This is a genomic window from Pseudoalteromonas sp. SIMBA_162 (assembly GCF_046535955.1).
GTDB classification, from domain to species: Bacteria; Pseudomonadota; Gammaproteobacteria; order Enterobacterales; family Alteromonadaceae; genus Pseudoalteromonas; species Pseudoalteromonas marina.
The window spans coordinates 57672-115342 of sequence record NZ_JAWJBQ010000011.1; the positions used below are offsets into that span (position 1 = coordinate 57672).

A 57671-nucleotide genomic window follows, 5' to 3' on the forward strand; every position below is an offset into this window, starting at 1 on the left:
GCTCTACAGCAAATATAGCCTGCTCTTTTAGCTCTTCTGGGTTTACTAGTTTGCCCGCTTCTTCTTCGGTTAGTAACTTAAAGGCTTCCTTAATTTTGAGCTTGCGCTTAGTGCGCTTATCGCCACCCATGTTTTGAAACATGCCCTGTAGCTGGTTGGTCATTTCTTCCATACCAGGAGGCGCCATAATTTCTACGTTTGGTTGTACTTGTGCTAAATCGATTTCAATTTCTTTATCGTCTAGTTGACCTTCGCGAAGCTTTTTACGGAATGTTTGGCGTGTTGATGAGTTTTCATCACGCTGAGTTTCACCGTATTGATCTTTAACAGGTGGTAAAAGTGCATCTAAAATACGATCTTCGGCCGCTTCTTCTGCGCGGTGTTTAAACTTTTTAGTTTGTTGTTCACGTGTCATTTTAATAGACACTTCAACTAAGTCGCGAATGATGGTTTCAACTTCCTTACCAACATAACCCACTTCGGTGAACTTGGTTGCTTCTACTTTAATAAAAGGGGCATTAGCAAGTTTGGCTAAGCGGCGCGCAATTTCCGTTTTACCAACACCTGTAGGACCAATCATTAAAATATTTTTTGGCGTTACTTCTGCACGTAAATCATCGTTTAATTGCATACGGCGCCAGCGGTTACGAAGTGCAATAGCAACGGCTTTTTTTGCGTTAGCTTGGCCAATAATATGTTGATCTAACTCGTGAACAATTTCTCTTGGGGTCATAGCAGACATAGCGGTTCCTATTATAATTCTTCAATAGTTTGGAAGTTGTTAGTAAATACGCAGATATCACCTGCAATAGTTAGGCTTTTTTCTACTATTTCACGAGCGCTTAAATCGGTGTTTTCTAATAACGCGGTTGCAGCCGATTGGGCAAAGTTACCACCACTACCAATGGCAATTAAGTCATTTTCTGGCTGAACGACGTCGCCGTTACCGGTGATAATTAAAGAGGCAGTTTCATCAGCTACAGCTAAAAGGGCTTCTAACTTTCTGAGTGCACGGTCACTACGCCAATCTTTCGCCATTTCAACAGCAGCTTTGGTGAGGTTACCTTGATGCATTTCTAGTTTGCTTTCAAAACGTTCGAACAGGGTGAAGGCATCAGCAGTACCGCCGGCAAAACCTGCGATTACTTTGCCATTATAAAGGCGTCGAACTTTACGGGCATTGCCCTTCATTACGGTATTACCCAATGAAACTTGGCCGTCGCCACCAATTACAACTTTGTCGTCGCGGCGTACACTTACAATAGTGGTCATGTTATTCCTCATCATCGAGTTGCAGGGGCAACTCGTTAAAAACGATTATGATGAGGTTATATGGGTGAATGGTTTATTTTCAAGTCCAGCCCCAAATTCCGCAGCCGACGACTTTGACACGCTTGAGTTTATTTTTATCACTTTCTGCTTGGCGCTTCGTTTTGTAAGGCCCTAAACGTACTTTATACCAAATACCTGTTTCGCCTTTGGTTTCTCTTATTTCAGATATAAGACCAGCAAAGGCTATTTTAGCTTTTAACGATTCAGCCTGTTCATGAGTCCTGAACGAGCCGCATTGCATAACATAAGGACCTTTTTGTTCAATTTCTTTTACTTCTACTTGCACTTCATGGTTTCTGATTTCTTTTATAAATTCAGGCGCACGAGGAACGACCACTTCTATTTTTTCTTTTTCGGCTGGGTTAGTTTGTTTTTCAACAAGCTCGGGGTCGGCATTATTTTTAATAAACCATAATCCATAGGCAAAACCGCCCACAAGCAAAGCTGCAACAATTACCAAAAGATAAGGGAATGGCTTTTTAGCAGGTTCTTTTTTGGTGTTTTTTCTATTTTTTGGTTTTTTATTAATGTAATCGTGCTGTGCCATAGCGTTATTTTGGCCTTAACCTAAATCATATCTATAGGGTCTACATCTAAACTCCAGCGAACTTTTTGTGCAAGTTTACTGGTGCTTAAATAATCAACCATTTGCGCAAGATACTGATGTAATATGCGGCGATCTTGCGCTTGAATGTGCAATTGAAACCGATACATACCCGCAATTCTTTCTAATGGGGCAGGGATCGGACCGAGCAATTGTATACCAGATACCCCGTTAACTGGAACCAAATCTGTCAAAAAGTCGACGACTAGTTTAATACTTAGCCCTTGTGCTCTAACTATGGCCATATTAGTAATAGGCGGTAAGTCGGCGTCATCACGCTCGCTTAACGCAAAGCGTGCAAAATCTTGGTAACCATTATTGACCAAATCTTGTAAAAGAGGATGTTCGGGAAAATGTGTTTGTAATAACACCTGGCCAGGCTCTCCTGAGCGACCAGCACGTCCTGCTACTTGAGTCACTAACTGCGCTAAATGTTCCGTTGCTCTGAAATCGCAGGAATATAGGCCGCTGTCTACGTCTAAAATTATGACAAGGCTTACATCAGCAAAGTGATGACCTTTTGCAAGCATTTGCGTACCTACTAATATGCGCGCTCCACCTAAATTAATTTCGTCGAGGGCTTTCTCTAAACTGCCTTTACGACGAGTTGAATCGCGATCAATACGGGTTACTGGTGTATCAGGAAACTCGTTTGTTAAAAATTCTTCTATTTGTTCAGTCCCTTTACCATTAGGGAATATTTGCGTGCTCCCGCAATCAGGGCATTGATGAGGTACTTGATGTTGGTCGCCACAATGGTGGCAAATCATTTGACCAATCGCTTTATGGAACGTGGCACTAGTACTGCAACGATTACATTCACTTAACCAACCACATTCATGGCAAATAAGTGTAGGTGAAAAACCACGACGATTTAAAAACACCATAACCTGTTTACCACGATTTAAATGTTGGCGCATAGTAGCAAGGCTTGCGTGAGCAATACCCGCCTGATCGGGCTGGCCTTTCATGTCGAGTAATTTAAATTGGTTATCGGTTGAGGTTTGAGCGCGCTCAGTCAAGCTTAATAGTTGGTACTTATTATTAATGGCTTTATGCAAGGTTTCGAGCGCTGGAGTAGCACTGCCGAGTATAAGTGGGATTTTATGCTGGAATGCACGATAAGCTGCTAAATCTCGAGCATGGTAACGAAGGGTATCTTGTTGTTTAAATGATGAGTCGTGTTCCTCGTCAACTACAATCATACCGAGCTTTAAAAAGGGTAAAAAAATACTTGATCGCGTACCTATTACAACAGCGCAACTCCCTTTTTCGCAAAAGCGCCATGTTTGAAGGCGTTCGTTATCGGTAAGTGCAGAATGCCATAACATGATGGGTGTATCTGGAAAGCGGCGACGAAAACGGTTAACCGTTTGAGGGGTAAGGCCTATTTCGGGGACAAGTACTAAGGCTTGTTCACCTCGCTTTAATACTTCTTCAAGACATTGAAGATAGACTTCGGTTTTACCACTACCAGTAACCCCTTCTAATAAAAACGTGTTAAAGCCTTTGCTTTGATTAATTGCAGTGCAAGCTACGGCTTGTTCCTTGTTCAGTGTAGGCTTACTACCCACTGTTGGTGCAGTACTTTGCCACTGATTATCATGTTCTATGGTTTGTGTAACAAGCGCTTTTGCAATAAGGCTATCGATAGTTTTTTTACTAAAGCCGAGTGCTTTGAGCTCGGTTAATGATGATTTACCTGACTGTGCAAGTTGCTTTAATAAGTTAAGTTGAGTTTTTGCTTTGAGTGACGGAAGTTTTGATCCTTTTTCTGTCAGCATAACCATATTGATACTGGTTTTATCCGGTGACTCACCTTGGCGCAGCGCACTAGGTAGCGCTATATGAATTGTTTCGCCGAGTGGGTAACAGTAATAGCGAGATGTAAAACTCAAAAGCGCAATGTGTTCAGATGATAAAATAGGCGCGTCATCAATGATTTCGATGATGGATTTTATTTTGTTTTCGGGGACGTCGGTCTTGCTTTTAATAGCTAAAACAACGGCGACTTTTTTTTGGTTACCAAAAGGCACAAACACACGCATACCCGGTTTAAGTGGTGATGCCATGCCATCGAGTTGCTTATCTACTTTATAATCAAAGGTGCGCGGTAAGGGGACTTTTATAGCGACTTCAGCAAAACACATAGCAACTCAACTCATAAAATTAATGATGTAATGTACTAAAAATAACGTTAAAAACCTACTAGCAAATATTGCTTGCTTAAGTGTCTGCCTACTTTTTTAGCAAAACAGTTAATAATAGCTTGTGTGTTTGATGGTAGTTGGATAAAATCCGCGACCAACAAATTTGTTTTAACGACGTATGGTGCCAGACTTCGGGTTTGGAGAGCGATGCGGCCTTAACTAGAGGTTTCTATGAAAGAAGGTATTCACCCTAAGTACGAAGTAATTTCTGCAACTTGTTCATGCGGCAATAAATTCGAAACAAGCTCTACTCTATGTAAAGACATTCACCTTGACGTATGTTCAGCGTGTCACCCTTTTTACACTGGTAAGCAAAAAGTTTTAGACACTGGCGGACGTGTTGATCGTTTCAACAAGCGTTTCGGTGCACTTGGTAGCAAGAAGTAATTTTTGCTGTCTCGTTAAATTAAGCACCTTAGGGTGCTTTTTTTATGCTTTTAATTTAGTTATACCAATTTAATAGTAATAACGTTTCGATTTAAAAAATTAAGTGTTACACGAACGGCGTCAATATTTTTTAATATAGGACAACTAAATAACAAATTATTTAGCTTATTGCTCGATTTTCATATTCCCCTGCTATGCATAACTATTTCCTGTTCTTATTCTGAATATGCATAAACCTTTACAGACAAACCGCAAATTATTCTCTATATTTTTAATTAGTTCATTTTTTAACTAAGTGGTTAAATGCAGCTAACGTGAAGTTATATGTTTTTAAAGTATGTGAATAAGCCTATTTTTGCTTATTTTTATAGGACTTTATTAAGATATTTTATAAAAAATAATGAAAGAACAATTGTGCCTTTAGAATCCGTTATTGGATGAATTTTTATTTATAAAGTGTCGATATAATTTACAAAAGTTATTGAAAAACCTCTTAAAATTAATCGAACTAGCATATAACAGGATAGACCTGATATTGCTTGGAATTTAAAAATAATAAGGGTATCGTAGCCTAAACTTCACCTCTCACTTTTACTTTAATTGCAGGATACAATCGCGTTATGTCAGACTTTCGTGAACAAGCACTACACTATCATTCGCACCCCGTTCCAGGAAAAATTAGCATTGAACTAACAAAGCCTGCTGAAACGGTAAAAGATCTCGCATTAGCATATAGCCCAGGAGTTGCAGAACCCGTACGTGAAATCGCTGCAGACCCTGCAAACGCTTATAAATACACAGGTAAAGGGAATATGGTTGCGGTTATCACTAATGGTACTGCAATTTTAGGCTTAGGTAATTTAGGCCCACTTGCTTCAAAACCTGTAATGGAAGGTAAGGCGTTACTGTTTAAGCGATTTGCTGGCCTTGATTCTATTGATATCGAAGTGAAACACCGCACTACTGAAGACTTTATTAATACAGTTGCTAATATTGCCGACACGTTTGGCGGAATTAACCTTGAAGATATTAAGGCGCCAGAGTGTTTTGAAATAGAAAAAGCATTGATTGAGCGCTGCAGTATCCCGATATTTCATGATGATCAGCACGGTACTGCCATTGTAACTGCTGCGGGTATGTTGAACGCGCTTGAGGTGCAAGGCAAGTCTATCGAAAATGCGACTATTGTGTGTTTGGGTGCTGGTGCTGCTGCGGTTGCTTGTATGGAGCTGTTAATTAAGTGTGGTGCTTTGCGCGAGCACATTTATATGCTTGACCGTAAAGGTGTTATTCATACTCGTCGTGATGACTTAAATGAATACAAAAAACTTTTTGCTAACAATACAGACAAGCGCACGTTGCAAGATGTTATTGAAGATGCAGATGTATTTGTTGGTGTATCGGGGCCTAATTTATTAGCTGCCGATGATTTAAAACTAATGGCAGAAAAACCAGTTGTGTTTGCTTGTTCAAACCCAGATCCAGAAATTGATCCTGCACTGGCTCATTCTGCTCGAAACGATCTAATTATGGCAACGGGTCGATCAGATTACCCTAACCAAGTTAATAATGTTCTGTGTTTTCCGTTTATATTCCGCGGTGCTCTTGATGTACGCGCCAGTGCAATAAATGATGAAATGAAAATTGCAGCTGTAGAAGCGATTAGAAGTATTGCCAAAGAGCCTGTACCTGCTGAAGTACTGACGGCTGCGGGTGTTGACAAGCTGGAGTTTGGTGATAAGTATATTATTCCAAAACCAATGGATCCTCGTTTATTACCACGCATTGCAAAAGCGGTTGCAATAGCTGCTGTAGAGTCAGGTGTTGCACAAATTGATTTACCAGAAAACTATATGGAATAACGACTAAGTTGTAATTTAGACACAAAAAAACCTCAATTAATTGAGGTTTTTTTGTGTCTAAATTACGTTTAGTCTTCGTTTAAAACAGGCACTTCTAGCCCCATTTCTTGCATTATTTTTTTCACTTCTTCAGGCACTTTTTCGGCGTTATCCTTACGTAAGTCGTCGTCGTTAGGCAAAGGTTGACCGGTAAATGCATGTAAAAATGCTTCACAAAGTAATTCACTATTTGTTGCATGACGTAAGTTATTAATTTGACGACGCGTGCGTTCGTCCGTTAATACCTTTAATACATTTAGTGGGATTGAAACGGTAATTTTTTTTACTTGTTCTGATTTTTTCCCGTGTTCTGCGTATGGGTGAATATACTCACCATTCCATTTAGCCATAAGATGTATCGTCGCCTCAGATTAATAATTGCTCATATGCACTACAATGCATATGAATATGCGTGAAATTCTATCTATTTAAAAAAGATAGTCAAATACTAGTTGTTTAGCCATCTGGAGCTTTAAATGTTTTGACATCTTTAATAAGATAAATTACTCTTTTAGACGTCTAAACATCCAAATTAAATAGGTGACGAATATGAGCGAAAAAAATAAAGCAACCATTGCAGTAAGAAGTGGTGTTGAAGCAGACAAACATCATGGCGCAGTTGTCGCACCTATTTACTTATCAACCACCTATTCGTTTGCCGACTTTGATACAAAGCGTCAATACGATTACGGGCGAAGTGGTAACCCCAATCGTGATATTTTAGCCGAAACCTTGGCTGAGCTTGAAGGTGGCGCACGCGGTATTATTACTGCTACGGGTATGTCTGCCGTTCACTTGGCTACGCAAATCCTGAATCATGACGATACGTTAGTGATCCCACATGATTGTTACGGCGGAAGCTATCGTTTATTTACTTCACTGCAAAAGCGCGGTTTGCTCAAGCTAGAAGTTTTAGATTTAACACAAGCACAAAGTTTAGATAAAATTTTAGCAATTAAACCTAAGCTAATTTGGATAGAAACACCAAGTAACCCATTACTACGCTTAACTGATATTAAAGCAATAACCGATGTTGCTAAGCAGTGCGGTGCTTTAGTCGCTGCCGATAACACATTTTTATCACCAGCATTACAAAACCCTATTAAATTTGGTGTTGATATAGTTGTACATTCCACCACCAAGTACATTAATGGTCATTCAGATGTAGTGGGCGGTGCGGTGATTGCTGCTTCACAAGAGCTGGGCGATGAACTGGCATGGTGGGCAAATAATATAGGTATTACAGGTGCGCCATTTGATAGTTATTTAACATTGCGCGGGTTGCGAACACTAAATGTGCGTTTAAAGCAGCATCAAGAAAATGCATTAGCGATTGCTAAATATTTAGAAAAATCGGAATTTGTTCGCCAAGTTTATTACCCTGGTCTTGAATCACACCCACAGCATGAATTAGCCAAAGCGCAGCAACTAGGCTTTGGTGGCATGGTGAGTTTTGATATTAAAGGTGACATAAACGATGCTGCGGCGTTTTTAACCAGCTTACGTGACTTTAGCTTGGCAGAGTCTTTGGGAGGAGTAGAGAGCCTAATATGCCATCCTGCAACCATGACCCATGCTGGCATGGAGCCTAAAGCTCGTCTTGATGCGGGAGTGGGCGATACACTTATTCGAGTTTCAGTAGGTATAGAAGATATAAACGACTTATTAGCTGATTTAGAGCGCGTGTTTCAGCTTGTAAAGCCTGGCAGTAAAGCAAATTTAAACAAAGGAGCTGGCGGTGACATTAAATTAAGTGCCGCTCATCCAGCGCTTTGGTGAACAATATGACACAAACAGTACATAAATTTGGTGGTTCAAGCCTTAGTTCGGCTCAACGGTATGAGCGGGTTGCGAGTATTATTTTAGAGCATACTCAGCCGGGCGATTGTGTTGTTGTATCTGCGGCGGGAAAAACAACCGATACTTTGGTGAAGTTATGGCAAAGCTATCAGCAACAAGATACGCATGTCGTTGCTGATATATTGCTGCAATTAAATAATCATCAAACTGATTTAATCACACAGTTACTCCATGCAGATCTTAAGCGAACTGCTTTAACGCGTTTGCATAGTGAACTAACAGCGATTAGTGAATTGATAAAAAACCAAGGCTTGGAAGAGGCTCCCTTGCTTGCTTATGGTGAGGTCTGGTCTGCACGCTTATTGGCGCTTTACCTTACGCAATTAAATATTAATGCTTGTGACCTTGATGCTCGAACACTTTTTACATTAAATAATGGGCAATTGTTACATACCCAAAATGCGCAGCAATGTGCGAAGTTTATAACCCCAGACTACATTAATGTTGTCACAGGCTTTATTGCATCAAATACGTTGGGTGACACGGTTACACTTGGTCGCAATGGGAGTGACTATAGTGCAACCTTACTTGCTAATTACTGCCATGCTAAGCAGGTGTGTATTTGGACTGATACACAAGGTGTATACAGCACAGACCCTCGCAAAGTTAGTAAAGCGGTTAAATACAATAAAGTGTGTAGAGGTCAAGCTAACCTATTAGCGCGATTAGGTAACCCTGTTTTACACGCTAAAACGCTTTCTCCTTTAAGAAACAGCGATATAAAACTATCTGTTCGTAGTAGTTTTGATGTGCAAGCAACGCCTACAGATATAGTTAAAGAAGGAAATGTAAAACAAAAGCGTTTTATTACCACGTTAAACAACATCGATTTATTAACAGTTGAAAAGCTGGCCGAAGGCGAAGTCGCAGATGTTAGCCAGCTGATTCAACACAGCATTCATCACTTTAGTCAAAATGGTGAAACTTATTTAGTTGTCCCCTCTGCTTCAGCATATAAAGTTGTTAGTTATTTTGAGGGTAGAGCAAACATTAGCGAGTCGAGCTTAAATGGCTGTGCGGTTGTAGCGCCTGTTAATGATATTTCAAAATTGAATGTATTGGCTATTGATACGTTAAATGCTCATGCCATCGAGCCGCGCTTTATTCACCAAGACAGTGGATACATTTTACTATTAACGGATCAGTTTATAGATAGCGATATACTCAGTGTTTTACACGATAAGCTTATTAATAAAGGCCAAGAAGTCGCTTTAATAATTGCGGGCCTTGGAAATGTGGGAGAGGTATTTATAGAGCAGCTGTCAGCTCAATTCGAGCGTTTCTCTGATGACTTTACAATTAAATTGGTTGGGTTAATACGCTCTGAAACGTTACTTTTTAATCCCAGTGGTATAAACATTGCTGATTGGAAAACGCATTTTCTCTCACAAAGCAAAGCTTATAATAACCAAACATTACTAAACATAATTAGTGAACTTGATTATGAGCATAAAGTGGTTGTTGATATTACCGCAAGCGAGGCATTTAGCCAGTTATACCCGGAGTTTGTTGCATTAGATTGCCACTTGATCAGTGCTAACAAATACGCTGGAACTGCAGATACAGCATGGTATAAAGCTTTGCGTACGAGTATTAGTGAGCGAAATTTGCATTGGCGCTACAACACAAGCGTAGGTGCAGGCTTACCTGTTAACTTTGCATTGGCAGATTTGCAAAACAGTGGTGACAAAATCACTCGTATTGAAGGTGTTTTTTCAGGCACGTTATCGTGGTTATGCAGTAAGTTTGACGGAACAATACCATTTTCTGATCTGGTGCTTGAAGCACAAAAAATGGGGTTCACAGAGCCCGATCCGCGTGAAGATTTATCAGGGCGTGATATGCAGCGTAAACTGCTTATACTTGCCAGAGAGCTTGGTTTAGAACTCGACCTTGATGATATAAGCTTATCAGCACTCATGCCCGAAACGCTTGCTATAGGAAGTTGGGACGACTTTTTAGCTAATGAATCCACCCTCAATGACTTTATTGACGCTCATGCTGCAAATGCCAAAGCACAAAGTTCCGTACTTCGTTACACGGGTTTACTTGAAATTACGGAAAACAAAGTAACCGCTCAAGTAGGTATTACTTATACTCCTATTGGTGATGCGTTAGCTAATTTAACACCTGGCGATAATATTTTTGTCATTAATAGTAAGTGGTATAGCGCTAACGCTCTTGTGATTCAAGGGCCTGGTGCGGGTAAGGAAGTAACCGCGGCGGGTATTCATTCTGACTTATATTGGCTGGTACAAAATATAAAATAAAGGTTACAAGGGCCTTGTATCAATCCGCAATAATACCTAATCATTTTGCGGGGCTAAACGTGTCGCTACATGCGTTAAAAAATTCTTATTTAGAACAGCTAAATTTGGTATCAACTAAAAACGGCAGCCAATGGCTGCCGTTCTTTATTTAAAACAGTTCTTCTTCTGTTTTAGTGTCTTCTTCAAATATATCTGTTGGTTGAGACATTACGTATTTTGTGGGGGCGGTGCCTTTGTCAAAATACTCAAAGCGACTGGTGTAATCATTTTTATGACTTAATAAACCGGTTTCTAAATCAATCCGAATAGACACTAAACCTTCTGGCGGCTCTATGGGGGCTTCAGGTTTACCTTCAAGCGCAACTTTCATAAACTCAACCCAAGCCGGTTGTGCTGTTTTAGCGCCAGATTCAGCCCCTGATATTTGCCCGCTATCAAGATTATTATTGTATGAAGTCCTGCCTAGCGGGTTGCCAGGGTTATCAAAACCAACCCATACCGAGGTCATAACATTTCGATTAAAGCCACTAAACCAAGTATCTACAGAGTCATTAGTTGTGCCTGTTTTTCCTGATAGATCACGACGGCCTAATGCTTGAGCGCGCCAACCTGTTCCTGACCAACCCGTTTTATGTGACCAGTTTCCACCTCCCCAAACAGCGCTATGCATTGCTTGAGCAATTAAAAATGCATTTTGTTTTGATATGACCTGAGGGGCACATTTTAATTGTGGCGTATCAGTATTTTGTTGTGGGAATAATCCAGTAGCATTGTCTGGGGTTAATGACTGATCTGAAGTGTCGTCACACACCACTGAAGGATTAGCTTTAAACAAACTATTACCGTAAGCATCTTGGATTTCTGAGATAAAGTACGGCTCAATCAAATGCCCACCATTCGCAAATGCACTCATACCGCGTGCTAGTTCAATTGGAGTAATTGAAGCACTGCCCAGTGCTAAGGATTCACTGCGGTTGATGTCTGAATTTTTAAAGCCAAATTTTAGTAAGTGATCTGCTGTTCGTTGCAAACCAACACCTCGGAGCAAACGAACTGATATTACGTTTTTAGATTGTGCTAACGCGCGACGAATTCTAATTGGGCCATTGTAAACAGCCGGACTATTCTTAGGTCGCCATGCCACACCTTGGCTTTTATCCCACTGATTAATTGGCGCATCGTTTAAAATTGAGGCGAGCGTATAGCCGTTTTCAAGCGCAGCAGAATAAATAAATGGTTTTATGTTTGACCCCACTTGGCGCTTTGCTTGAATAGCTCGGTTGTATTGGCTCTGTTCAAAGCTATAGCCGCCAACAATGGCTTTAATGCGGCCATCTTGTGGGTCAAGTGAAACAATTGCGCTTGATGCTTCAGGTAGTTGGCTTAGTTCATACTCGTTATTGCTGTTCTTACGCACCCAGATTTGCATTCCTGGCGTTAATATTTCAGTTGCCGAAGTTGGAGCAAAACCTTGGCGATAACGAGTTATGTATTTGCGTGCCCATTTTAAGTTGTCCCAATTCAGGTTTATTTGCTCTGCATTTTTAAGCAATACCGTGGCATTTTTTTCATCCACGTTAATAACAGCAGCTGCTTTCAGTGTACCTATCTCTTTGGCTTCATTGAGTTTAGCTAGTATTTTCTCTTCACTTAGCGCTGATTGTTTTTCAGGGTCCCATAAAATAGCGGTTGGGCCTCTAAAGCCATGACGCATATCGTAGCTATGAAGATTATTAACCAGCGCGGTTTGCGCCGCTTTTTGTACTTTAGACTCAACAGAGGTAAATATCTTAAAGCCTGAATTATACGCCTTGTCTATTCCGTAACGTGAAACCATTTCTGCACGCACCATTTCAGAAATGTACGGTGCGTATAAATCTATTTCAGCACCATGAAAGTAAGCGGTGATAGGTTGGCTTGTTGCATCATCATACACGTCTTGTGTTATGTAGTTTTCAGTTAATAAACGACCAAGTACAACATTACGGCGTGCTTTTGCACGGGTAGGGTTACGAATTGGGTTTAACGCCGAAGGCGCTTTTGGCAAGCCAGCAATCATCGCCATTTGAGCAAGCGTTAAGTCTTTTAACTCTTTACCGTAATAAACTTGAGCGGCAGCTCCAATACCAAAGGCGCGGTTACCTAGCTCGATTTTGTTTAGGTAAAGCTCTAAAATTTCATCTTTAGTAAGTACATTTTCTATGTGTAGAGCGATGAATATCTCTTTTATTTTACGGATATAAGCTTTTTCTCGGGTTAAGAAAAAATTACGTGCAAGTTGCATGGTAATAGTACTAGCACCTTGTTTTTTCTCGCCTGTAGAAATAAGAACAATAGCAGAGCGAACTATGCCAATAGGGTCTATACCTATATGGTCATAAAAGCGATTATCTTCAGTTGCTAAAAATGCATCAATTAAAGGTTGTGGGATTTCATCAATAGTGACCGGAATTCGACGTTTTTCACCAAATTGATTGATCAAAAGGCCATCTTTAGTGAATACTTGCATAGGAGTTTGTAATTGCACGTCTTTTAAAACTTGCACACTGGGGATATCAGGTTTAACGTAGTAATAAAGACTGATCAAAGTTATCAGACCGATTAACGTACAAATGATAAAAAATTGTAAAGTTCGTTTTAATAAAATCACTTATATTTCCCTAAATGGACTCCCAATTGCGAGTTTGGACTGATAGTATATATTGATTAAAAAATGAATAATATTTTTTCAGAAAAAAATTATAACTTGTTTATTATTAAAACAAAGGCCAAGTTGCAAACATGCTAAGTCAACTATTTCAAAAGCCGTCGCCAATGATGGTAGGAATTGATATCGGATCGCACTCGATTAAAGCGGTGCTTCTGAGAGAAATTGAAAGTGGATTTCGATTAGAAGCGCTAGCAATTGAGCCTATGCCTAAAGGTGCGATGAGTGAACGAACGATTCAAGATATTGAAGCGATTGGTAATGTAATAACAAAATTAAAAAGAAAATTACCTAAGTCACTTAAAAATGCAGCAGTGGCGGTGTCAGGGCAAACGGTTATTACAAAAGTAATTTTTATGGATGTGTCGTTGAGCGATGCAGAACTTGAATCTCAAATTGAAATTGAAGCAGATAGTTTAATACCTTACCCACTCGATGAAGTTAGCTTAGACTTTGAAAAGCTCTCTACTAACGAAGCTGACCCGAGTAAAATGAATGTATTACTTTCAGCTGCCCGAACAGAAAGTGTTGAAGCACGTGTTGGCGCATTAGAAGAGGCTAATCTCGATACTAAGATTGTTGATGTAGAAAGTTACGCCTTAAGCCGTGCGATGGACGTTTATTATCAACAGCTACCAAGCGATGCCTTCAATAAGTGTGTTGCTGTTGTAGATATTGGTGCCGTACTCATGCTTGTAAGTGTTGTGCAAGCTGGTGAAACTATTTATACACGTGACCAGGTTTTTGGTGGTGATCAATACACAAATAGTATTGTTAACTACTACAACAAAGGGTTTGACGAAGCTGAAATAGGTAAAACATCAGGCGACTTACCTCCTAATTATACTTTTGAGGTATTAGCACCATTTCAAACAGCGTTGCTTCAGCAAGTACGTAGAGCGGTGCAAATGTTTTTAACAACGAGTGGCAAAGAACAAATAGACTATATTGTGCTTACCGGTGGAACTTCTATGATCAAAGGGCTTGATCGCTTATTAATTGAAGAATTAGGTATACACAGTGTTGTTGCAGAACCGTTTGCAAATATGGAAATTTCTCCAAAAGTAGATCGTAATGTTATGCAACGTCACCGAACACAGTTTGCAATTGCAACAGGTTTGGCATTAAGGAGCTTTTCATCATGCCACATATAAATCTATTGCCTTGGCGAGAACTGCAGCGCGAAGAATCTAAAAAGAAATTTTTAACCATACTAGTTGGAATTGTTTTAGCTTGTTTTTTAAGTATGTACTTATTAAGTATGTTTTACAGTGCATTAAAAGACGGGCAAAACTTAAAAAATAATTACTTAAGTTCTGAAATAAGCATGCTTGATCGAAAGATCAGTGAGATTAGAGAATTAGACAAACGAAAAGAAAACCTACAGCAGCGAATGCGATTAATCGAAGAGCTGCAAAGTAGCCGTAACCTTGGCACACAAATTATGGATGAAGTAACAAAAATAGTACCTCAAGGTATTTACTTAACAAAGCTGGAGCGCAGAGGGAACCAGATTTATGTACTTGGCCGAAGTGAATCAAATAACCGTTTATCTACTATGATCCGCCAGGTACAAAGTTCGTATTTGTTAGAGCGTTTGACCATGCAAGATATTGTTGCAGGTGATCAGTCTTCGCGTTTACTAAGCGACTTTAGTATGGAGTTTTACGTAAAACCATTTGATGAGATTGGTGAGGTACGTAATGAACCTTGATTTTAAAGCGCTTGGCGAAATAGATTGGAATGAAATTGAGTTAGACAATATTGGTGATTGGCCTGCTGCTGTAAAAGTAATTTGCTGTGCATTTGTTGCTGGGCTCATATTATTTTTTAGCTATAGCTTGTTAGTTTCTGATGAGATTGATAGCTACCATAATGCGGTATCAAAAGAGGTCGACTTAAGAAGTACCTACAGAACAAAATACGCTGTAGCGAGTAAGCTAGATATTTATCGCCAACAAATGATAGAAATGGAAGATAAGTTTTCTCAATTACTTAAGCGGTTACCGACATCAAACGAAATACCCGGCTTACTTGACGATTTATCTTATGTTGGCACAACGAGCGGTTTAACATTTTTAAAAATTGGTTGGTTACCTGAAGTAGAGAAAGAGTTTTATACAGAGCTACCTATCAAAATAGAAGTAGTAGGTACTTATCATGAATTTGGTGAATTTGTTGGCAAAGTTGCTCAGTTACCACGAATAGTTAGTTTGCATGACTTTTCTATTACGTCTTCTGGCGAAAAACAACTAACATTTAGTGTTGTAGCAAAAACTTACCGCTATGAAGAAGGAGTTAAAAAATGAGGCTCCTTCATTTAATGCCGCTATTGGCTGTTGTTGCGTTAGTGGGGTGTAACGACGATACCTCGGAACAAAAAGAGTTTATTGACCAGGTAAAAGCAAGCACAACGCCTAAAGTTGAGTCGATTCCTGAACTTACTCAATTTGAGATTTTTGAATATAGTGCTGGAAATTTACGAAGTCCATTTGTGGCACCTCAACCTGAAATAATTCAGAACAAACTGACGCAAATAAAAAACTGTTTACACCCTGACCCAGACAGGCGCAGAGAGCCATTAGAAAAATACCCGTTAGATAATTTAGCAATGAAAGGTACAATTGGTTCAAGTGGTCAAGTTTGGGCGCTTATAACTGCTGCAGATGAAACATTACATCGTGTAACGATTGGTAATTATTTGGGCAGTTACGATGGCAAGGTAAAAGCTGTGAGTAACGATTTTATAGAATTAGTTGAATTAATCCCTGATGGGTCTGGTTGTTGGAAAGAGCGCCTGACTAAACTGGAAATGTTAGAGGCGGCAACTGATGGCGCAAATTAATAATAAAAAAGGTAAAAATAACATGCATAAGGATGTTCTTTGGTTTAATCGCATTGCGAGAGCCTTATTTGCAACAGCCGCTTTGGTTTGTGCTAACAATGCTTTGGCAGGACCATTGCTTTACGATGTACGTTATAACCCATTACTTAAAGGTGAAACCGAACTACAGCTTGTTTTCGACGAAGAGATAACTTTAGAACCACAAATTCAAGTATTTAACAGCCCAGCGCGTATTGAAATGTTTTTTGATACCGCAGAGTTAGAATTAGGATTAAATGACGTTGAAGTTAATCAAGCAGGTATTAGTAGTGTCACCAATGTGTTATCTGAGCAAGGTTTAAAGGTAACAGTTAATCTAGACAGATTAAAAATGTATGAAACAGAAGTTAATAACAACTTAGTTTCAATACGTGTATCGGATAACCCATTAACCGGTTCAGTAACTGAAGATGAAGCCGTTCTGACAGGTGATGTGAGTGGAAACTACATTAACCGCATCCAATCTATTGATTTTAGACGTGGTGAGAAAGGTGAGGCAAAGGTACTTGTATTTTTACAAGACACTCAAGCTGCTATAGAGGTTCACGAAAGTGGCGGCAAAATTTACGCAGATTTTCACCATACAGATATTCTGGACGATCTACTTTATGAGTTAGATGTTTTAGACTTTGGTACTATTGTTAGTACTATCGAAACATTTAAAGAAGAAGGGCGAAGCCGCGTTGTTATAGAACCTAATGCCGAGTTTACATTCACGTATCAGCAAATAGACAATATTCTTACCCTCACTGTTGAAAAAGATGAAACTCAAAATGCTTACCTAGATGGTGGTAAAGAGTATCAAGGTCGACCAATGACCTTAAACTTTCAAGATATTTCAGTCCGTGCAGCATTACAAATTATCGCAGGCTATAACGACTTTAACTTAGTAACAAGTGATTCTGTTACCGGTAACATTACCTTGCGCTTAGATGGCGTGCCGTGGGACCAAGCACTTGATGTCGTATTACGTATAAAAGGGTTGGACAAGCGTATGGATGGCTCTATCTTAATGGTAGCGCCAGCAGAAGAACTTGCAGCCCGTGAAGCAAAAGATCTAAAAGCAAAGCAGCAAGTTGAAGATTTAGAGCCGCTTTACAGCGAATATATGCGATTGAATTATGCCAAAGCTGAAGACTTTGCTGACTTACTTAAAACAGATATTAATAGCATCATTACCCCACGCGGAAGTGTGTCGGTTGATCAGCGTACTAACACTTTACTCGTTAAAGATACTGTTAAGAGCATAGAAAATATTAGACGTATGATTGAAACCTTGGACATACCGGTTCAACAGGTTGTTATTGAATCTCGTATGGTAACAGTGCGTGATAACGTAACTGAGGACCTAGGTGTTCGTTGGGGATTTAGCGATCAGCAAGGTAGTGATGGCATATCTGGTTCTTTAGAAGGTGCTGAAACCATTTCAAATGGGGTAATCCCTGACTTAACAGATAGATTAAATGTAAATCTACCTATTACAAACCCAGCGGCAAGTATAGGCCTCCACATAGCAAAACTTGCCAACGGGACATTAATCGATTTAGAGTTAAGTGCGCTTGAAGAAGAGAATAAAGGCGAGATTATTGCAAGCCCGCGTATTATTGCTGCCAATCAGCAAAAAGCGCGCATTGAACAAGGTACTGAAATACCCTATACAGAATCAGCTTCTAGTGGTGCAACAACGGTAAGCTTTAAAAAAGCAGTACTTAGTTTAGAGGTGACACCACATATAACGCCTGATAATAAAGTAATTTTAGACTTAATTATCACGCAAGATACACGTGGCGATACTGTACAAACAGGTACCGGTGAGGCCGTTTCGATAGATACTCAAGAAATTCAAACACAAGTATTAGTAGAAAACGGGCAGACTATCGTACTGGGTGGGATTTTCCAACAGCAGATAATCAACACTACAAATAAAGTGCCAGTGTTAGGTGATATTCCTTATGTTGGTAGGTTGTTTAAAAGCACCAGTGAATTTAATGAAAAGCGTGAATTGCTTATTTTCGTGACACCAAAAATACAAATAGATTAAAATAAGGTACTTTTTTGTTAATCAACGGGTGATTATTTAGTTTAATTGCTCGTTATGTGGCTTTTTATTCTAATTGACTTGAAATACCCCTGCAATTACTGAGATAATCCCCTCCTTAATTTTGGGGCCAGGTCGTTAGGCGGGGTTTTATTTCAAATTTTAGAGTTCGTTTGTACTAAAAGATATGGCTGAGAAACGTAATATATTTCTAATTGGCCCCATGGGGGCTGGAAAAAGCACAATTGGTCGTCACATTGCCGATCAATTACACCTTGAATTTGTTGATTCTGATCAAGAAATCGAACGCCGCACGGGTGCAGATATTGCCTGGGTATTCGATCTTGAAGGTGAAGAAGGCTTTAGACTTCGTGAAGAATCTGTTATTGGCGACCTAACTGAAATGCAAGGTATTGTACTTGCTACAGGTGGTGGTTCAGTAATGAGTAAAGAAGTTCGAAACAAGCTTTCGGCTCGTGGTATCGTTGTATACCTAGAGACACCTATTGAAAAGCAAGTTGCACGCACACAACGCGACAAGCGTCGCCCGTTACTGCAAACAGAAGAAGCACCTCGTGATGTACTAGAGCGCTTAGCAGAAGAACGCGAACCGTTATATAAAGAAGTGGCTGATTTTGTTGTACGCACTGATGAGCAAAGCGCTAAAGTTGTTGCAAATCAAATCATTGAGAAACTAGATTTTTAAAACCAATACATAATAAAGGATTAGCTGAGCATGCTTAAATTAACTGTTAATTTGGACGAGCGAAGTTATCCTATTTATATTGGGCAATCTGCACTTCAAGATAATGGCCGTCTAATTCATCATATTGGTGATTGTCGGCCTATCATCATTACTAATGACACAATTGAACCTTTATATCTACAAGGCTTACTTGATTCATTAGCTGAATTAAATCCTCTTTCCTTTATCATACCTGATGGTGAGCAATACAAGTCACTAGAGTGGTTTGAAAAAATATCCGCTTTTTTACTGCAAAATAATTGTGGTCGCGATACTTGTTTGATTGCATTAGGTGGTGGCGTAGTTGGTGATTTAACTGGTTTTGTAGCTGCATGTTATCAACGTGGCGTGCCGTTTATTCAAATACCTACAACACTTTTATCGCAAGTGGATTCATCTGTTGGTGGAAAAACAGCGGTGAACCATCCGTTAGGAAAAAACATGATTGGGGCTTTTTATCAGCCACAAGCTGTTTTTATTGATACTCAGTCTCTTCATACACTCCCAAAAAGAGAGTTTGCGGCAGGAATGGCTGAAGTTATCAAGTATGGTTTAATATACGATACCGAGCTTTTTACTTATTTAGAGCAAAATATTGGAAACTTACAGCAGCTAAATGAAACATGCCTGCAGCATATCATTTATAGGTGCTGTGAAATTAAAGCGTTAATCGTTGCTGAGGATGAAAAAGAACAAGGTCTCAGAGCATTGCTAAACCTGGGGCATACCTTCGGCCACGCAATTGAAGCCCAAATGGGTTATGGTAAGTGGCTTCATGGTGAAGCTGTTGCTACGGGTATGGTGTTAGCTTCTCAGTTAGCTCACACTCGAGGTGACTTAACGCAGCAGGATGTAGCGCGTATTGTGGATGTTATTAAACAATATAACTTACCAACTGAAGTACCTGCAGATATGACGAGTGAACAATTTTTATTGCATATGCGCAAAGATAAAAAAAATAAAAAAGGAACTATCCGTTTTATTTTACCCACTCAATTTGGTCAATGTGCACTGGTAGACAATGTATCTGACGATCAAGTCCGAGCATTAATCGAGCACTAAATGCAGTCACAAATTTTACCAAGCCGTGCGGCTTTGGTGGATAGAATCGCACTGCAATTTGAATATGGTCAAAACCTTATTATTTTACTGGGCACATCAGGCCTAGGAAAAAGCTATCTGCTTGAAACCTTTATTACCGATAAATACAACGACTTTAATAAAGCATTTGTACAGTCGAGTGCAAAATTGACAGACGCTCAGTTAATGAGCGATCTATTAGAGCAAAGCTTTAACAACCCGTTGGTTGATCATAATTTAAGTTTGTCTGAAAATTTTTATCAGTTACTTAATCAACAGCAACCGGGCTCCTGTTTATGGGTTATTGACGGTGGTAGGCACTTATCAGAAGAGTTTTTAGTTGAGCTGGAGCTGCTAGCTAAAAATAGCCCAATCACTCTTTATATTATGATTGCCTCAGCTGCAAAGTTACCGGTTGAACATGCAGTTGAAATTCATCTTGAACGCCTCCCTCTTCATGAAAGTAAGCAGTTAATGGGATGGTACTTTGAAAAGCTTCCTCACGATGAAGATCCTGTTTTCCAAGCTTTTTTAGCTGAAGCTAATGGTAATCCTAGTTTATTGCTTGCATGGCAACAAGATGAGTACATCGCAGATGTCAAAGTTAAAGATAAAGTATCATGGCGTGTACATTTACTGGTACTTATGTTGCTCATTATGTTCTTAATTATAGGCTTGTTATATAAGTCAGATATGAGTGATTGGTGGCAAAAGCATTATGAGCAAGGCACCATTGAGGTTGATAGCACTGCTATTCCAGTGAGCCAGGCTATTGCACCTATACCTGACACAGTAACAAAAGAAAAAGTAGCCGACATAAAGCCTACCGCTGAAGGTGAAAGAAAAAACGATATATCCGCGATCATGCAAAGCTTAAATGCAGGCAACGAGATCAATGAGCCTATTAGCTCTGATACACTCATAAAAGATGAACCTGTTAAAGAGCTTGTGCAATCAAAAGTTAACAATGAGGTTGATGCATCATCAGTGCAACTGCCCATAAACGAAGTTAGCTCATGGTATTCTAAGCAAAATGATTCAAATACGGTGATTCAGTTACTTGCAGTAACACAAAAGCAGGTTGTAGATGATTTTATAGAGCAGTATGCACTCCAATTAACAGCGTACACTTATCAAACTCAAAGAAATGGTAAAACATGGTGGGTGGTGACAACCGGCAGTTTTACAAGCATGAATGATGCACAGCAAGGTATGAAAAACCTACCTGCAAGTATCTTAAAAAATAAGCCGTTTTATAAAAAAATTAGTAAAATAAAACAAGAAATTGCACTAGTTGATCAGTAATATAAATCGCTTTAGTGTAAAATCGCGCAACATCAGATTGAAGTAAAGAACCAATGCAGCAAAAGAGTAGAGCCTTCCTTAAATGGGCTGGCGGAAAATACAGTCTCGTTGATGATATTAACGCGCGATTAAACCAAGCAAGTTCGCATGCTGATACCTTGGTTGAACCTTTTGTTGGTGCCGGTTCCGTTTTTCTAAATAGCGATTTTAAGCATTATATTCTTAACGATATTAATGCTGATTTAATCAACTTATATAAAGAATTAAGAAATTCACCCGATGAGTTTATTAGTGATGCAAAAAAGCTATTCGTTGATTTAAATAACCACCCCGATGCGTACTACGAATACCGAGTTCAGTTTAATCAAAGCCGTGATGTATATGAGCGGTCAATGCTATTTTTATACATGAATCGTTTTGGTTACAACGGCTTATGCCGTTATAACTTAAAAGGCATTTTTAATGTACCATTTGGTAAATATAAAAAGCCTTATTTTCCTGAAAAGGAAATGTACTTTTTTGCTGAAAAAGCACAGCAAGCGACCTTTACATGCTTAGGCTACGATGACGTATTTAAACTAGTTCCTAATAACGCGGTTATTTATTGCGATCCACCCTATGTCCCTTTGAGTAAAACGGCTTCGTTTACTTCTTATGCTAAGGGCGGGTTTAATTTAGATGATCAGGCTAATTTAGCTAATTTGGCAGAAAAAGCGGCGTTTGAAAATAACACCCCAGTGCTTATTTCAAATCACGATACAGTATGGACACGGAAAATATACAGCCAAGCATCACTTGATCAAATTCAAGTAAAAAGGACGATAAGCCCTAAGGGCGGAACTCGTAATAAAGTAGGCGAGTTAATGGCTATGTACTTACCACTAAAACAACCACAGCGTAAATTGAAAGCGCAAAAGCGATAAATAGTATTATCGCAATAGCAATGATTGAGGAAATAGAGTGTTCTTGAAAATCTGCGCGGCGCTTTTGTTCTGATTGAACACCAAAAAATGCGGCTAGCACACTTTGCAACGCGCTAATAAAGTGCCGCATTTTCTAGAATAAAGGCTTTAAAGAAGGTGTTTTCTTGCTGTCGTCTGAGCTTGTTAATAACTCAAGTAAATCCAAGTAGTGAAACTGAGCGCTGCGGCTATCACCAGTGATCCAAGAAAACCAAGAAGAGTCTTCTTCAAGTACGTGTATACAAGGTTTAATTGTGTTTATTTCGTGTGTTGATTGCGGAGCACAATTATTAACCGAGCTTAACTCTTGCCCTGAACTTGGCGTAAAATTTACTACCCCAATAACTAATAATGCAGATGCAATTAATATCCCAATTTTAAAAGCGCGCATGATTTGAACCTAATATTTTGTTACTTTTTTAAGCATAACAAAAACTGCTCAAATAACAAACTTGTTTCTAATAAAGACTATTAATTAAATGTCAAAAATAGCCACTTAAGCACTTCAAACGCAACAGTATTACGCTTTAGTTGCTTGGGTAACGTCATCAATTGAGTTACATTAACGTAATATTTTACTCATTGGTGAATCTGCTATGTTTAGCCCAGAACAAAAATACTTAATTGCCCCATCAATTCTTTCAGCTGATTTTGCAAAGCTTGGTGAAGATGTTGATAGCGTTTTAGCCGCAGGTGCAGATGTAGTGCATTTTGATGTAATGGATAATCACTATGTACCTAACTTAACGATTGGACCTATGGTGTGTAAAGCACTAAGGGATTATGGTATCACCGCGCCAATTGATGTGCATTTAATGGTTAAGCCTGTCGATAGCATCATTCCACAGTTTGCAGAGGCAGGGGCTTCAATAATTACTTTTCACCCAGAGGCGAGTGAGCATATTGATCGCACGATTCAATTAATAAAAGATCATGGCTGTAAAGCTGGCTTAGTATTTAACCCAGCGACCAGTTTAAGCTATTTAGATCATGTAATTGATAAGCTAGATACTATCTTACTCATGTCTGTTAACCCCGGATTTGGTGGGCAAAGCTTTATTCCTCATACACTTAAAAAGTTAGCGCAGGCAAAGCAACGAATTGTTGAGTCAGGTCGAGATATTCGACTAGAAGTGGACGGTGGGATTAAGGTGGATAATATCGCTGCAGCAGCTCAGGCCGGTGCAGATATGTTTGTAGCAGGCTCTGCTATTTTTAATCAGCCAGACTACAAAGTAGTTATTGATCAAATGCGTAAGCAACTTGAGAGTGTAAAATAATGCAGTACGATGCGGCATTTTTTGATTTGGATGGCACACTAGTCGATAGTGTATATGACCTATATATCTCAATTAACTTAACATTAAGCGACTTGGCATTTCCTATTGTAAGCCAACGTCTGGTCGAAAGCTGGGTAGGAAATGGTATAGATATGTTGGTAAAGCGGGCACTGAGTGGTGATATGCAGGTTAGTGAGCATTTAGATGAATCACTAACTAATAAAGCCATTGCACAGTTTCATAAGCATTATGAACAACAGGTAGGCCAATACAGCGTGTTATACCAACATGTTGAAACAGGGCTTGCAGCTTTACGTGGTATGCAAAAAGCATTGATAACTAATAAGTCTCGAATTTTTACTGAAAAACTTCTTGATAAGTTAGCACTTACCAATCATTTTGAGCTTATTATTTGTGGCGATGATATGGCAAAAAAACCGTCACCTGAACCATTATTGTTTGCGTGTAAAAAGCTAAATATTGAGGCCTCTAAAGCAATAATGATTGGCGATTCTAAAAGCGATATACTTGCTGCTAAAGCGGCGTGTATTGATGTAATTGCAGTAGGCTATGGCTATAATCAAGGTGAAAACCTTGCTGATTATAATCCACAGTACCTATGCGATAACTTCTTAGATATAATACCTGTCCTAACACAGCGTTAAATATTAATAATTAAGTAAATAAAGGAAAATCATGAGTAAACCAGTAGTTTTAAGCGGCATTCAGCCAACCGGTGGTATGACAATAGGCAACTATGTTGGCGCTATTAACCAGTGGCTAAAGTTACAGGAAGATCACGAAAGTTTCTTTATGTTGGTTGACTTGCATGCTATCACCGTTCGCCAAGAACCTGAGTTATTACGCTCTCGTGTACTAGATGGTGTTGCGTTGTATGCTGCGTGCGGTATCGACCCTGAAAAGTCAGCGTTATTTGTTCAGTCTCAAGTGCCAGAACATGCACAGTTAGCGTGGGTGCTTAATTGTTATGCGCAAATGGGTGAACTTAACCGCATGACCCAGTTTAAAGATAAGTCGTCAAAGCATGCTAACAATGTAAACGTGGGCTTATTTTCGTACCCAGTATTACAAGCAGCTGATATCTTACTTTATCAAGCCGATCAGGTACCGGTAGGCGAAGATCAAAAACAACACTTAGAGCTAACGCGTGACATAGCGACGCGCTTTAATAATTTATACGGTGACGTTTTTAAGCTGCCTGAGCCTTACATTCCTGAGTTTGGGGCGCGTGTAATGAGCCTACAGGATCCACTCAAAAAAATGTCTAAGTCTGATGAAAATCCAAACGGCTACATTATGTTATTAGATGAGCCTAAAAAGATTGAGAAAAAGCTTAAAAAAGCAGTGACCGATTCAGACGAGCAAGCGCGTATTTACTTTGACCGAACTGAAAAGCCAGGTGTATCTAACTTACTTACTTTATTAAGCGTAGCGACTAAGCGCTCAATAGAAGACTTAGTACCAGAGTTTGAAGGTAAAATGTATGGTCATCTTAAAAAAGATACAGCCGATGCAGTAGTAAGCATGATTGAACCAATTCAAGCTCGCTTTAAAGAAATTAGAGAAGATCAAAATTTACTTGATAACATAATGAAATCTGGAGCTGAAAAAGCCAGTGTACGTGCCGAGAAAACGCTTAAATCGGTATATGATGCATTAGGGTTTATTCCACGCGGATAGGTTTATTGAAATAAAAATGCCGCTTATTAGCGGCATTTTTCATATGGCACATATCAACATGATAGACCCAAATAAAAACAGTAGCGATACTGCTAATTTGTCTGTTTTATCCATTATTCGGCTCCTTTTACAGTTATGTCTTGTGCGTTATTAATGCTCACTAAAGAAACGCTGTAGCCTTTATTTTCAAGTAATGTAAGCAAGCTATCTTGGCCTACAAGGTGTCCAGCCCCAACTAGTACAAACTCACTACTGTCGTTATTAAACATTGCCTCTACTTTTGTTAACCAATTATTATTTCTATCTTTAAGTAGCTGCTTGTAGGTTTCTGGGTCATTTTTCTGAATATTTTCAACCGCTACCTTGTTTAGTGTGTCGGTATCACCTTCTCGCCATGCAGTTAATAATCCTTTAAATATATCATTATAGTTATTTAGCTCTGCTAGGTTACGTTTAATAAAGTCATTTTCGTTACCTTGACCCATTGTTTTAAATAACTCTAACTGAAACTCCACTGTTTCTAAGTAGTTTTTTGTTTTGTTGTCTTTAGTCGCTTTTTTCGTATAGTAAGCATCAACACCTTCACCTATTAAGTTTTGTTTTTGCAGTTCCATCGACATTAAGACGATACTCACCATGGCTGGGCGAAAACCATCTAACTTTTCGAGGTTAGCGCCAAACTCACTCAGTTTATTTTCGAGTGAAGCTTTAACCTCAGGCTCTAACTTTTCACTTAACGTTTCATTATTAGTATATGAAAGCGCGCCAAGCATTTGCATTTGAGCATTAGTATCAGCTGGGTCTGCTATTGGCGCTTCAAAAACAATTGTATCGGCTTGTTCATAGGCATGATTAAACTCAGCAGGTAATGGCATTTCAGCTTTAGGTAAAATATGTACAGTACCGCCAATAAATAACGAGTCATCTCCTTTGCTTACTTGCCATACAGAGCTTTGAGCTTGTGCTGTATTTGCTACCAAGCTGCAACCAAGTAAAACGCTGACAGACACTAATTTTTTTGTAAAATTTTTCATAATAACTTCCTAATACTTTAAAATTTGTTGTTTTTAGTTAGATAAAATATTGCTGAAATAAGCAGTAATTGACGATGTTACTTTTGAAAGGTTTTCGTCAATTTCTGTGTTTATTTTGCTCATTAAAGAATCAAGTTCAGCTGATATTTTTTCATCTATTGAAGAAAGCAGTGTTTGCGTATCGACATGAGTTTTTAAAGACTCAGTTGCATTTACTGTGTTAGTTTTTTGCTGCTTTTTGTTAGTTGGTTTGTTTGTTTCTGTATGTTCACCAATTACACACTGCTCAACGCTCTTTTTAAATATGTGTTGTTTCGTATCAACTGCGAAGGCTGATGTAGTATTAAAAGCAGTTACTAGTAGTAAAGTAGATAGACCTTTTTTCATTGTGCTGTTCATAATTAAACCTTTTATATTTTTAATTGCAGCTAATTTAGAATCGCAAATGATTTTTAGTAAGCTGCTTGTTGATGACGGTTTAAAGAATATCGCTGAATTTACTGAGAGTCGCTTATCTAGTTATGAGCAATTAATAGATAAGGTTTTAATCGTATTTAATTGTTTTAATTTAATGGGTTAGCGTAAAAACTTATATTGTTAATATAAGGTTTTAAATGCTTTTTATACACAATAATGAGTTGATGTGGTACGGTTTATAAAAATAAAAATACCTAAAGACTATGAATTATCAAATCGGACCTTGGCAATTTATAAGTAATCGCTGTGTGATTACTTCAAATAACTTAGAAAGGGAATTAGATCCACTTTTAGTAAAGTTATTACTGCACTTTGTAAATAAGCCTCAACAAATAGTTTCCCGCCAAGCGCTAATCGAAAGTGTATGGCAACAAAGCTATGTAGACGATAACGCGATTAACCGAGCTATCTCAGAGCTAAGAAAACAGCTTGCTCATCCAACTGAAAAAGCACCGCTTTTAAAAACGCATTACCGTAAAGGGTATAGCCTTACGGTAATACCTGAACAGTTAACACGAGAAAGCGTTACTGAAAAGCCTGTAAACTCAATATCTGACTCGGCTACTGACACTACAAATAGTGATGATTTTACTGCTGCGACTATTTCAAAACCTGTTCCAGAAAAGAACATCAAAACGCTTTTGGCTTATACGTTATTAGTCATCACCTGTATTTGCTCTATTGTGTGGTTGGTACTGTTTTATACAAGTGAAGGCGCTGGTGATGTAGTTAAACAAGTTACGGTAAATAAGGTTGCGAGTACGTGGAATATAGGTAGTGAGGTTCACCCTGAGCTATCTTCAGATAAACACTATTTAGCTTATACCAATGTTGAACCTGAACAGGATTTTAATCGTGCATTTGTTAAGCGACTTTCTGATCAGCGAGAAGTAGAAATTACATACCCTGGTTTTCAGGTATCTATTTTATCGTGGCAGCTAAACCAACATGCAGTGCTATTACAAGCGACAAACTTAAAACAGCAGCAATGCGAAATGGTATTAGTTGATTTAAGCCAGTTTCCTATTATTGGAGACGCTAAACTTATAAAAAAATGTGACCTCAGATACACAGGTTATGCGCAATTAGATCAAAATGGGGAGTATATTTATTATACCGAATACAAAAATGAGCAAGATGGCTCAGGGTTATACAAATTTGATTTAGAATTACAAAAGGAGTCGATTGTTATTCCTCCGCCAGGTGTAATGTATGGCGTAATAATGCCGCGTTTATCTCATTCGGGTAATAAAATAGCGTACATACTAAGCCAAAAAGGCCAGCCATTTTCTGTATTTAGTTACGACTTTAACACACGTGAGACTAAGCGATTATTTAAGGCAAAGAGAAGAACCATCAGTTTCGCGTTCGATTGGCTTTCAAATGATAAAGGCGTCATTGTGTTTGAAGACTCTGACCTTTCAAGTATTACGTTTAATGAAAATAATATAATTAAACATACTCTAAATGTTACCCCCGCAATTTCACCTTATTATATTGCAGTTCAGTCTGCTAATAGTCTGTTTTATTCAGCAAATAAAACACAAGCATTTTCATTAATTAAAGCAACAGATACCTTTGGCGACAATCCAGCTTATGAACCTTTGTATAAAAGTGATAATGACGACTACAGTATTGTTGAAGTAATAAATAAAGCAGGGCCAGCGCATGTTTTTGTATCAGAGCGCTCTGGTAGCAGCCAATTATGGATTGCTCAAAATGGGCTAACTAAGCAACTTAGTTTTTTTAATTACGACGATGACTCCTCTACCTATAAATTAAGAGGGTTAAAAGTATCTCCTAATAAGAGGCGTATATTATTAATAAAAAATAAGCGCTTTTCACTTTATGACCTAAGTACGCAAAAATTCTACCCGTTAGAGATGTTAAGTGGGCGTAAAATAGAGAGTTACATTTGGTCAAAAAATAACGAAAGTATTATTTATATTGAGCAGCTTGATTCAAAAAATAGAGTCGTTGAGTTGAACTTGCTAACCCGTGATACTCACGTAATTGAAGACATTAAAGCCAATAAGCTTATTTCAGATAGTGAAGGGAACGCTTACGCAATAACATTTGATCAGTTAATTCGTCTCTCAGATAAGCAAAGCTGGCCATTACCTAAAAATGCCAGAAAGGCGAATGTATATGGAGTAAGCAAAGACTATTTTTATTACTCAGATTCTATTTCAAGAATTGCTAGGCTCAATTTAAAAGAGGGTACCGTGCAAGATACACACGTGGACTTTCGGCCTATCACTTTTGAGGTGAGTTCAGATAACGAAATTTTATTTACGGGTGCTAAATACAAAGATATGCAAATTATACAAATTAGTTGGGATGAATAAAAATTTATCAAGGACTAGCAGTTGGGAGCTAAATATAAAAAACACCAAGTAGTTAAATTACTTGGTGTTTTTTTATTGGTATTAAAGCAATGGCTTTAGGTAATGACCTGTGTGCGAGCGTTCACATTCGGCTACTTCTTCAGGCGTACCTGCAATAAGTATTTCACCGCCGCCAGCGCCCCCTTCAGGGCCTAAATCAACCACCCAGTCTGCAGTTTTAACCACATCTAAGTTATGCTCAATAACCACGATGGTATTACCATGATCGCGGAGGCGATGTAGTACAACAAGTAGCTGTTCAATATCGGCAAAGTGAAGGCCGGTTGTTGGCTCATCAAGTATGTACAGTGTTTTACCTGTATCGCGTTTAGAAAGCTCACGGGCTAGTTTTACACGCTGAGCTTCACCACCTGAGAGTGTGGTAGCGGCTTGTCCTAAACGCACATACGATAAACCAACATCCATTAGCGTTTTAAGTTTACGTGCTATTGCAGGTATTTTATCAAAGTAGTCGTGCGCGTCTTCAACGGTCATTTCGAGTACTTGGTGAATGTTTTTACCCTTGTATTGCACTTCTAGAGTTTCGCGGTTGTAGCGTGCCCCTTTACATACATCACAGGGTACATATACATCAGGTAAAAAGTGCATTTCTACCTTGATTACGCCATCACCTTGGCAGGCTTCACAGCGTCCACCTTTAACGTTAAAACTAAAGCGACCCACTTTATATCCACGAGAGCGTGACTCTTGTGTACCCGCAAATAACTCACGAATACCCGTAAAAATACCGGTATAGGTAGCAGGGTTTGAGCGTGGTGTACGGCCAATAGGGCTTTGGTCAATATCAATTACTTTATCAAAATGATCAAGACCACTAATTGATTTATACGGTGCAGCTTCTGCTGTGGTTGCACCGTTTAATTCAGTATGCGCTAGTTTGAATAGCGTATCGTTTATAAGTGTTGATTTACCAGAGCCCGACACCCCTGTTATACAGGTCATTAACCCAAACGGAATTTTTAAATCGACATTTTTAAGGTTGTTACCTGTTGCGCCAAATAGCTCAAGCCATTTATCGCCGGTTGGGTTACGCTTTTTTGGTACTTCTATTTTTCGTACGCCTGATAAAAACTGGCCAGTTACTGAGTCTTTGGTTGCTAAAATATCGTCGCGTGTACCTTGTGCGATAATATGTCCGCCGTGAACACCCGCACCAGGGCCAATATCAATAATATGATCGGCGGCGCGAATGGCATCTTCATCATGCTCAACAACAATAACGGTGTTACCAAGGTCGCGTAAATGCACCAATGTTTGTAATAAACGGTCATTATCTCGCTGGTGTAAACCAATTGATGGCTCATCCAGTACGTACATCACACCTACAAGGCCCGCACCAATTTGGCTGGCTAAACGAATACGCTGCGCTTCACCACCAGAGAGGGTATCGGCACTGCGCTCAAGCGATAAGTAATTAAGGCCAACATTGATTAAAAATGATAAACGGTCGCGAATTTCTTTAAGAATTTTTTCTGCTATTTGTGCTCTTTGGCCACTTAACGATAAGCTCTCGAAAAAATCCATCGCTTCGCCAATACTCATGGTAGTAATAGCAGGTAAGTTAGTTTGGCCAATAAATACGTGGCGTGCTTCTTGGCGTAAACGTGAACCCTTACAGCTAGGGCAGGCTTGGCTGGTTTGATATTTAGCGAGCTCTTCACGTACTGAGTTTGACTCAGTTTCGCGATAGCGACGGTTCATGTTGTTTAACACGCCTTCAAACTCGTGGTTGCGTGTTATTAAATCGCCTCTGTCGTTACGGTAGTTGAAGGCTATTTTTGTACTGCCTGAACCTTCTAAAATAATTTTTTGAGAATCTTTAGCCAGCTTTTCAAAAGGTACGTCTAAATCAAATTTATAATGTTCTGCTACTGCTTGTAGCATTTGGAAGTAGTAAAAGCTGCGTTTATCCCACCCTTTAATAGCACCTCCGGCTAAGCTTAACTCTGGGTTATGCACTACGCGGTTAGGATCAAAGTACTGGCGTACGCCTAAACCATCACAACTTTGACACGCACCGGCAGGGTTATTAAACGAAAATAAACGCGGTTCTAATTCGGTCATTGCATAGCCACAGGTAGGGCAGGCAAAGTTGGCTGAAAACAGCATTTCTTCAATACTGCTGTCGTCCATGTAAGCTACATTTGCTACGCCGCCCGACATTTCAAGTGCTGTTTCAAACGACTCAGCTAAACGCTGCTGTTGACCGTCTTTTACCTTAAAGCGGTCAACAACCACTTCAATAGTATGTTTTTTATGAAGTTCAAGCGTTGGCGGATCTGATAAGTCGCACACTTCGCCATCTATTCGGGCACGGATATAACCTTGGCTTGCAAGCTGCTCAAGTAATTTAACGTGCTCACCTTTACGGTCTTTAACCACTGGTGCTAAAAGCATCAGTTTAGTGCCCTCTGGCAGCGCTAAAACGGTATCAACCATTTGGCTAATTGTTTGTGCGGCTAAAGGTAAATCATGTGTAGGACAACGAGGTTCGCCCACACGAGCAAACATTAAACGTAAGTAATCGTATATTTCGGTAATTGTACCTACGGTAGAGCGCGGATTATGCGAAGTTGATTTTTGTTCTATTGAAATTGCAGGAGACAGTCCCTCAATATGATCAACATCGGGTTTTTCCATCAAGGATAAAAACTGTCTTGCATAAGCAGAAAGTGATTCAACATACCGGCGTTGCCCTTCAGCGTATAACGTATCAAATGCAAGTGATGACTTTCCCGAACCAGATAGGCCTGTGATAACAATTAATTTATCACGTGGGATGGTTAGGCTGATGTCTTTTAAATTGTGCGTACGGGCGCCTCGGACTTCAATGTTTTCCATGCTATCTCGTTAATTACCAAAATTATTTACTGAGTATCTCATAATACGCTGCAATATTAATCCTTGATCATGAAAAATCCTTAGCTTTAAGCGATTAATTATTGCCAAGCTTGTGGTAGAATCCTTGCCTAATTTTTTCACATCGTAAGATTTTGCTGATAATGACTGCATCTTCACTTAATTCACGAGAAAAGCGCGCCGCTGTATCGCTAGCGAGTGTGTTTGCATTTAGAATGCTCGGCTTATTTATGCTGATGCCGGTATTAGCGATTTATGGCCAGTCGCTTGACGGTTTTTCACCTATTTGGATTGGCTTTGCTATTGGTGCGTATGGCCTAACGCAGGCTGTGTTGCAAATACCTATGGGCCGTTTGTCAGACAAAATAGGCCGTAAAAAAGTTATTATTGGTGGCTTAGTTGTGTTTGCTATTGGCTCAGTCATAGCCGCATTAGCTGAATCGATCCAAATGGTAACTGTAGGGCGTGCATTACAAGGCATGGGCGCTATTGCTAGTGCTTTGCTTGCATTTGCCAGCGACTTAAGCCGAGACGAACAGCGACCCAAAGTAATGGCGGTTATAGGTATGAGCATAGGCATGAGCTTTGCTTTTGCTATGTTATTAGGGCCTATTGTTGCCGCGTCGTGGGGTGTTGCTGGCGTTTTTTGGCTAACAGCAATACTTGCGGTATGTGGTATTTTTATTATTACGTTTTTAGTGCCCAAAGCGGTTAATAAAGCCCCCAAAGGCGACACGCTTGCAAGCTTTAGCGATATTAAAAAACTGATTAAACACCCGCAGTTAGCACGCTTAAATGCCGGTGTATTACTGTTGCATTTAACATTAACAACCATTTTTGTTGTGTTACCCAGCCAGCTAATAAAAGAAGGCCTAGCGGCAGAACAACATTGGTATTTGTATATTCCAGTCTTGCTTTTAGCATTTCTATTAATGGTGCCCATTATGATTGTGGCCATAAAAAAAGAAAAAGAAAAGCAAGCATTTATAAGTTCTGTAGCGCTGTTAACAGTCAGCATGCTTGCCATGTCAGTATGGATTAATAGTGTGGTAGGAATTGCAATATGTATGTTGCTTTATTTTGTTGCGTTTAACTTTTTAGAAGCAACAATGCCCGCGCTTGTCTCGCGCTTTGCGCCTGCTAGCCAAAAAGGGTCAGCCATGGGCGGGTACTCGTCTAGCCAGTTTTTAGGGGCTTTTTTAGGTGGTATTTTAGGTGGTTACGTAGCACAAACAATAAGTACGCAAGCTGTGTTTGCGGCAGCGGCACTTGTTGGGTTAATATGGCTTGTTGTTGCGTGGAAAATGGAAGTACCACCCAAAAGTAAAGTTATTAGTTTAATGACCAAATTAAGTACTGAGGAGCATGCCCAAACACTGGCTTCTCAGTTAGTTGCTTTACCCGGTGTAATAGAAGCAACAGTAGTACGCGACGAAAGCCGTAGCTACTTAAAGATTAATGATAAAGAATTTGACCTAGACCAAGCGCGAAAAGTCGCTGGTTTAATCTAACGTTTATAGGAGATGGTTTCATGGCACGCGGTGTGAACAAAGTAATTTTGGTTGGTAATTTAGGGCAAGATCCTGAAGTTCGTTACATGCCTAACGGTAACGGTGTAGCAAATATTACCTTAGCAACTTCAGACAGCTATAAAGATAAAAACACTGGCCAAATGGTTGATAAAACTGAATGGCACCGTGTTGTATTTTTTGGAAAACTGGCTGAAATTGTAGGCGAATATTGTCGTAAAGGTTCACAAATATACGTAGAAGGTAAACTTCAAACACGTAAATGGACTGATCAACAAGGCCAAGAAAAATACACCACAGAAATCGTTGTTGATGGCTTTACAGGTCAAATGCAAATGCTAGGTGCTCGCGGTGGAGACCAACAAAGTGGTGGCGGTTACCAAGGCAATCAAGGTGGCCAGCAAAACAGTGGTTATCAAGGTAATCAAGGTAGCCAACAAGGCGGTTATTCACAAAATAATCAAAACCAGCAAGGTAGTTATGCACCACAGCAGCAAGCTGCACCTGCTGCACAGCCTCAATCGGCGCCTGCACCACAGCAAAATAACCAGTATCAGCCACAAGGCGGTGGTTTTGCTCCACAGCAAAATAGTGCACCACAGCAGCAAGGTGGTTTTGCACCTAAGCCTCAAAATGCACCACAAGGCGGCGCATCAAATCCAATGGAACCAACAATAGATTTTGACGACGACATTCCGTTCTAACCAAAGACAAAAACAAGAATGTTGAAAAATTCTCTAGAAAGCCGCTAATAAGCGGCTTTTTTATGTCTTTCACTCCATCAATGTTAGCCAATTTTCTCGTGTTGCTAATAATGGTAATTAGCTTAAGTACTGTTTTACATTTAAAGTTAATTGACTACCTTGTGCTTATGGCTTTTTTGAACAACACTTTAGTGACTAATATTACGTGTGGGTGAGTTATGTCTAAGGGGCAGTATTGGTTATTAAGATATTTTAAGCCGATTTGTTTGGTCATGCTTGTTGTATCGCTTATTGGCTTTAACCTCATTTTAAGCAATGCGTTACATTTAAAAGTACATAGCGCTGGCCAGCAGCTCACAAAGCAAGTTTATGAGTTACAATTAGATGCCCCTTTGAATCAAAAAACACTGACTGTTTTAGCACAAAGCAATGGCTTTATGCTTGCACCTGAGTCGTCTTCCCTCCACTTTAAAAACATTATAAAGCCGCAGCTTGAGGTGTTTTCATATAAAACATTAAACTTAGGCCTTTACCATTCACCTGTGTGGATAATGGAAAGCTACTTATTTATTTTACTTAACCTGGTGATAGTGGGTGCCGCTATTTCATTATACCGTTGGGGAAGCGCTGCTAACTTTAGACAATTAAAACACCGAAGTCGTTATCACAAGACGACAAAATTGACTAGTAGTATTTCCAATTTAAATGTGGTTAAAAATGTTGAAAGTGAGGAGTTAGCCTCACTATATGCTGCCGCTGAACAGTATCATAGTTTGTTTGTTTTGGTCAGTTGGGAGTGTAAGTTTGACAAAAATACCGACTTAGAAACTAGTTTTAAAGTTTTTATTCTAAAAGGTATTCCAGAGATAAAAAAAGTAGCTGTGAAACTTATTAATCCAGACAAGCTAACCATTATGCTTTACAACGTACCTATTGCAGAGCTTGATCGGTATACGGAGCGTTTGCATAAAATAATTTTTAATGTGTGCCAAAGCCATCAAAAAAATACGACTCGTAAGCATGTTAAATTGGGTGCGTGTAATTTTCGTCTAGGAGCAGATCAATCAAAGGTTTTGCAAATAGCGCAGTCGGCCCTAACGCTTTCAAAAAATAGTATGTTATTACACCGTCACCGGTTGGCGCTGAGCAAAAGCCAAGAAGTGTTATTTTGTAATGAGCAGGTTATAAACAATATTAAGAAAAATAAATTTATGCTGTCTTTTCAGCCTGTTTTCGATCTGATTAGTGGTGATATTATCCAGCATGAGGCGTTAATTAGAGTAAGACACGACATGCATGGATTACTAGCTGCTCAGTATTTTATTAACCAAGTTGAGAGTAAAGATGACGCGTTAATTCTAGATAAGGCGGTATTGTCGCAAATACTAACACTTGTAATGGCAGAGAAGTCGCCTTTGAGCGTAAGTATTAATATGCATCCTAAAAACTGGCTTAACGATAAGTTTTGGAGCTGGTTAACCATGCAAATGGATAAGCTTAATCTAAGCTGTCAATTACAGTTTGAAATGAGTGAGTCTTTCTTTTGCAACAACAAAAATGCGTTATCAACTACGTTAAATACAATAAAAAAACACAGATCTAATATTATTATTGATAATGTAAAAACGAGTGAAAACATTCCTTTGCTTATTCACTGTGAAGAGGTAATAGGCCTAAAGCTAAGCTATGAACTCGTTCACTTAGTTAATGAAAAATCGCATAATCAAAAATGTATTAAAGAGATTGTTGATGCAGGTAAAATGCTAAACCTTCCTGTTTATGCCGTAGGCGTTGAGACTCAAAAAGAGCTCATTATGTTAACTAAATTGGGCGTTGCTGGCGCACAAGGTTTTTATTTTTCGGAGCCTTTACAAGAGCTAACTCAGGCTGTTTTTCATTAAAATATTTAAGCTTTGTAAATTAACGCCTTATGCAATGGGGCTTAACCGAAAAGAAGTATGCCTAAATTAGTTTTCTGTATTTAAGACCCTCCAGCCCCTGCAAGCCACCGGTATGAATCGCAATTATTTTACTGCCAGAAGGAAAATAATCTTGCTCTATTAGGTTCCATATTGCGTACATCATTTTACCACTATAAATAGGCTCTAATGGTAAATTGTGTTTAATATCAATATTTTGGCAAAACGCCCATAACTCAGGGGTAAATTTACCGTAACCACCTCCATGAAAGTCGCAAAGTAATTGCCAGTTAGTTTGTGACTTTGCTTTGCAGCTTAGCTCCCGGACTTCATCTATTAAATATTGCGCTTGCTTTAAAACTGCAATTCCTATTATTTGTGTTGCTGTATTACTCCCCTCAATTAACCCTGCTAATGTCCCTCCGCTTCCTGTGGGGCAAATTAGGTAATCGTGTTCTGGTAAACTTTGTGCAAGCTCTGCACAACCAGGTACTGCGTAGGTATTTGTCCCGCCTTCGGCAAGAATATACGCATCTGGAAACTTCTCTTGAAGCTCAGCAAGGTATTGTGAATCGTTTCGTAACTTATATTCAATGCGATTAACAACATGAAGCTGCATGCCACACTGCTGTGCAAATTGAATTGTTGGGTTGCTTAGATCTAAGTTAGGCCCGCGAATAATCCCATGTGTTTTTAAACCAAAGATTTTTCCAGCTGCGGCGCATGCATGTATGTGGTTTGAAAACGCCCCACCAAAAGTAAGTAGCTCAGTTTTATTCTGCGACTGCATTTTTAATAAATTATATTTTAGTTTGCGCCACTTATTCCCATTTATTAGAGGGTGAAGCAAATCATCTCGTTTTACTAGTAACTCAATGCCTTTACTTTTTAACCACGGATCATCAATTGTTTGCGTAATAGTGGTTTCATTTATTTTGAAAGATGCAGGCATTTTTTCTCAATTAAAAGGATTAATAAAATACATGACCAATTTTATAGCTTATAAACAAAAGGGGCTATGCAAAATTACGACGGATTGTTGTGTGTAACAGTGCGTTGATTAAATTTTGAGTAGCTAGATTGGTAAACATGTTTTAAAGTTAACCAATTGTAAAGGGAGTTTAGTTATGAAGAAGCAATTTCAAGAAACAATACTTATAAAAAAACAGGTTGGCTTTTCGTTACTGCAGCTAATCATTGTTATTGTCACTTTTGGTGCGTTAGCTGTTTATTTTGCCCCGCGCTTTTTAAACCTTCAAGGTGAGGCACACGCATCCATTCTTGAAACACTGCAAGTATCAATTCAAGCTGAAATAAGCGTTGTGCATGGAAAAGCCATTATAAAAAGTGTGCATAATAAAGCTAATGCTAGTATCGAGCTTGGTTCAGGAAAAATGGTTGATATTGTTTACGGCTACCCTGCTGCAACCGAGGCCGCTTTTAAGGCATTTTTAGATACTAAGTTTGCGAGTGATAATACTGGGGAATTTAATATTACTAGCAACCCACAAGTTGCAAAAGCTATTATTTATCCCAACAGTTATTCTGCAGTGGATAATTGCCGTATTGAATATGTTGAAGCCAAAAAAAACACTAAACAAAATATAATTACTGCGCCCGCTTTAAGCGTATTTACGTCTGAGTGTTAGTACAAAAAATAAGTGTTTATAAGTTTGCTAGTTTATTTGATAACGTTATTTTTAATGGTTAACGGTTAAATAACGCAAATACGCTAGCTTTAATACAAAGTGACACTTAACGGTGATCAATAACCTAAAATAAAATAGTTTCACTGTTAAGTGTAAGCTTATGAATTTAATGAGAATCTAAGCATTGTTTCACAATTTATCGGGTTTAGAGTAAATGATCAGGTTATTTACTAGCGTGAAACGGGCGAATAGTTGTAAACTAAGATAATAATTGAACAAAGCTTGTGTTTTGCGCTGCAAGTACATAGCATAAGACTTTAATTATAAAAAAATAATAACGACCAAATAATTGCCGCTTTTTGGGACTGGAATATATGCGAATTACTCCTTTATCTCTGTTAATTACAGCTAGTTTGTTAGCAAGTAGTGCATTTGCACAAGACACAGCTACCGTAACTGGAATTGAGTCAGAGATTAGTGTTAAACAGACAGAATACGATAACTCGACAAGAATACTTGATAAACATTTAAAAGAAGAAAGTCAGTTACAAAATCAATTAGAGCTACTTCGTTCTCGTTCAACTGAGCTAGATAAAGAAAAAAACCAAGCGCTCGACGCGATGAACGAAATGTATCGCCGTTTAATTGATGATCCATCAATAAATATTACAAGTGCTCAATCTCGCTATCAACAGGCGGTAGTTGATCACAAGCAAAATAAAGATGATATCTCTATGCAGTTGGCGGCAATTGCATCTCACCGAAAAGATATTGAGCAAATACGAGTTGCTAAGCACACTTTACTAAATACCTTAGAAAGTTTAAAAGAGCAGTTAACAACAGCTCGTGTTGAGCGCTTGCGTAACGAGTTTACGCGTGAAGGTACGCTTGAGGTTAACCATACAATAAATTGTAAGCGCACCGAAACACTTGCGGCCTGTGAGCAACGTGGTCAGCAAATGGGTTTACAAAAAGCAACCAAACGCTTTGTAGATCAAATTTTTGCAAACTTAACCGAAGAGCGCATAGTTGAACCAAAACGCAATTTAGCAGGGGCGCAAGTACAAATTTTAAGTAGCCATGTGGTTAATAGTGCGTTTAGCGGCCAAGGTAATTACAACGTTAACTTAAGCGTTTCAATGCGCGGCGAAGTAAATAGCAGCCGTTTATGTAACCTATTAAGTATAGATAACCGTTATTGTTCAGAATACGGTTCACCGCTAAATACAGCTTACCAGCCAACTTATGGCACTACCTATTCAGATAGTCAGTTAACATTCAGCAATAGCGCGGATAATAACAATACAGTTTCGGTATCGCGTTTAAACAACAAGCCTGTACGCGATTATTCTGTTAAGCAGCCAGTTCAGTCTAAGTCTGATTACACGGTTGTTGAACAAAAAAAAGATCAGTCGGTAGAGTTAACACTTCGCTCTAATGTATACGATGATGAAGTATTCATTAACGGTGTAAGCTTTGGTTCTACTCGTTTAATTACGCGTTTACCAAAAGGTGTTCATGAAATTGAAATTCGTAAATTAGGTTACAAGCCTTACCAAGCACGTGTAAACCTAAATAAAGCGCAAACAATTAATGCTAACTTAGTAAAAAAGCCTAAGTCGATTGCTGCACCGACCTATACTCGCGAGCAACCAGAAACACAAACACGCAGAGTAAGCGAAAATGTTAACGTTTTAAACGCAAATGTAGAAACACCTGTTGTGGTTATTCCTGCTGGCAAATTTAAAATGGGTGATATCAATGGTAACGGATTAGCTAATGAGCGCCCCGTTATTGAAAAAGCCATTGCTAACTCTTTTGCTATGCAAAGCAAGGAAGTGACTGTAGGCGACTATGAAAAATTTGTTGCTAATACGGCGTATAAAACAGAAGCAGAAATAAATAAAGGCTGCGCATATTATTTAAATGGCGAGCCAGTATGGGAAGCGGCTTTAAACTGGCGCAATCCTGGCTTTGAACAGGGCAGTGACTTTCCGGCTGTATGTTTAACTTATAACGATGCAAAAGCATATGCTGACTGGTTATCTGGCCAGACAGGGCAGCAGTTTCGTTTACCTAGCGAAGTTGAGTGGGAATATGCAGCTCGTGCAGGTACAGAAACTGAGTACCCTTGGGGTAACGAAATTGGTAAAAACTTAGCTAACTGTGGTTGGTGTGGTAGTGAATGGTCAAACAAGCGCGCAGCACCGGTTGGGTCTTTTTCTCCAAATGCGTTTGGACTTTACGATACGGTAGGTAACGTATGGGAATGGACTGGTAAAAAATCAGGTGAATCGGATGTGGCAGTAAGAGGCGGGGCATGGAACTTTGCACCAAGCCTTGCACGCGTATCAACACGATTAATTTTAGCGCCTGATTTTAGATCAAACTACATTGGTTTTCGCTTAGTTCGCGAGAGATAAATTTATAAGGAAGCATTGCTTCCTTTTTTAACAAATTCACAAAGGCGCTGCACTTTATATTGCTCATCAAAATGAGCATGTTAAAGTGAGGCAGCTAATATAAGAACGTATTTCAAAGGTCATCCAGCCTCATGTTTAAAAAACTCCGTGGTATTTTTTCTAACGATCTGTCGATCGACTTGGGTACAGCCAATACCCTAATTTATGTAAAAGAAGAAGGTATTGTTCTAAACGAGCCTTCAGTTGTTGCTATCCGTCAAGAGCGTGCTGGTGGCCCTAAAAGTGTTGCATCGGTAGGTACCGAAGCAAAACAGATGCTAGGTCGTACACCGGGTAATATTAAAGCAATCCGCCCAATGAAAGACGGTGTAATTGCTGACTTTTATGTAACAGAAAAAATGTTACAACACTTCATAAAGCAAGTGCATAACAATAACTTTATGCGCCCAAGTCCGCGCGTACTAATTTGTGTACCATGTGGTGCAACGCAAGTAGAAAAACGCGCAATTCGTGAATCTGCAATGGGCGCTGGCGCTCGAGAAGTTTACCTAATTGAAGAACCAATGGCTGCGGCAATTGGTGCGGGTTTACCGGTATCAGAAGCAACGGGCTCTATGGTTGTTGATATTGGTGGTGGTACAACTGAAGTTGCTATTATTTCACTAAATGGTGTGGTTTACTCATCATCAGTACGTATTGGTGGCGATAAATTTGACGAAGCTATTATTAACTATGTACGCCGTAACTTTGGTAGTTTAATTGGTGAAGCAACCGCTGAAAACATTAAGCACCAAATTGGTTCTGCGTTTAAAACGGATGAGCCAATTGAAATCGAAGTACGTGGCCGTAACCTAGCTGAAGGTGTTCCACGTTCATTTACGCTTAACTCACATGAAATCTTAGAAGCGCTTCAAGAGCCTCTAATGGGTATTGTAAGTGCAGTAATGGTTGCCCTTGAGCAATCACCACCAGAGCTTGCATCAGATATTTCTGCGCACGGTATGGTACTGACTGGCGGTGGTGCACTATTAAAAGATTTAGATCGCTTATTAATGGAAGAAACAGGCATTCCTGTTGTTGTTGCTGACGACCCACTAACGTGTGTAGCACGTGGCGGCGGTAAAGCATTAGAAATGATTGATGTTCACGGTGGTGACGTTTTTAGTTACGACTAATGAAATTAATGTTTGGGCGCACTGTCTCTTTGCAACTGCGACTTTTTGTCGCAGTGCTTTTGAGTATCGTACTCATAGCAGGAGATAGGTACACAGAAGGTGGAACCGTTGTGCGCACCAGTTTAAATACACTGGTTAGCCCGCTTATTTATGTTGCCAACTTACCTTATGAGTTATTTAGCATTGGCGCTAAAAGCTTACACACGCGAGATCAACTCCTTACTGAAAACGAAGCACTGAAGAAAAAGCAAATGCTACAAAGTGAGCAGCTGCAACAGTACCAATTTTTAGCCAGAGAAAACCAAAAGTTACGTGCATTACTTGGTTCGTCAGCAAAACAATCTAATCGTAAAATTATTGCACAAGTATTATCGGTTCACTCAAACCCATATAGCCATCAAGTCGTTATTAACCGTGGTACTACAGACGGTATAAGCGAAGGGCAAGCGGTAATAGACGAAATGGGGGTGGTAGGGCAGCTTACTAAAGTAGGTTCCACTACGTCGCGCGTATTATTGATGACCGATACAACTCACGCAACACCTGTGCGCATACTTAGAAACGACGTACGAACCGTAGTTGAAGGCATTGGTAAAATTAACGTGGTTAAGCTTTCGCATGTTCCACACAGCTTAGATGTGCGTATTGGTGATGTATTAGTGACTTCAGGGCTTGGAGGCACATTTCCTGAGGGTTATCCTGTCGCCATTGTGACAGAAATTAACCGAGATGAAGGCCGTCCATTTGCACAAGTATATGCAGAGCCTATTGCGTTGCTCGACCGTATTCGCTTACTTGTAATTCTATGGCGCAGCCAGCAGGAGCAAATAAACGATGATTAACCGTTATTCATTGTTAATTGCGCTGAGCATATTTTTTGCTTTAATTATGGCGCTAATGCCGCTGCCATTTTCGTTTGAACCATTTAGACCGGATTGGGTCTTATTAGTACTTATGTATTGGTCATTGGCCGTGCCACATCGGTTGAATATTGGTACTGCTTGGGTGGTCGGTTTACTCATTGATTTAGCGTCAGGCTCACCTTTAGGTGTTAACTCGCTGACATTTTCGGTATGTATATTTATTACCGCAAGTAACTTTCAAAAAATTCGTAACTTCTCGCTTTGGCAGCAAAGTTTGTTAATTGGTTTGTTTTTAACGCTGTATCATTTAATGCAGTTTTGGCTAAACCATTTTTTGCTTGGTGTTTACTTTAACCCACAATACTTATGGCCGGTATTTACTGGCATGATTAGTTGGTTTTGGGTGTTTTTATTACTTCGTAAATACCGCAGACATTTTAGGATCAGATAATGAATACTGCCGTATATCTGGCATCAGCTTCTCCTCGTCGTAAAGAGCTATTGGCTCAACTTGGTATCGAATTTTCGCAATTTAGTGTTGATGCAGACGAGAGCCAACTCCCTAATGAACTTCCTCATGCCTATGTAGAGCGCTTAGCGAGGCTAAAAGCGTGCTCAGGTGTCAAGCTTGGTTACACAGACCGTCCAGTTTTAGGTAGTGACACAGTAGTTGTTATTGATAATGAATCGTTGTGTAAACCACGCGATGAAGCCGATTTTACGCATACACTTAAACGCTTGTCTGGAAACACTCACCAGGTACTAACCGCTATTGCTTTTGCGACTGAAGATAAAGTGCTTAGCCAAGTTATCAGTACCGATGTGACATTTAAAAAACTGAGCGATGAAGAGATTAAAGCCTATTGGCAAAGTGGTGAGCCGCAAGATAAAGCCGGTGGTTATGGTATTCAGGGGCTAGGTGGTCGCTTTGTTACACATATTGCGGGTAGCTATTTTAGTGTTGTCGGTTTACCTTTATATGAGACTGAACAATTATTACACGCATTTTTAAGAGGGTAGCATGAGTACAGAATTACTGATCAACGTAACACCGAGTGAAAGTCGTGTTGCCCTAATCGAAAACGGTGTGCTGCAAGAAATTCAGTTAGAACGAATTGGTAACCTAGGTATTGTTGGCAATATTTATCTAGGAAAAATAAGCCGCGTTTTACCTGGAATGCAGGCCGCTTTTGTTGATATTGGCCTAGAGAAAGCTGCATTTTTACATGCATCTGACATAGTAAACAGTGCCTCCATTGTTGAAGGTGTTGACGATGTACCAATAAAGAAAGTGCAAGATATACGAGAGTTAGTGCGCCAAGGTCAATACATTATGGTGCAAGTGGTTAAAGATCCATTAGGCACAAAAGGCGCGAGACTCACTACCGACATCACTATTCCATCTCGCTACTTAGTATTTATGCCAGACGCAACGCATGTTGGTGTAAGCCAACGAATAGAAACTGAAGAGGAGCGATCTCGCCTTAAAAAAATTGTTGCCGAATATGGCGATGAAAATGGCAGTTTTATAGTACGTACCGCGGCTGAAGGTGCAAGCGAAGCAGAGTTAAGACACGATGCTGGTTTTTTAAGAAAATTATGGGAAAAAATAACCGCACGTCGTAAAAAAACCAGTAAAGCAACCATATTACATGAAGACCTAACGCTTGCATTTAGAACACTTCGTGATTACGTAGGTGAAGACATGGAGCGTATTCGTGTTGACTCAAAGCTTACCTACCAAGAGCTAAAAATATTTACCGAAGAATTTGTGCCGCAACTTTCACAGGTACTCGAGTACTACCCGGGTGAGCGACCTATATTCGATTTATTTGATGTAGAAAACGAAGTGCAAAAAGCGTTGCATCGCAAAGTCACGTTAAAGTCAGGCGGGTACATCATTATTGATCAAACAGAAGCGATGACTACGGTTGACGTAAACACCGGTGCGTTTGTCGGCCATCGTAATTTAGAAGAGACTATTTTTAACACTAATGTCGAGGCAACGTCTGCCATTGCGCGCCAGTTAAGGCTTCGTAATTTAGGTGGAATAATTATTATCGACTTTATCGATATGGTCAGCGAAGAGCATAAAAGCCGTGTATTACACTCGTTAGAGTCGGCGCTAGCTAAAGATCGCACTAAAACAAATATCAATGGTTTGTCGGCACTTGGGCTAGTTGAAATGACCCGAAAACGCACTCGCGAAAGCTTAGAGCATATTTTATGTGATGTATGCCCGGCATGTTCAGGGCGTGGCTCACAAAAAACAGTCGAAACGGTATGCTACGAAATATTACGTGAAATTGTTCGCGTAAACCGCGCCTACGCAGCCGATAAATTCATGGTTTATGCAGCACCAGCAGTAAGTGAAGCCTTACTTAATGATGAATACCACAACTTGGCGGAGCTTGAGCTATTTATAGGTAAGCAAGTACACATACAAACAGAAAGCTTATACAGCCAAGAACAGTTTGATGTGGTAATGATGTAATGAATGCAAAAGCGGTCTGTTTTTTTTGTTTTAGAAAGTTATGGCAAACCTGTGCCATAATTTTAGTATTACTGGCCGTTATTGTTTCAATATTAAAGTACACACTCCCTTACGCAAATGATTACAAAGGTGATATAGAAACCTACCTAGACGAAAAGTTTGCTATTAGTTTATCTATTGGCGCTATTTCAGCGAGCTGGCAGGGAAATGGTCCTGCTCTTGTGCTTGAAGATCTATCGTTTAAAGACAACGAAACTGCGCCAATTTCCCTCACTATTGCAAAAACTAGCTTAGAGCTTAATTTATGGGAAAGCATTAAAACCCTGCAGTTAAAGTCTAACTACTTTGTTATAAATGGCTTTCATACCACGGTAAACGTGACAGACCTGTTTGAAAGCGGTAACCAAGATGATGTTTCGTTTGAGCAAAAAGAGCTTATAGAAGGGCTGTTTTTAGGTAATACCGGTCATTTTGCAATAGAAAACTCCAGTATTAATTTTGTTTTAGACGATAACAAAGAGCGAAAACTTCTGCTTGAAAATATCATTTGGCAAAATGAAGAGTCTCAACATTTAGGTAGCGGAACATTAGCTTTACCTGGCATCACAGTGGGCACCTTTGACGCACGCATTGCTCTCAAAGGTGAAAGCTTAGAAGAAGTTGCTGGCAATATGTATGTCCAAGCCAATAAGGTGGATGTGTCTAATTGGTTGGCGCAATATATAAATACTGAAAAACAACAATTAACCAGCGATATCAATTTACAAGCGTGGCTAAAAATTGAAAAAGGCCTAATTGACGATATAAAAATGCAGTGGCTGCCTAGTTCTGTTACTTGGTTTAAAGAAGCGCAAAGCCAGCAAGTTAGTTTAAGTGAAGGTGGCTTTCATCTTTATCCCGAGCAAGGTAATTGGTTTTTAAAAAGCACTGGTTTAGCGTTTAATAACAATAATACGACATGGCCAAGCTTAGAGTTTGAGGCTCAACTTGGTGAAAATAATCAAATTTGGTTAAATCAAATAGATATAGCGCTACTGGCTAACTTGGCAGCGCTGACAAATTTTGACTCTCTCGACGCGTTTTTAAAACGCAAACCAAGTGGCCAAATACAGCAGGCGTACGTTAATTACGAGAGTAACCAGCAGTGGCAAGTATGGTTTAACGCCAATAACATAGGCTGGCAAGAGCTTAATTCAGTGCCAGCTGCGCAAGGTTTACGCGTAAGCGGTTTATTAAACCAAGATAAAGGCCGTATCAGCTTATTTGGCGAAAACGGCACTTTAATAACTGGCGATAGTTTTAGTGACAACATTAATTATAACCAGCTCAATATAGAATTAGACCTCGCAAAGCAAAATAATAACTGGCGTATTAGCAGTGATAATGTTTGGTTTGATAACAATGAGATAACGCTAGCCGCAGAAATGCAACTGAGCTTTGGTGATACACCGCGTCTTGATTTATACGCAGAGGCATTTGCAGAGGATGCCAGTATTGCCGGTCATTATTTTCCGTTAAAAGCGATGAGCCCAGAATTAGTTAGCTACCTAAACGGGGCTATAAAAGGCGGTGAAATATCAAAAGCGCAGGTTCTATTTGCAGGGCCGTTATCAGGATTTCCATTTAAAGATGGCTCAGGGCAATTTGATGTACTTGCTCAAATTGACAATGCCACGTACCAGTTTGACCCAAAGTGGCCAGCAGTAACAGATGTAAAGGTAAAACTACATTTTGCTAATGAACGCATGGACATTTACAGCCAACAAGGCTCTTTGGTTAATTTAGATGTGGGTAATAGCGTTAAAGTTAGCATTAATGATTTAATGAATGCCGATGAGCTGGTGGTGCAAATAGATAAAAAAGCACCGATGGAAAACCTGTACACCTTTTTTAAAGCTACGCCGATTGCGAGCCCGCTAGCTGATATTTTTGAGGTAATACAAGGCCAAGGTGAAGCCGATGCCAGCATTGAGTTACTGGTAGGTTCAAAGTTTGAAGGTGGTGCCAGTGTTAGCGGCACTGTAAAACTAGATGATTTACCTGTATTTATTGCCACACCCGGTATTGCGTTAAATAACTTAACCGGCGTGCTTAACTTTAAAAACGATAATATCGAACTTAAAAATGCGAGCGCTACATGGCTTGGGATGCCGCTGGCACTTAATTACAACAGCCAAAGTGAAGCGAGTGACTACAAAGCAAACATAAATATTAATGCACAACTTGATGCCAATACTTTAATCGAAAGCGGGCAAGGTATTTTAAAAGGGTCACTTGAAGGGCAAAGTGCTGTTGATATTGGACTTGTGCTTAACTTTACTGAGCAAGGGTTTAATTATCGTGCACAGGTTAAATCTGACCTCGTTGGGTTAACAAGTAAATTACCAGCACCATACAAAAAAGCCGAGACACAACCGTGGGTTCTTGATGCGGTTGTTCAAGGCGATGATATTTCAAACCTTATAACTGCACAGGTAAATAAGCAGTTTTATTTTAATGCAATATTAGAAAATGGAAAATCGCAATTTAGTAATGCGCATTTTGTTATCGGTAAGCAAGATTTAGGGCTAAATTCACAAGATTTAAGCGTTTCAATAAACCTAGAGCAAACCGAACTTGTACCTTGGGTTGATCTTATTGATCAAATAATTAGTGCGGCCCAAAATGAGGATGACCCTGAATCACAAGGCATTATGCCACCACTTAATGAGATAGTCGCAAATATTGGCATGCTTGATATTAGCACTATGGTGTTTAATGATTTTGAAATGCGCCTAGCCCCTGAGCAAAGCAATGTGTATTTAAAATTAAATGCCAAAGAATTACGTGCAGGTGTATTTATTCCTACTTCGCAGCGCAGCCAGCCAATTAGAGTTAACGCAGATTATTTACGCGTGAATTTTGCAGAGCAAATTGAAGCGCCCATCACTGAGGTTGCAAAAGCAGACCCTGACACCGATTTAACGTGGCTGACGAACTTACCGGCTATAGAGTTTGAATGTGCAGATTGTAAAATTACCAACTACCAATTAGATAAAGTAAGCGCCTCGTTACTTGGTGACGGCAAACGTTTGGTTATTTCTGAGTTGGTTGTTGATAAAGGCGATCATATTTTGCGCACGAAAGGGCAATGGAAAGATGGCACCACACAGTTAAGCGGTGAAGTTAAAAGTGATGATATAGGTGCGTTGTTTGATGAGTTTGATATTACCACGGCTATAAAAGGCTCTAAGGCCACTATAAATTACAATCTTGCTTGGCAAGCCCCACCTTACTCATTTGATGTTCCGAGCCTCAGTGGTGAAATTGATTGGGATTTAGGAGAAGGGCACCTAACAGAAATTAGTGATGGTGGCGCACGGGTTTTTTCGTTGTTGAGCTTAGATTCGTTGGTTCGAAAACTAAAACTTGATTTTAGAGACGTATTTTCAAAAGGTTTTTTCTACAACAGCATGCAAGGTTCTATGCAGTTAGAGAACGGTATCGCTTATACAAAAGACACTAAGATGGATGGCGTTCCGGCTGATTTAACTATCAAAGGGTATGCAAATTTAAATACGCTTGATATCAACTACGATCTCGCTGTTGCGCCGCAGGTTACCTCAAGTATTCCGGTTATTGTGGCGTGGATGGTAAACCCAGTAACAGGGCTAGCAGCATTGGCACTAGATAAAGTAATACACTCTGCGCGCGTAATTTCTGAAATTAACTTTAAAGTGACTGGCACCATGAGTGAGCCTGTTGTTCAGGAGCTCGACCGTAAAAGCCGTGAAGTTACATTACCACAAGCAGCGCAAAACCAGCCCCAAGCCTCAGTCGATTTAAAACTTAAAGATGCTGAAGTAACCGCAACCAATGACTAATTTAGCGATCCCTAATAACCACAATATATTTGCTTTACAAATGTGTTCTGGTCTAAATGCTGACGACAATATTGCAGAGTTAAAAAAAGCATTAACCACACTTCCCGCAACACGGCCATTGCTTGTATGTCTCCCTGAGGCCTTTTTAGTGTTTAGCAAAAGCGGTCACGACACGCTGTTAATAGCTAAACATATTGAGCAATACAAACGTCAAATAAGCCAGTTGTGTAAACACCATAATATTTGGTTAAGCGCAGGGACAATTCCTGAGCCTTACAACAATACTAAATATTATGCCGCCTCACATTTATATAATAATCAGGGTGAGTGCGTTGCAACGTATAATAAAATACACCTATTTGATGTAAACGTAGATGATAAAACGGGGAGTTACCGCGAATCCGATTTTACCCAAGCTGGTAGCGATGTGGTTGTGGTTGAATCCCCCTTTGGTAAACTAGGTCTAACAGTATGTTATGATCTGCGTTTTAGTGGCTTATTTACTGCGCTTGTGCGTAAAGGCGCAGAGGTTATTTTAGTACCAAGTGCATTTACAATGGTTACAGGTCAAGTACATTGGCAGGCATTATTAGCGGCGCGAGCAATAGAAACCCAGTGTTATGTCGTTGCTGCGGCCCAATATGGCGCACATGAAAATGGCCGACAAACGTATGGTCACAGTATTATTATTTCACCCTGGGGTAACACTTTAAGTAATTTACCCAGCGGTACAGGTTTTATTAGCGCTAACGCTGATTTAGAGCAGTTAAAAAAAATTAGACGAGATATGCCTGTGCAGTCTCATCAACGATTTAGAGAGCATTTATTATGAATTCGGTTGAACAGCATTTATTACACGACAGCCAGCTAAATAGAGAAGAGCTCGAAAAAACGCTCGCCTACATACATCAGCACAAAGTAGATTACGCCGATTTATACTTTCAATCGAGTCATCACGAGTCGTGGGTACTTGAAGATGGCCTAGTAAAAGAAGGCTCTTACAATGTAGAACGCGGAGTTGGCGTACGTGCAGTAAGCGGCGAAAAAACGGGCTTTTCATATTCAGATGCTATCAACTTAGAAGCGCTTAACAAAGCGGCTACAGCAGCTCGCAGCATTGCCGATGCAGGCGAAGATAAAGCTATTAAAGTATTTAGCGATGTATCAGCAAAAGTGCAATTTGCACCGCATCAGCCAATTTCAAGTATGAGCGATAGCGATAAAGTTAGTTTATTACGCGAGCTTGAAAACTACATTCGAGAACTCGCCCCCGATGCAGAGCAAGTAATTAGCTCTATGTCAGCAGTATACGAAGAAGTATTAATTGCAGCCAGTGACGGTACATTTGCTACCGATATTCGCCCGCTTATTCGTTTAAACTGTTCAGTATTGCTTGAAAAAAATGGCCGTCGTGAGCGCGGTGGCGCAGGCGGTGGAGCACGTTTAGATTACGGCTATTTTAAAGAGCTGGTAAACGGTAAACCACGTTGGATGGAGTTTGCACAAGAGGCTGTACGCCAAGCTAAAGTCAACCTAGAAGCCATTGACGCACCAGCTGGCACTATGGAAGTAGTATTAGGTAATGGTTGGCCTGGCGTGCTTTTACACGAAGCGGTAGGGCATGGACTTGAAGGTGACTTTAACCGCAAAGGTGCATCTGCATTTAGCGGTAAAGTTGGGCAAAAAGTAGCGTCTGAACTATGTACAGTGGTTGATGATGGTACAATGGCCGATCGCCGAGGGTCGCTTAACGTAGATGACGAAGGCACACCTGCAGCTTACAATATACTGATCGAAAAAGGTATTTTAAAAGGCTATATGCAAGATAAGCTAAACGCGCGTTTAATGGGTGTAAATCCTACAGGTAACGCACGTCGCGAGTCTTACGCGCATTTACCTATGCCTCGCATGACCAATACTTACATGTTAGGTGGAGAGCACAGCCAGGCCGATATTATCAGCAGCGTTAAAAAAGGGGTGTTTGCACCTAACTTTGGTGGCGGGCAGGTTGATATTACCTCGGGTAAGTTTGTATTTAGTGCATCAGAAGCGTACTTAATTGAAAACGGTAAAATTACTCAGCCGATTAAAGGCGCAACACTTATTGGTAATGGCCCAGAAGTAATGCAGCAAATATCGATGGTTGGTAACGACTTAGCACTTGATAAAGGTGTTGGTGTTTGTGGTAAAGATGGTCAAAGCGTACCGGTAGGCGTTGGTCAGCCTAGCCTTAAAATTGATCAGCTAACGGTCGGTGGAACAACTTAAAGGCCCAACCGATAAAGTTTAGGCGCGAAACCCTTCGCGCCTAGTCGCTCTATGAGCTAGTTGCTTGGTTATTTACTCCGCTTAACGCAATTTTATGCTTCATTTCTTCTTCATACCATAGCGCCATAAAACACTCAGTGAGTTTATGCTCTATGTCCAGTGCCTGCTCGGTTGGGCAAAATAGCGTAAAGCGCGCTTTAAACTCACCCAATTCGGTTGTTCCAAAATGTATTTCTGGTGCAGGGCCCGATATTTTTGCATCTAGTTTTCGCTCAATAATCGAGTTATAACGAGTGGCGAGCTCTTCAAACTCTTCGCAGTACATTTTAGCTTTCACCGAGAGCGTGTCGTAAATTGGGTAAGGGTTAAAGCTCTCTTTTCGAACAATAGAAAAGCTATGTGTTGCAAAGCGTTTTACATAATTTAGATTTTTAATTGGGCTGGTGATGAGTTTATTATTAGGTATGTAAATCGTTTTTCTTGAAAATTGATAAGTGTGCATGTCTATTTCATGCATGGTTGTTTTTATCCAGTCTGTTTCTGCTACTTCACCGTAATATTCACCGACTTGCACCCAGTCGCCTACTCTAAATGGGCGTGTAGTGACTAAGTAAAAAAAGCCAATAACACATTGAATAAACTCACGAGTGGCTAAAACAATGGCAACTGCAAAGGCCGCGATAGATAACGCAAAATTTTGAATTTCAGTCGACCACACAAACAATAGCGACAACACCAACACAAAATTAATAAAATGCTTAATGTTATGCGCAATGTAGCGAATATCTTTGTCTTTTTTTTCTGCGCGGTTCCTCGCTAATTTATCAACAAGTACTTTTAAACCAAATGCAATGCCTAGCATAACAATTGAAACAAGAAACGGGTGTAGCAATATATCAGTAATCATAATATCCAGTTGTAGGTATGTTGATAAACACACGCTAGTATATTGAGTTATTTAGCTAATAAGCAAATTTAACCTTAATAAAAAAGCCCCTTAGCACGTATGTGTAAGGGGCTTAACGTTGTTAAATTAATAAATAACCTGAACTCTGATTAAGTGATTTTTTATCCAGAATTTAGGTTAAATAGCTTAGCGCATAGTCACAAACTCTTCAGAGCCCGTTGGGTGAAGTGCAACAACAGCGTCAAAGTCAGCTTTAGTTGCGCCCATTTTCATCGCTACGGCAAAACCCTGAATCATTTCATCAACGGCAAAACCAAGGCCATGTAAGCCAACTACTTTTTCGTCTTCCCCTGCGCAAACTAGCATCATGTTGCATGCTTGACGGTGCTGAGTTACCGCTGTGTACATAGCAGCAAAGCTTGATTTATACACTTTTACGTTTTCTGCGCCGTACTGAGAAATCGCTTCTTGCTCGGTTAAACCAATGGTGCCGATAGGCGGATGACTAAATACGACTGTTGGTACTAGGCTGTAATCCATTTTTAAATCATCAGGGAGTGCTTTATTAAATAAGCGTTCTGATAACGTACGGCCTGCTTTAACTGCAACAGGAGTAAGCTCAATACCGCCTTCAATAATATCACCCACTGCATAAACGTTTTTAGCAGTCGTATTTTGGTACTCATCTACTTTCACATAACCGCTTTCATTTACTTCTACACCGGCTGCTGCAAGGTTTATCTTGTCTGTTGTAGGTGTGCGGCCAATGGCCCAAATAACCTGATCAACATTTTGGCTGTAACCGTTTTCAAAATGAATAGTTAAACTGCCGTCACTTTCTTTGATTACTTCTTTAGGGGAGCATTCAGTATGAAGAGTCGGACCTTCTTTAGCCATAATATCGACGAGCGTGTCGATAATATAAGGGTCAAATGTACGTAGAGGCTTACTTTTACGCACGAATAAATGTGTTTCTGTGCCTAAACTATGTAATACACCTGCAATTTCTACGGCAATGTAACCTGCACCGATTACAGCTACGCGTTTAGGTTGTTCGTTAAGCTCAAAAAAGCCATTTGAATCAATACCATGCTCAGCGCCCGGAATGTTTGGAATAGTAGGGCGCCCACCTACAGCCACTAAAATATGATCGGCGGTGTAGTGTTCACCATTTACTTCTACTGTTTTGCTGTCAATAAAGGTAGCAAAGCCTTTAATAACGGTGACGCCATTACTTGCTAAACCGTTGTCGTACCCTTTATGAATTCGGCCAATATAGGCTTCACGACTTTCTACTAGTTTGCTCCAATTAAAGTCTTTTACCTCAACGTTAAAACCGTAATCGGGTGCATATAAGTTAATTGCTTCGGCTACTTGTGCGCCGTGCCACATAACCTTTTTAGGCACACAGCCTACGTTTACACAGGTACCACCCATGTGTTTTGCTTCAATAAGTGCCACTTTAGCACCGCGCATTGCAGCTCTGTTTGCAGAAGCAATACCACCGCTGCCACCGCCAATTGCAATGTAATCAAAGTGTTGTGTCATTTTAAGTCCTTAGGCGTTGAGTTTTATGCGCATAAGCATAACATTAAGTTTTAAAAATAAAGAGTGTTTAGATGACCTATGTTGAGTAAAAAAACATTCAAATTTACAGCCTTATCGATATAAAGCGATACGTTAAGTCAGTACCAAACAGAATATCTGCAGTACGTAACCGGGCTCGCTTTAGATTGCATTCCCTGTAGGCATTTCATTATTACCGAGCCTAAAAGTAGTTATTAATGGCTTTTGAATAGCTAGATTAATAAAAAGTATGTTGTTTTTTAACTTTTAGACCCAATCTAAAAATGAAATGCATTAACGCAAAGAGAGTATTTATGAGCAACCCACTAATTGGCCTTGAAGGCTTACCACCATTTTCTAAAATTAAGCCTGAATTTGTAGTACCGGCACTTAAAGACGGAATAGCAAATTGTCGAAAAGCCATCGATGACGTACTCGCGAAAAAGTCATACACGTGGGATGACTTAGTGTTACCACTTGAAGAGGCCGACGATAAACTATCGCGACTATTTTCGCCTGTTTCTCATTTAAATTCTGTTATGAATAACGACGAACTGCGTGAAGCATACGAGCAGTGTTTACCGCTTATTTCTGAGTACTCTACGTTTGTTGGTCAGCATCAAGGTTTATACGAAGCGTATAATGCTTTGTACAACAGTGACGAATTTAAAACGCTGACTACAGCACAACAAAAATCAATTACCAACGCGCTGCGCGATTTTAAATTGTCGGGCATTGCATTAGCGCCGAAGCAGCAAAAACGCTACGGTGAAATAAGCGCGCGTTTATCAGAGCTTGCTTCTAAGTTTGGTAACAATGTAATGGATGCGACTTTAGCGTGGCACAAGCACATTACTGATGAAGCCGATTTAGCCGGACTCCCCGAGTCTGCACTTGCGCTTGCTGCTGACACCGCCAAAAGTAAAGATCTAGACGGTTGGGTATTTACACTTGATTTCCCATCTTACTTGCCAATTATGACTTACGCTGATAACCGTGAACTTCGTAAAGAAACCTACACCGCATTTAGCACACGCGCATCGGATCAAGGCCCAAATGCGGGTGAGTTTGATAACTCAGACATAATGAAAGAAGCACTTGCACTTCGCCATGAACTTGCGCAGTTATTAGGGTTTAAAAGCTACGCTGAAAAATCATTAGCAACAAAAATGGCTGAAACACCAGAGCAAGTGTTTTCGTTCTTAGAAGACCTAGCGGCTAAATCAAAACCACAAGCAGAGCAAGAAGTGGCAGAGCTAAAAGCGTACGCTGAGCAAAAACATGGTATTTCTGAATTAGAAGCATGGGATTTTGGCTACTATGGCGAAAAACTAAAACAAGAAAAATACGCAATATCAGATGAAGTACTACGCCCATATTTCCCAGCAAATAAAGTATTAAGTGGCTTGTTTGAAACAGTTAACCGCTTATTTGGCATTAGCGTAAACGAAGTAACCGACTTTGATACGTACCATAAAGATGTACGCTTTTTTGAAATTGTTGATAGCAATAACACGCTACGAGGGCGTTTTTACTTAGATCTTTACGCACGCGATCGCAAACGCGGTGGCGCGTGGATGGACGATTGTATGGGTCGTAAGGTACGCGCTAATGGCGAGTTACAAACCCCTGTAGCTTATTTAGTATGTAACTTTAATAAAGCAGTAGGTGATAAACCGGCTTTGTTTACCCATAATGAAGTAACGACTTTATTCCATGAGTTTGGTCACGGTATTCACCATATGCTGACTCAAGTTGATGCTGCACCTGTAGCAGGTATTAATGGTGTAGCATGGGATGCCGTAGAGCTACCAAGTCAGTTTTTAGAAAATTGGTGTTACGAGGAAGAAGCGCTGAGTTTTATTTCGGGTCATTTTGAAACAGGCGAGCCACTACCAAAAGAACTACTTGATAAGTTATTAGCTGCTAAAAACTACAACTCAGGCATGCAAATGTTGCGTCAAATTGAGTTTTCGTTATTTGATTTTAAAATTCATAACGATTATGTCGCGGGCGAGCCGTGTCAAATTCAGGCAGTATTAAATGATGTGCGCAGTCGTACCTCGGTTGTTCAAGCTCCTGAGTTCAACCGTTTTCAGCACGGGTTTAGCCATATTTTTGCAGGTGGCTACAGTGCCGGTTATTACTCGTATAAATGGGCTGAAGTATTATCGGCCGATGCTTACTCTAAGTTTGAGGAGGAAGGAATTTTTAACCCACAAACAGGGCAAGCCTTCATGCAGCATATTTTAGAAAAGGGCGGCAGTGAAGAGCCTATGGAGTTATTTAAAAACTTTCGAGGCCGTGAGCCGCGCGTTGATGCGCTACTTCGCCATAGTGGCATAGCAGCTTAAAAATATGTCATTTATTAAATGTAACAAAAGCGCCTAAACGGCGCTTTTTTATTGTGTGTAGATAATAGGCTATAAACGTTAGTAATTTCAGCACGCCGTACTATGCTCTAAGCATACTCAGCTGAACGGATTTGTGTATGGAAAAGTTAGTACTTACCATTGATGACGATAAATTAACCCACCTTATTATTGAGGAATCTCTAGCGGGATTTTGTAAACTTATTCATGCTAAAGAGGGCGAGGAGGGGCTGAGGTTAATAAACGAACATAAACCCGATATTATCCTTCTCGACATAGAAATGCCGGGCAAGTCGGGTTATCAAGTCTGCCAAGAAATAAAACAAAATGCCGATACGAAAGATATTCCGGTTATGTTTCTCTCATCAAAAGAAGCGCTTATCGACCGAGTAAAAGGCTACAGCGTTGGTGCGTCTGACTACATAATGAAACCGTTTAATGCACAGGAGCTAATGGCGCGTATTAAAATACTTTATGCGTATCGTCAGCAGTGCGTCAAACTCGAAAGCGACATAAACAAAGCCAATAAAACGGCTGCAATGGCGATGACCGAGTCGGGAGATATGGGTCGAATTATGCGCTACGTTGGACAAAGTTATCATGCCAACAGCTTACAAACGTTGAGTGAGTTCTTCTTAGGGTTTTTTACTCCTCTTAATTTGGATGTAGTGGTTGTATTTTGGTATCAACAGAAAAGTGAATTTTATAGTTTACAAGGTGGTGTATGCCCACTAGTGCAGGAGTTATTGGCGCAACATAAAGATGCACAGCGGTTTGTTGATATAGGTAACAGCACTATTATTAATTACCCAAAACTATCGTTGCTGGTTAAAAATATGCCGGTCGATGACACCGAAAAGTATGGGCGTTATAAAGATTTGTTTCCTCATATTTTAGAGGTCACCAATGAAAAGGTCGTTACTATGGAAAGAAACGAAAAAAATTACCAGCAAGCTGAACAAATTAGCACGGCACTGGAAGATATAATAAGCCAGTTTAATGCTCAAAATATCACGCAAAGTACTGTAGCAGAGCAGTTTTGTACACAACTAGAGGCATTAAATACAGCTATTGAGCTTCAAAAAAATAATTTAAACCCTGCCGATATTGATTTATGTATATCGCAACTTGAACATACTATGCAGTTACTGGTGTCTGCCAATAGCGATTTAGCGTTTATTAAATATCAGTTTGAGCAGGTAACACAAAGCCGCCGTGAGTTTTTACAGAGTTTACGCCATAAAGTAGATGACATTGAGCCTGCAATTAACCAAGACCCTGACATAGAGCTATTTTAGTGCGCTTAAGCTCGCTGGTTGATATACTCTGGCGGTATTTTATCGTCGGAGTGTATTGTGGTTATTCAGTGTGCCTTTAAAGAGTGTCGCCCGTATTTAAATGAATTAGAAACGCGTTTTGGTTTAGTAAATTGGCAACAAAATAGCCAAGGTTTTAGCCTACACTATGACGATACAGGACTGAGTTTATTTAAAACTGATGAACCTAAATTAGGTGCCATTAACGTTGATTTTGTTACCGGGGCAGCCGCTCACAGGCGAAAATTTGGTGGCGGTAAAGGGCAAGCTATAGCCAAAGCGGTTGGCCTTAATAAAGGGGCAACGCCTGTGGTACTTGATGCAACCGCAGGTTTGGGGCGTGATGGCTTTGTATTGGCGTCACTCGGGTGCAAGGTTATTTTACATGAACGTCACCCTGTAGTTGCTGCACTGCTGGCTGATGGTTTAAATAGAGCTTACAGCGACACAGAAATTGGCTCTTGGATGAAAGACAATATGAGCCTAGTGTTTGGCTCAAGCCACACGTTACTTGCCCAATGTGAAAGCATGCCCGATGTGGTGTATTTAGATCCCATGTTTCCACACCGCGAAAAGTCA

47 protein-coding genes (2 of these 47 cut by a window edge) are annotated in these 57671 nt (G+C 39.8%); 33 read left to right on the forward strand and 14 right to left on the reverse strand.

Translation table 11 applies throughout. The annotated features are described in order from the left end of the window. The 4 genes from hslU to priA all read right to left on the reverse strand — a co-directional run. Positions 1–742, reverse strand: the 5' portion of a protein-coding gene (hslU, locus tag R0J88_RS09980; protein WP_006793088.1) for an HslU--HslV peptidase ATPase subunit. The gene continues 587 nt to the left of window position 1, outside the view; 742 of the gene's 1329 nt are visible here — the first part of the coding sequence; it begins with the start codon at positions 740–742; the stop codon falls past the left edge of the window. An 11-nt stretch (positions 743–753) separates the two neighbouring features. After that, the gene (gene hslV, locus R0J88_RS09985; protein WP_058403860.1) at positions 754–1272 is read right to left on the reverse strand and encodes an ATP-dependent protease subunit HslV; all 519 of its coding nucleotides are present in this window, start codon (positions 1270–1272) and stop codon (positions 754–756) included. A gap of 79 nt (positions 1273–1351) precedes the next feature. Next, positions 1352–1879, reverse strand: a complete 528-nt coding sequence (locus R0J88_RS09990) for an SPOR domain-containing protein (protein ID WP_006793090.1) — start codon at positions 1877–1879, stop codon at positions 1352–1354. A 20-nt stretch (positions 1880–1899) separates the two neighbouring features. Next, positions 1900–4086: a primosomal protein N' gene (gene priA / locus R0J88_RS09995; RefSeq protein WP_410899810.1), complete on the reverse strand. Its 2187-nt coding sequence runs from the start codon at positions 4084–4086 to the stop codon at positions 1900–1902. A 231-nt stretch (positions 4087–4317) separates the two neighbouring features. Here priA and rpmE point away from each other — a divergent pair, with 231 nt between their 5' ends. Together rpmE and R0J88_RS10005 are read left to right on the forward strand one after the other, a co-directional pair. Next, positions 4318–4533 (forward strand): 50S ribosomal protein L31, encoded by a 216-nt coding sequence (gene rpmE / locus R0J88_RS10000; RefSeq protein WP_006793092.1) that lies wholly within the window; start codon positions 4318–4320, stop codon positions 4531–4533. A 620-nt stretch (positions 4534–5153) separates the two neighbouring features. Further along, positions 5154–6395: a malic enzyme-like NAD(P)-binding protein gene (locus R0J88_RS10005; RefSeq protein ID WP_006793093.1), complete on the forward strand. Its 1242-nt coding sequence runs from the start codon at positions 5154–5156 to the stop codon at positions 6393–6395. Positions 6396–6463: 68 nt separating this feature from the next. On the opposite strand, the gene metJ is transcribed toward R0J88_RS10005, so the two are convergent. Continuing rightward, entirely contained in the window at positions 6464–6784 is a 321-nt protein-coding gene (gene metJ / locus R0J88_RS10010; protein WP_006793094.1) for a met regulon transcriptional regulator MetJ, read from the reverse strand. Positions 6785–6983: 199 nt separating this feature from the next. Between metJ and metB the strand changes: the two genes are divergently transcribed. Together metB and metL are read left to right on the forward strand one after the other, a co-directional pair. Continuing rightward, positions 6984–8213, forward strand: a complete 1230-nt coding sequence (metB, locus tag R0J88_RS10015; protein ID WP_410899811.1) for a cystathionine gamma-synthase — start codon at positions 6984–6986, stop codon at positions 8211–8213. Positions 8214–8218: 5 nt separating this feature from the next. Continuing rightward, positions 8219–10564 carry a bifunctional aspartate kinase/homoserine dehydrogenase II gene (metL, locus tag R0J88_RS10020; RefSeq protein ID WP_410899812.1) on the forward strand — a complete coding sequence of 782 codons (2346 nt, stop codon included), beginning with the start codon at positions 8219–8221 and terminating at the stop codon, positions 10562–10564. 148 nt (positions 10565–10712) lie between these two features. Here metL and R0J88_RS10025 read toward each other — a convergent pair whose 3' ends face one another. Next, positions 10713–13214, reverse strand: coding sequence for a penicillin-binding protein 1A (locus tag R0J88_RS10025; RefSeq protein WP_410899813.1), 2502 nt, complete (start codon positions 13212–13214; stop codon positions 10713–10715). A 131-nt stretch (positions 13215–13345) separates the two neighbouring features. Between R0J88_RS10025 and R0J88_RS10030 the strand changes: the two genes are divergently transcribed. From R0J88_RS10030 to R0J88_RS10070, 9 genes are all read left to right on the forward strand, one after another. Then, on the forward strand, positions 13346–14425 hold the full coding sequence (locus R0J88_RS10030) for a pilus assembly protein PilM (RefSeq protein ID WP_006793098.1): 1080 nt from the start codon (positions 13346–13348) through the stop codon (positions 14423–14425). Next, positions 14413–14985 carry a PilN domain-containing protein gene (locus R0J88_RS10035; protein ID WP_410899814.1) on the forward strand — a complete coding sequence of 191 codons (573 nt, stop codon included), beginning with the start codon at positions 14413–14415 and terminating at the stop codon, positions 14983–14985. Before R0J88_RS10030 ends, R0J88_RS10035 begins: the two co-directional genes overlap by 13 nt. Then, the gene (locus R0J88_RS10040) at positions 14975–15580 is read left to right on the forward strand and encodes a type 4a pilus biogenesis protein PilO (protein WP_006793100.1); all 606 of its coding nucleotides are present in this window, start codon (positions 14975–14977) and stop codon (positions 15578–15580) included. Before R0J88_RS10035 ends, R0J88_RS10040 begins: the two co-directional genes overlap by 11 nt. Next, positions 15577–16116, forward strand: a complete 540-nt coding sequence (locus R0J88_RS10045) for a pilus assembly protein PilP (protein ID WP_006793101.1) — start codon at positions 15577–15579, stop codon at positions 16114–16116. Before R0J88_RS10040 ends, R0J88_RS10045 begins: the two co-directional genes overlap by 4 nt. Then, positions 16103–18196, forward strand: coding sequence for a type IV pilus secretin PilQ (locus tag R0J88_RS10050; RefSeq protein WP_039036262.1), 2094 nt, complete (start codon positions 16103–16105; stop codon positions 18194–18196). The genes R0J88_RS10045 and R0J88_RS10050 overlap by 14 nt, the downstream gene beginning before the upstream one ends. Positions 18197–18380: 184 nt before the next feature. Continuing rightward, a complete protein-coding gene (gene aroK, locus R0J88_RS10055) occupies positions 18381–18899 on the forward strand; it encodes a shikimate kinase AroK (protein ID WP_006793103.1) in 519 nt (172 codons plus the stop codon). Between the two features lie 30 nt (positions 18900–18929). Continuing rightward, positions 18930–20000, forward strand: a complete 1071-nt coding sequence (gene aroB, locus R0J88_RS10060; RefSeq protein WP_410899815.1) for a 3-dehydroquinate synthase — start codon at positions 18930–18932, stop codon at positions 19998–20000. Further along, on the forward strand, positions 20001–21323 hold the full coding sequence (locus R0J88_RS10065; RefSeq protein ID WP_410899816.1) for an SPOR domain-containing protein: 1323 nt from the start codon (positions 20001–20003) through the stop codon (positions 21321–21323). Between the two features lie 53 nt (positions 21324–21376). Beyond that, positions 21377–22246, forward strand: coding sequence for a Dam family site-specific DNA-(adenine-N6)-methyltransferase (locus R0J88_RS10070; RefSeq protein ID WP_276753646.1), 870 nt, complete (start codon positions 21377–21379; stop codon positions 22244–22246). Here the strand turns inward: R0J88_RS10070 and R0J88_RS10075 are convergent. Further along, the gene (locus R0J88_RS10075; RefSeq protein ID WP_074210163.1) at positions 22191–22376 is read right to left on the reverse strand and encodes a DUF2970 domain-containing protein; all 186 of its coding nucleotides are present in this window, start codon (positions 22374–22376) and stop codon (positions 22191–22193) included. The two genes, R0J88_RS10070 and R0J88_RS10075, sit on opposite strands and share 56 nt — an antisense overlap. Positions 22377–22379: 3 nt before the next feature. After that, a complete protein-coding gene (locus R0J88_RS10080; protein WP_410899817.1) occupies positions 22380–22676 on the reverse strand; it encodes a hypothetical protein in 297 nt (98 codons plus the stop codon). Positions 22677–22881: 205 nt separating this feature from the next. On the opposite strand from R0J88_RS10080, the gene rpe reads away from it, so the two are divergent. Genes rpe through trpS form a run of 3 tightly spaced genes read left to right on the forward strand, consistent with a single transcriptional unit; the run spans position 22882 to position 25266 of the window. Continuing rightward, positions 22882–23565, forward strand: a complete 684-nt coding sequence (rpe, locus tag R0J88_RS10085; RefSeq protein WP_010557964.1) for a ribulose-phosphate 3-epimerase — start codon at positions 22882–22884, stop codon at positions 23563–23565. Next, complete coding sequence (locus R0J88_RS10090) at positions 23565–24230, forward strand: phosphoglycolate phosphatase (protein WP_276753649.1); 666 nt, start codon at positions 23565–23567, stop codon at positions 24228–24230. Before rpe ends, R0J88_RS10090 begins: the two co-directional genes overlap by 1 nt. Positions 24231–24261: 31 nt before the next feature. Beyond that, on the forward strand, positions 24262–25266 hold the full coding sequence (trpS, locus tag R0J88_RS10095) for a tryptophan--tRNA ligase (protein ID WP_006793110.1): 1005 nt from the start codon (positions 24262–24264) through the stop codon (positions 25264–25266). A 113-nt stretch (positions 25267–25379) separates the two neighbouring features. Here the strand turns inward: trpS and R0J88_RS10100 are convergent, their stop codons facing one another. Both R0J88_RS10100 and R0J88_RS10105 read right to left on the reverse strand, forming a co-directional pair. Next, positions 25380–26300 carry a TraB/GumN family protein gene (locus R0J88_RS10100; protein ID WP_410899818.1) on the reverse strand — a complete coding sequence of 307 codons (921 nt, stop codon included), beginning with the start codon at positions 26298–26300 and terminating at the stop codon, positions 25380–25382. 33 nt (positions 26301–26333) lie between these two features. Further along, positions 26334–26699: a hypothetical protein gene (locus R0J88_RS10105; protein ID WP_410899819.1), complete on the reverse strand. Its 366-nt coding sequence runs from the start codon at positions 26697–26699 to the stop codon at positions 26334–26336. A 281-nt stretch (positions 26700–26980) separates the two neighbouring features. Between R0J88_RS10105 and R0J88_RS10110 the strand changes: the two genes are divergently transcribed. Next, positions 26981–29125 carry a winged helix-turn-helix domain-containing protein gene (locus R0J88_RS10110; protein WP_410899820.1) on the forward strand — a complete coding sequence of 715 codons (2145 nt, stop codon included), beginning with the start codon at positions 26981–26983 and terminating at the stop codon, positions 29123–29125. A gap of 81 nt (positions 29126–29206) precedes the next feature. Here the strand turns inward: R0J88_RS10110 and uvrA are convergent, their stop codons facing one another. Further along, positions 29207–32026: an excinuclease ABC subunit UvrA gene (gene uvrA / locus R0J88_RS10115; protein WP_008131688.1), complete on the reverse strand. Its 2820-nt coding sequence runs from the start codon at positions 32024–32026 to the stop codon at positions 29207–29209. Positions 32027–32187: 161 nt separating this feature from the next. On the opposite strand from uvrA, the gene R0J88_RS10120 reads away from it, so the two are divergent. The 3 genes from R0J88_RS10120 to R0J88_RS10130 all read left to right on the forward strand — a co-directional run bounded on the left by R0J88_RS10120 (position 32188) and on the right by R0J88_RS10130 (position 36178). After that, positions 32188–33555, forward strand: a complete 1368-nt coding sequence (locus R0J88_RS10120; RefSeq protein WP_410899821.1) for an MFS transporter — start codon at positions 32188–32190, stop codon at positions 33553–33555. A 20-nt stretch (positions 33556–33575) separates the two neighbouring features. Beyond that, positions 33576–34277 carry a single-stranded DNA-binding protein gene (gene ssb / locus R0J88_RS10125; protein ID WP_006793117.1) on the forward strand — a complete coding sequence of 234 codons (702 nt, stop codon included), beginning with the start codon at positions 33576–33578 and terminating at the stop codon, positions 34275–34277. 218 nt (positions 34278–34495) lie between these two features. Continuing rightward, a complete protein-coding gene (locus R0J88_RS10130) occupies positions 34496–36178 on the forward strand; it encodes an EAL domain-containing protein (RefSeq protein ID WP_410899822.1) in 1683 nt (560 codons plus the stop codon). A gap of 61 nt (positions 36179–36239) precedes the next feature. Here the strand turns inward: R0J88_RS10130 and R0J88_RS10135 are convergent, their stop codons facing one another. Further along, entirely contained in the window at positions 36240–37148 is a 909-nt protein-coding gene (locus R0J88_RS10135; protein WP_410899823.1) for a 1-aminocyclopropane-1-carboxylate deaminase/D-cysteine desulfhydrase, read from the reverse strand. Positions 37149–37323: 175 nt separating this feature from the next. On the opposite strand from R0J88_RS10135, the gene R0J88_RS10140 reads away from it, so the two are divergent. From R0J88_RS10140 to tldD, 10 genes are all read left to right on the forward strand, one after another. Further along, on the forward strand, positions 37324–37845 hold the full coding sequence (locus R0J88_RS10140) for a type II secretion system protein (RefSeq protein ID WP_410899824.1): 522 nt from the start codon (positions 37324–37326) through the stop codon (positions 37843–37845). Positions 37846–38219: 374 nt separating this feature from the next. Further along, positions 38220–40268: a formylglycine-generating enzyme family protein gene (locus R0J88_RS10145; protein ID WP_039036274.1), complete on the forward strand. Its 2049-nt coding sequence runs from the start codon at positions 38220–38222 to the stop codon at positions 40266–40268. A 131-nt stretch (positions 40269–40399) separates the two neighbouring features. Then, positions 40400–41443, forward strand: coding sequence for a rod shape-determining protein (locus R0J88_RS10150; RefSeq protein ID WP_002958401.1), 1044 nt, complete (start codon positions 40400–40402; stop codon positions 41441–41443). After that, on the forward strand, positions 41443–42285 hold the full coding sequence (gene mreC, locus R0J88_RS10155; protein WP_006793122.1) for a rod shape-determining protein MreC: 843 nt from the start codon (positions 41443–41445) through the stop codon (positions 42283–42285). Before R0J88_RS10150 ends, mreC begins: the two co-directional genes overlap by 1 nt. Continuing rightward, positions 42278–42757 (forward strand): rod shape-determining protein MreD, encoded by a 480-nt coding sequence (mreD, locus tag R0J88_RS10160; protein WP_006793123.1) that lies wholly within the window; start codon positions 42278–42280, stop codon positions 42755–42757. Before mreC ends, mreD begins: the two co-directional genes overlap by 8 nt. Beyond that, a complete protein-coding gene (locus tag R0J88_RS10165; RefSeq protein WP_039036275.1) occupies positions 42757–43326 on the forward strand; it encodes a Maf family protein in 570 nt (189 codons plus the stop codon). Before mreD ends, R0J88_RS10165 begins: the two co-directional genes overlap by 1 nt. 1 nt (position 43327) lies before the next feature. Beyond that, the gene (rng, locus tag R0J88_RS10170; protein WP_006793125.1) at positions 43328–44800 is read left to right on the forward strand and encodes a ribonuclease G; all 1473 of its coding nucleotides are present in this window, start codon (positions 43328–43330) and stop codon (positions 44798–44800) included. Further along, positions 44800–48663, forward strand: coding sequence for a YhdP family protein (locus R0J88_RS10175; RefSeq protein WP_410899825.1), 3864 nt, complete (start codon positions 44800–44802; stop codon positions 48661–48663). The genes rng and R0J88_RS10175 overlap by 1 nt, the downstream gene beginning before the upstream one ends. After that, positions 48656–49495: a carbon-nitrogen hydrolase family protein gene (locus tag R0J88_RS10180; RefSeq protein WP_410899826.1), complete on the forward strand. Its 840-nt coding sequence runs from the start codon at positions 48656–48658 to the stop codon at positions 49493–49495. Before R0J88_RS10175 ends, R0J88_RS10180 begins: the two co-directional genes overlap by 8 nt. Continuing rightward, entirely contained in the window at positions 49492–50931 is a 1440-nt protein-coding gene (tldD, locus tag R0J88_RS10185) for a metalloprotease TldD (protein ID WP_410899827.1), read from the forward strand. Before R0J88_RS10180 ends, tldD begins: the two co-directional genes overlap by 4 nt. 49 nt (positions 50932–50980) lie before the next feature. Here the strand turns inward: tldD and R0J88_RS10190 are convergent, their stop codons facing one another. Beyond that, positions 50981–51838, reverse strand: a complete 858-nt coding sequence (locus R0J88_RS10190) for a mechanosensitive ion channel family protein (RefSeq protein WP_410899828.1) — start codon at positions 51836–51838, stop codon at positions 50981–50983. 186 nt (positions 51839–52024) lie between these two features. Further along, a complete protein-coding gene (gene gorA / locus R0J88_RS10195; protein WP_006793130.1) occupies positions 52025–53386 on the reverse strand; it encodes a glutathione-disulfide reductase in 1362 nt (453 codons plus the stop codon). A gap of 332 nt (positions 53387–53718) precedes the next feature. Between gorA and prlC the strand changes: the two genes are divergently transcribed. From prlC to R0J88_RS10210, 3 genes are all read left to right on the forward strand, one after another. Next, complete coding sequence (prlC, locus tag R0J88_RS10200) at positions 53719–55758, forward strand: oligopeptidase A (RefSeq protein ID WP_410899829.1); 2040 nt, start codon at positions 53719–53721, stop codon at positions 55756–55758. Positions 55759–55895: 137 nt separating this feature from the next. Beyond that, on the forward strand, positions 55896–57074 hold the full coding sequence (locus R0J88_RS10205) for a response regulator (protein WP_410899830.1): 1179 nt from the start codon (positions 55896–55898) through the stop codon (positions 57072–57074). A gap of 57 nt (positions 57075–57131) precedes the next feature. Beyond that, on the forward strand, positions 57132–57671 hold the 5' portion of the coding sequence (locus R0J88_RS10210) for a class I SAM-dependent methyltransferase (RefSeq protein ID WP_410899831.1). 216 nt of this gene lie beyond the right edge of the window; the window shows 540 of its 756 coding nt (coding positions 1–540); the start codon lies at positions 57132–57134; its stop codon lies off the right edge, out of view.

Excerpts from the sequence above, each read along its gene's own strand:
- R0J88_RS10105 (WP_410899819.1), bottom strand. The coding sequence starts at position 26,699 with ATGAACAGCACAATGAAAAAAGGTCTATCTACTTTACTACTAGTAACT.
- uvrA (WP_008131688.1), bottom strand. The coding sequence starts at position 32,026 with ATGGAAAACATTGAAGTCCGAGGCGCCCGTACGCACAATTTAAAAGAC.
- aroB (WP_410899815.1), top strand. The coding sequence starts at position 18,930 with ATGCTTAAATTAACTGTTAATTTGGACGAGCGAAGTTATCCTATTTAT.
- R0J88_RS10180 (WP_410899826.1), top strand. The coding sequence starts at position 48,656 with ATGACTAATTTAGCGATCCCTAATAACCACAATATATTTGCTTTACAA.
- prlC (WP_410899829.1), top strand. The coding sequence starts at position 53,719 with ATGAGCAACCCACTAATTGGCCTTGAAGGCTTACCACCATTTTCTAAA.
- aroK (WP_006793103.1), top strand. The coding sequence starts at position 18,381 with ATGGCTGAGAAACGTAATATATTTCTAATTGGCCCCATGGGGGCTGGA.
- R0J88_RS10120 (WP_410899821.1), top strand. The coding sequence starts at position 32,188 with ATGACTGCATCTTCACTTAATTCACGAGAAAAGCGCGCCGCTGTATCG.
- rpe (WP_010557964.1), top strand. The coding sequence starts at position 22,882 with ATGTTTAGCCCAGAACAAAAATACTTAATTGCCCCATCAATTCTTTCA.
- rng (WP_006793125.1), top strand. The coding sequence starts at position 43,328 with ATGAGTACAGAATTACTGATCAACGTAACACCGAGTGAAAGTCGTGTT.
- R0J88_RS10205 (WP_410899830.1), top strand. The coding sequence starts at position 55,896 with ATGGAAAAGTTAGTACTTACCATTGATGACGATAAATTAACCCACCTT.
- R0J88_RS10050 (WP_039036262.1), top strand. The coding sequence starts at position 16,103 with ATGGCGCAAATTAATAATAAAAAAGGTAAAAATAACATGCATAAGGAT.
- R0J88_RS10150 (WP_002958401.1), top strand. The coding sequence starts at position 40,400 with ATGTTTAAAAAACTCCGTGGTATTTTTTCTAACGATCTGTCGATCGAC.
- R0J88_RS10175 (WP_410899825.1), top strand. The coding sequence starts at position 44,800 with ATGAATGCAAAAGCGGTCTGTTTTTTTTGTTTTAGAAAGTTATGGCAA.
- mreC (WP_006793122.1), top strand. The coding sequence starts at position 41,443 with ATGAAATTAATGTTTGGGCGCACTGTCTCTTTGCAACTGCGACTTTTT.
- R0J88_RS10080 (WP_410899817.1), bottom strand. The coding sequence starts at position 22,676 with ATGCGCGCTTTTAAAATTGGGATATTAATTGCATCTGCATTATTAGTT.
- hslV (WP_058403860.1), bottom strand. The coding sequence starts at position 1,272 with ATGACCACTATTGTAAGTGTACGCCGCGACGACAAAGTTGTAATTGGT.
- metJ (WP_006793094.1), bottom strand. The coding sequence starts at position 6,784 with ATGGCTAAATGGAATGGTGAGTATATTCACCCATACGCAGAACACGGG.
- R0J88_RS10100 (WP_410899818.1), bottom strand. The coding sequence starts at position 26,300 with ATGAAAAATTTTACAAAAAAATTAGTGTCTGTCAGCGTTTTACTTGGT.
- gorA (WP_006793130.1), bottom strand. The coding sequence starts at position 53,386 with ATGACACAACACTTTGATTACATTGCAATTGGCGGTGGCAGCGGTGGT.
- metL (WP_410899812.1), top strand. The coding sequence starts at position 8,219 with ATGACACAAACAGTACATAAATTTGGTGGTTCAAGCCTTAGTTCGGCT.
- mreD (WP_006793123.1), top strand. The coding sequence starts at position 42,278 with ATGATTAACCGTTATTCATTGTTAATTGCGCTGAGCATATTTTTTGCT.
- R0J88_RS10135 (WP_410899823.1), bottom strand. The coding sequence starts at position 37,148 with ATGCCTGCATCTTTCAAAATAAATGAAACCACTATTACGCAAACAATT.
- R0J88_RS10130 (WP_410899822.1), top strand. The coding sequence starts at position 34,496 with ATGTCTAAGGGGCAGTATTGGTTATTAAGATATTTTAAGCCGATTTGT.
- R0J88_RS10165 (WP_039036275.1), top strand. The coding sequence starts at position 42,757 with ATGAATACTGCCGTATATCTGGCATCAGCTTCTCCTCGTCGTAAAGAG.
- trpS (WP_006793110.1), top strand. The coding sequence starts at position 24,262 with ATGAGTAAACCAGTAGTTTTAAGCGGCATTCAGCCAACCGGTGGTATG.
- R0J88_RS10075 (WP_074210163.1), bottom strand. The coding sequence starts at position 22,376 with ATGCGGCACTTTATTAGCGCGTTGCAAAGTGTGCTAGCCGCATTTTTT.
- priA (WP_410899810.1), bottom strand. The coding sequence starts at position 4,086 with ATGTGTTTTGCTGAAGTCGCTATAAAAGTCCCCTTACCGCGCACCTTT.
- R0J88_RS10140 (WP_410899824.1), top strand. The coding sequence starts at position 37,324 with ATGAAGAAGCAATTTCAAGAAACAATACTTATAAAAAAACAGGTTGGC.
- ssb (WP_006793117.1), top strand. The coding sequence starts at position 33,576 with ATGGCACGCGGTGTGAACAAAGTAATTTTGGTTGGTAATTTAGGGCAA.
- metB (WP_410899811.1), top strand. The coding sequence starts at position 6,984 with ATGAGCGAAAAAAATAAAGCAACCATTGCAGTAAGAAGTGGTGTTGAA.
- R0J88_RS10040 (WP_006793100.1), top strand. The coding sequence starts at position 14,975 with ATGAACCTTGATTTTAAAGCGCTTGGCGAAATAGATTGGAATGAAATT.
- R0J88_RS09990 (WP_006793090.1), bottom strand. The coding sequence starts at position 1,879 with ATGGCACAGCACGATTACATTAATAAAAAACCAAAAAATAGAAAAAAC.
- R0J88_RS10005 (WP_006793093.1), top strand. The coding sequence starts at position 5,154 with ATGTCAGACTTTCGTGAACAAGCACTACACTATCATTCGCACCCCGTT.
- rpmE (WP_006793092.1), top strand. The coding sequence starts at position 4,318 with ATGAAAGAAGGTATTCACCCTAAGTACGAAGTAATTTCTGCAACTTGT.
- R0J88_RS10035 (WP_410899814.1), top strand. The coding sequence starts at position 14,413 with ATGCCACATATAAATCTATTGCCTTGGCGAGAACTGCAGCGCGAAGAA.
- R0J88_RS10110 (WP_410899820.1), top strand. The coding sequence starts at position 26,981 with ATGAATTATCAAATCGGACCTTGGCAATTTATAAGTAATCGCTGTGTG.
- tldD (WP_410899827.1), top strand. The coding sequence starts at position 49,492 with ATGAATTCGGTTGAACAGCATTTATTACACGACAGCCAGCTAAATAGA.
- R0J88_RS10190 (WP_410899828.1), bottom strand. The coding sequence starts at position 51,838 with ATGATTACTGATATATTGCTACACCCGTTTCTTGTTTCAATTGTTATG.
- R0J88_RS10030 (WP_006793098.1), top strand. The coding sequence starts at position 13,346 with ATGCTAAGTCAACTATTTCAAAAGCCGTCGCCAATGATGGTAGGAATT.
- R0J88_RS10090 (WP_276753649.1), top strand. The coding sequence starts at position 23,565 with ATGCAGTACGATGCGGCATTTTTTGATTTGGATGGCACACTAGTCGAT.
- R0J88_RS10070 (WP_276753646.1), top strand. The coding sequence starts at position 21,377 with ATGCAGCAAAAGAGTAGAGCCTTCCTTAAATGGGCTGGCGGAAAATAC.
- R0J88_RS10065 (WP_410899816.1), top strand. The coding sequence starts at position 20,001 with ATGCAGTCACAAATTTTACCAAGCCGTGCGGCTTTGGTGGATAGAATC.
- R0J88_RS10145 (WP_039036274.1), top strand. The coding sequence starts at position 38,220 with ATGCGAATTACTCCTTTATCTCTGTTAATTACAGCTAGTTTGTTAGCA.
- R0J88_RS10045 (WP_006793101.1), top strand. The coding sequence starts at position 15,577 with ATGAGGCTCCTTCATTTAATGCCGCTATTGGCTGTTGTTGCGTTAGTG.